Consider the following 57,671-nt stretch of genomic DNA (forward strand, 5'->3'; position numbering starts at 1 on the left):
CCTTCTCCCGAAGTTACGGTATCATTTTGCCTAGTTCCTTCACCCGAGTTCTCTCAAGCGCCTTGGAATTCTCATCCTGACCACCTGTGTTGGTTTGGGGTACGATTCTTTATTACCTGAAGCTTAGAAGCTTTTCTTGGAAGCATGGCATCAACAACTTCGTCCAAAAGAGGACTCCTCATCACGCCTCAGCATTAAGATCCCGGATTTGCCTAAGATCTCTGCCTAAACGCTTGAACTTGCAACCATCAGCAAGCTTGCCTAGCCTTCTCCGTCCCTCCATCGCAGTAATAAAAAGTATAGGAATATTAACCTATTTCCCATCGACTACGCCTCTCGGCCTCGCCTTAGGGGTCGACTAACCCTACGTCGATTAACGTTGCGTAGGAACCCTTGGTCTTTCGGCGAGGGAGCTTTTCACTCCCTTTATCGCTACTCATGTCAGCATTCGCACTCGTGATACCTCCAGGACACTTTACAATGCCCCTTCGCAGGCTTACACGACGCTCCTCTACCATGCCTTACGGCATCCGCAGCTTCGGTACACTATTTAGCCCCGTTAAATCTTCGGCGCAGGCCGACTCGATCAGTGAGCTATTACGCTTTCTTTAAAGGGTGGCTGCTTCTAAGCCAACCTCCTGACTGTCTAAGCCTTCCCACATCCTTTCCCACTTAATAGTGTTTAGGGACCTTAGCTGGCGGTCTGGGTTGTTTCCCTCTTGACAACGGACGTTAGCACCCGCAGTCTGTCTCCCATGATTGCACTTGTTGGTATTCGGAGTTTGCAATGGGCTGCTAAGCCTTGACGGCCCGCTAGACCATAACAGTGCTCTACCCCCAACAGTGATACATGAGGCTCTACCTAAATAGATTTCGAGGAGAACCAGCTATCTCCGGGCTTGATTAGCCTTTCACTCCGATCCACAGCTCATCCCTGCATTTTTCAACATACGTGGGTTCGGTCCTCCAGTTGGTGTTACCCAACCTTCAACCTGGCCATGGATAGATCGCCCGGTTTCGGGTCTACGCCATGCTACTAATCGCCCATTTAAGACTCGGTTTCCCTTCGGCTCCCCTATTCGGTTAACCTTGCAACATAACGTAAGTCGCTGACCCATTATACAAAAGGTACGCGGTCACACCACGAAGGTGCTCCCACTGCTTGTACGTACACGGTTTCAGGTTCTATTTCACTCCCCTTCCGGGGTTCTTTTCGCCTTTCCCTCACGGTACTGGTTCACTATCGGTCGGTAGAGAGTATTTAGCCTTGGAGGGTGGTCCCCCCATGTTCAGACAGAATTTCACGTGTTCCGTCCTACTCGAATAACACTTAATAAGATTTTGCATACAGGACTATCACCTTGTATCGTCACACTTTCCAGAGTGTTCTGCTATCTTAATAAATGCTTTAGGGCTGGTCCCCGTTCGCTCGCCGCTACTTAGGGAATCTCGGTTGATTTCTTTTCCTCTGGGTACTTAGATGTTTCAGTTCTCCAGGTTTGCCTCCCATAAAGGGATACTCATAAATGAGTGGGTTTTCCCATTCGGAAATCCACGGATCAAAGCTTGTTTACTAACTCCCCGTGGCTTATCGCAAGTTACTACGTCCTTCATCGCCTTCTACCGCCTAGGCATCCACCGTGTACGCTTAGTCACTTAACTATACAACTCAAAAATAACCTTGACCTTTTGTGTTGCGCCCATCCCTTCAACTCTCTAATAACTTGCTAAAGTTATTAAAAATCCAGAACTTCTTCAATCAAAGCCTAATGAATTGCTTGTAACTAAAAGTTTTTCGCTGACATGTTCTCGCTTGAGTAAACTTTCAAAATTGACTCAATGTAAGATACATTGTTACCTAGATGCCAATGGCTTACGCCATTGACGTCTATTACTATGTATAAATGAGTTGGAGACTCATTTATACTGTTTATGACATGTCGGTGTCATAAACTTCTCTTTGCTTAATATTGAGAATCCGATTACTTTATTGGCAATGCCTTTAAAGCTTTCTTTTTCTCTCAATTAATTTGAGATTGATCCAAATTGTTAAAGAACTTCTTCAGTTATATCGTTACCAATATCACTGCTAATAACTTCTGTTTTTTTAAATTAAAAACAAAAACCATTCACCGGAATATTGGTGGAGCTATGCGGGATCGAACCGCAGACCTCCTGCGTGCAAGGCAGGCGCTCTCCCAGCTGAGCTATAGCCCCAAAGTCATGGTGGGTCTGGGTGGATTTGAACCACCGACCTCACCCTTATCAGGGGTGCGCTCTAACCAACTGAGCTACAGACCCAGGTCTTTTTCTTCTAGTAATACAGAGACAATTTATGTGGAAGCTAACTTAAGCTCGCGGTCACTTTTTTCTTAAAGGAGGTGATCCAGCCGCAGGTTCCCCTACGGCTACCTTGTTACGACTTCACCCCAGTCATGAATCACAAAGTGGTAAGCGCCCTCCCGAAGGTTAGACTACCTACTTCTTTTGCAACCCACTCCCATGGTGTGACGGGCGGTGTGTACAAGGCCCGGGAACGTATTCACCGTGACATTCTGATTCACGATTACTAGCGATTCCGACTTCACGGAGTCGAGTTGCAGACTCCGATCCGGACTACGAAGGGTTTTCTGAGATTTGCGCACTGTCGCCAGTTGGCTGCTCTTTGTACCCCCCATTGTAGCACGTGTGTAGCCCATCCCATAAGGGCCATGATGACTTGACGTCGTCCCCGCCTTCCTCCGGTTTATCACCGGCAGTCTCATTAGAGTTCTCAACTAAATGGTAGCAACTAATGATAAGGGTTGCGCTCGTTGCGGGACTTAACCCAACATCTCACGACACGAGCTGACGACAGCCATGCAGCACCTGTGTTAGAGTTCCCGAAGGCACCAATCTATCTCTAGAAAGTTCTCTACATGTCAAGGGATGGTAAGGTTCTTCGCGTTGCATCGAATTAAACCACATGCTCCACCGCTTGTGCGGGCCCCCGTCAATTCCTTTGAGTTTTAATCTTGCGACCGTACTCCCCAGGCGGTCAACTTATCGCGTTAGCTACGCTACTAATCTTTTTAATAAGACCAACAGCTAGTTGACATCGTTTACGGCGTGGACTACCGGGGTATCTAATCCCGTTCGCTACCCACGCTTTCGCACCTCAGCGTCAGTTTTAAGCCAGGAAGGCGCCTTCGCCACTGATGTTCCTCCAGATATCTACGCATTTCACTGCTACACCTGGAATTCCCCTTCCCTCTCTTAAACTCTAGATTGCCAGTATCGGATGCAATTCCTAGGTTGAGCCCAGGGCTTTCACAACCGACTTAACAGTCCGCCTACGCGCGCTTTACGCCCAGTAATTCCGAATAACGCTTGCACCCTCTGTATTACCGCGGCTGCTGGCACAGAGTTAGCCGGTGCTTCTTCTAATGCTAACGTCACACTAAGCAGTTATTAGCTACTTAGCTTTCCTCACAATTGAAAGTGCTTTACAACCCTCGGGCCTTCTTCACACACGCGGCATGGCTGCATCAAGGTTTCCCTCATTGTGCAATATTCCCCACTGCTGCCTCCCGTAGGAGTCTGGGCCGTGTCTCAGTCCCAGTGTGGCTGATCATCCTCTCAAACCAGCTATAGATCGTCGCCTTGGTAGGCCTTTACCCTACCAACTAGCTAATCTAACTTGGGCTCATCCTTTAGCGATACCTTCCAAGGAGAGGGCACCTTTAATCCGTAGATCACATTCGGTATTAGCATACGTTTCCATATGTTGTCCCCAACTAAAGGGCAGATTCCCAAGCATTACTCACCCGTCCGCCACTCGTCAGCAAGAAAGCAAGCTTTCTTCTGTTACCGTTCGACTTGCATGTGTTAAGCCTGCCGCCAGCGTTCATTCTGAGCCAGGATCAAACTCTTCAGTTTAATCTCTTGACTTGTTTTTTGGTTTGCTTTTCTGCAAATACAAATTAAACACTCGAAATTAACAAGGTACATGTATTATTAAATACCTAAGTATTCAATAATTAACCATATACATAGTTATCGAGATATTTATGATTTTAGTCACCACTTACTCAAGCAGCTCCCACATAAATTATCTCTGTATTACCTGATTTTTAAAGAACTAAGTCTTGCAAAAATATCTGATTTTATCGGACATTTTCTTTTTCGTTAAGCCGTAAATTGTAAGTTATTTTCTAGCAATCTGTCAACTTAAATTTTTAGTATTTTTGAAAAAAATTTAAATCCTTTTCAAAAATTCTACTCCAAATTTTTGCACTCCAACATTCAATTAAACTTAACTAAATATTGAACAAATTTTGAAGCTCTTTCGTATTTCGAAGCAGTTGTTAAATTGCTTGTGTTCGAAAGAGATGCGTATTCTAATCATTCGTGAAATCTTTGCAAGCCTTTTAACTAACTTTTTTACAGTTTTTTTATCTACCCATGAACTTTCAATAACTTAGGAGAAAACCAACTCAAAAAGGTAACTCAACCTCAATCTCAAGGCCACCTAAACGCACCCCTTGCAACAACCGAATTCCCCCATAAAGTGCAACAACTTAACATCAAATAAAAAAAGCCGCTTAAATAAGCGGCTTTGGAAAGAGAAAATAAACTAAGTAATTAACAAACAATCGTAATACGAGCGAACTTGCGCTTACCAACTTGATAAACTTGCTTTTCACAAGCCTCAACAGTAATACGTCCATCTTCTATTTTTTCCCCATTCAACTTCACCGCACCTTGCTTAATCATACGATGCGCATCAGACGTTGAACCAACTAGACCAGCTTCTTTTAATAAGTTTGCTAAAGGCATCGCTTCATTAAAGGTGAATTCTGGCATTTCATCTGGAATAGCATTTTTCGAAAACTTAGTTTCAAAATCTTTTAATGCCGACTGTGCTGCTTCTGCCGAGTGGAAACGCTCTATCAACTCAAGCGCCAACTTGATCTTAATATTTCTTGGATTTTCACCATTTGCAACTACTTGCTTCAAGCCTTCAATTTCTTCCAAAGATAAGAAAGACAACAATTCATAGTAACGCCACATCAAATCATCAGAAACCGACATCACCTTACCAAACATATCATTTGGTTCGTCTTTAATGCCAATGTAATTCCCCAGAGATTTGGACATTTTCTGTACACCGTCCAGCCCTTCAAGAATCGGCATGGTTAGTGTACATTGTGGCTTCTTACCAAAATGGCCTTGTAGCGTACGCCCCATCAATAGGTTGAACTTTTGGTCCGTTCCACCCAATTCAATGTCCGCATCCATTGCAACTGAATCATAACCTTGCACTAACGGATATAAAAACTCATGAATAGCGATTGGCGTACCTGATTTATAACGATCTTCAAAATCATTACGCTCAAGCATACGGGCAACGGTTTGTGTCGCTGCCAACTTAATCATATCAGCTGCAGACTTTTGCCCCATCCATTCAGAGTTAAACATCACTGTTGTTTTCTCTGGATCAAGAATTTTAAAAACTTGTTCTTTATAAGTTTCAGCATTCTTGGCAATATCTTCTGGAGACAACGGTGGGCGTGTCGCACTCTTACCGGTTGGATCACCGATCATTGCGGTAAAATCACCAATCAAAAACAACACTTCATGGCCTAAGTCTTGGAATTGCTTTAGCTTATTAATTAAAACCGTATGCCCCAAGTGCAAATCAGGGGCCGTTGGATCAAACCCGGCTTTGACACGTAAAGGCTTGCCAGACTCTAATCTTTCGATAAGCTCTTTTTCTACTAAAATTTCTTCTGCGCCACGCTTAATAATGGCCAACTGTTCTTGTACTGACTTCATTTTATATTTACTTTTTAAAACCTAAATTCTTAACCACAAAGGACGGTATCGGTATTGAGCTGCAACTTACCGGTCATTTCGGATACAGATTGATAGCCTTGCTGCTGCATATACTTGGCAATACCTTTATTCACTTTTTTCACCAATAAAGGATCTTTTGCCATCGCTGTGCCTATCGCCACCATAGACGCGCCTGCCAAGAAAAACTCAATCGCATCTTCCGCTGAAGCAATACCACCCAGACCAATAATCGGCACATTATACTGTTTCGCAACCTGATAAACTTGATGAACTTTTAGCAATGCCACAGGCTTGACAGCAGGGCCAGACAAACCACCTTGGTTATTTCCCAGGGTCGGCTTAGCCGTGTGAATATCAACCTGCATCCCCATTAAGGTATTGATCGCAGACAACATATCGGCTCCCGCATCAATCACACGGCGCGCACCTTCAGCAATATCCGTTTGGTTTGGCGACAACTTTACAATCAAAGGCTTGGTCGTATTTGCACGACAAGCTTCCACCACTTTTGCTGCCATATCAGGATCGTTACCAAAAGCAGCGCCACCCTTTTTAACATTTGGGCAAGAAATATTGACTTCAATCGCTGGTAAATCTGTTTGATCAAACAAACGCACCACTTCCGCATACTCCTCGATAGAAGAACCCGATACATTAATAATAAAACGTGATTCATCCAATTTCAGCTTCGGCAAATATTGTTCGATAACGGCTTTCGCCCCCGGGTTTTGCAAACCAATCGAGTTCAATAACCCGCATGGCGCTTCCATTACACGCTCTGGTTTATTACCGAGTTTCGCTTCCAAAGTCGTCCCTTTAAGAAATACCGCACCGACATCTCTATTGGAAAAACCGGAAACAGACTGGTATTCTATGCCGTAGCCAGCATTCCCTGAAGCCATTGCTACAGGGCTATTAAAGTGAATGCCGCACAAATCTACCGATAAATCCATCAACTCGACCTTATAATCTTGAGTACTATTTTCGAACATTAACTCTTATGATTCACATTATTCTTTATGAACCTGAAATCCCACAAAACACTGGTGCGCTGATTCGCTTAAGTGCCAACATGGGCGCAAACCTACATTTAATCAAACCTTACGCTTTTGACTTGAGCGAGAAAAAGGTTCGTCGCGCTGGCTTGGATTATCATGAGCTTGCCAACCTTCACGAGCACGAGTCACTTGAAGACTGCCTTAACACCGTTAAGCCGAACCGTGTCTTTGCCTTAACCACCAAAACAACACGTTATTATACCGAAGCTGAGTTTGTGGACGATGATGCTTTTTTATTTGGCCCCGAAAGTCGTGGGTTGCCTATGGATGTAATCAACAACCTACCTGAAGCGCAACGATTAACCATACCAATGGTTCCAGGTGGTCGCAGCTTAAACCTAGCAAATGCTGTTTCGGTGGTTGCTTATGAAGCTTGGCGTCAACTTGGCTTTAACATGCCGTCTTAAATATAAAAATCTGCCAGGCTGGGGTAATAAATTAAACACCCAGCCTGGTAGATTTTAGGATTCAGCTTTAAGCTCTCTAGCCAGCAAGCGCTCTGCTGCTTCTTTAGCTGAAATATTCCCTTCAACCAAATGATAAACTTGCTCTGCAATCGGCAAATCTAAACCTTTTTCATCTGCGATGGCTTTTACAACCCTAACCGCTTTAACACCCTCAACCACTTGCCCGATTTCTTGCTGCGCACTTTCAGACGATTGCTTTGATGCAAGCTTTAAACCAAACTGACGGTTACGAGATAAGTTATCCGTACAAGTTAACACTAAATCACCCAAGCCAGCTAATCCCATCAAAGTTTCCGGTGTTGCGCCATACAACCCTGCAAAGCGCATCATTTCCGCCATGCCTCTGGAAATAATCGCAGCGCGCGCATTAGCACCTAAGTGCAACCCATCACTCACGCCTGTAGCGATTGCCATAATATTTTTATAAGCACCACCAACCTCTACACCCGCCATATCACCTTGCGTATACATACGGAAAGCATCATGATGGAATAAATTCGCCCAATAAGCCGCTTCTTGCTCATTTGTCGATGCACTCACCATTGCTGTTGGTAAACCTTTCGCTACTTCAGCTGCAAAAGTTGGCCCCGAAAGAACTGTGTAATGACAATCCTGACACACTTCTTCTCTTGCTACCTCATGCAAAAGTTTTCTACCTTCCGGCTCAAAACCTTTGGTCGCCCAAGCAATATGCTTTTTCGACACACCAACCAGATCAGAAACTTTTTTTAATACTCGACGAAAAACATGACTGGGCACTACGACCAAAATCGCATCGGCAGCTTCTAGGCTTGGAGCAAGATCTTCAACTATGCGAAGACTTTCAGGAAAATGCACATGAGGTAAATACCTTAAGTTTCTGCGCTCTTGCAATAAACTTTGAACATGCTCATCACTGTGTGCCCATAACGCAACATCATGACCAGACCTAGCCAAATGAATTGCCAAAGCCGTCCCCCAGGCACCTGCGCCAAGAACGACCACTTTTTGCACATCTTTTCGTGACATAAATTCTTAGCGCTTGCTCAACGCTTATTGCTGAGTTTCTTGAGCTTGCTGCTCTAAATGACTGGCAAACATTGCATCAAAGTTAACAGGTTCTAAAATCAATTGAGGGAATCCGCCTTTCGCTACCAAACCCGAAATGGTTTCGCGAGCATAAGGGAAAAGAGCCGCAGGACATTGAGAGGCCAAGAAGTATTGTGTTTCTTGCTCATCAAAACCTTCAATAGTAAAAATACCAGCCTGTTCCACTTCACACAAAAACGCTGTTGCGCCCTCAATCTTAGTGGTAGCCGTAACACGAATTAGGACATGATAAGTCCCTTCATCCAACTTATCCGTTTCAACATTCAAGTCAACTTCTAATTGAGGTTGAAATTCCTGCAAGAAAATTTCTGGTGCCTTTGGCGACTCAAATGAAATATTTTTCGCGTAGATTTTTTGAATTTGAAATTGCTGTTGCACTTCAGTTTGACCTGTTTCTGACATTCTACTTCCTAGTCTTAATTATAATTTAGCTGTTCTTTTAAACATTTCCGGCAAGAATCTTATCCAACTCACCTGAACGATCTGCTGCAGACAGGTCATCAAACCCACCAACATGATGATCACCGATAAAAACTTGTGGCACAGTGTTACGGCCGCACTTTTCTTGCATTGCATCCCACAAAGCTCTATCACCGCCCACATTGATTTCGTTATAGGTCAGCCCTTTACCGTTCAACAAATTTTTCGCCATACTACAATAAGGGCAAGTTGATGTTAGATAAACCGTGATTTCTGGCTGTGATTGCTCTGACATTACACTTCTTCCTTTCTGTTTTTTTTTAACTGTTTTTTTGACACGGGCTTATTTACGGGTAACCCTGCACTTTTCCAGGACATAATGCCACCACTTAAATTGTGTACTTTACTAAAACCTTGCTTCACCAACATTCTCGCAACGCTAGCTGACCTTGCGCCAGACTGACAGTAAACCAAAACATCATCATCCTTATGTGAATCTAGACTAGCCAATCTTTTTGACACATCTGTAGAAGAGATATTTTCAGCTTCACCAATGAAGCCACCACGGAACTCTGCATCTGTTCGTACATCCAACACCCATGCGCCGCTATTATAAAGTCTAACCGCTTCATCTGCATTTACAGTCTTAAATCCTGATACCTTATCGCCGAAATAACTGTAGCCTAGCATCCCAACAATAACCGCTAACGCGACAAACAATAGCAGTTGCTCATGCACAAACTCAATAAACATCCAAATTCCTTTAACAAATGATTCATATTCAAAGCTAATGATTTTAACAATGAAACTCGTTACAATAAACGTCTATTTATTGTTTTTAAACAAATTCACTAAATTCAAGGACAACCCTCTTTTTTTCGACGGAAAACACCATGACTGAAACTGTAAACCTAAAACATAGACCAACCGGATTGATTATTTTAGACGGATGGGGGCATCGCGATGAAACTAAATACAACGCAATTGCACAAGCCAACACCCCAAACTGGGATAAATTGCTTGTTGAACACCCTCACACTCAAATCAATACATCAGGGATCGCTGTAGGTTTACCAGAGGGTCAAATGGGGAACTCCGAAGTAGGGCATATGAACCTTGGTGCTGGACGAGTCGTTTATCAAGAACTAACACGTATCCAAAAAGACATCGACGATGGTCGATTCTTTCAAAACAACGCCTTATTGAAAGCAATTGATTCTGCCATTGACCGTGAACGCACCGTACATATCATGGGTCTACTATCAGATGGCGGCGTCCACTCGCATATCAACCACATCAAAGCAGCCATTAAAATGGCTCATGAACGTGGTGCAGAAGTTGTACTCCATGCTTTTACTGATGGACGTGATACCTCCCCACAAAGCGCTCTACAATATATCAAAGAGATTGAAGACTTTATGGCCGAAACCGGCGGTGGACGCATCGCCTCTATTACCGGACGTTACTTTGCACTTGATAGAGATAACCGCTGGGATCGTGTTCATAAAACTTATGACGTAATCACTTGCGGCATCAGTGAGTTTGAATACTCTTCAGCGACCGAAGCGGTAGAAGCTGCTTACGCTCGTGGTGAAAACGATGAATTTATCCAAGCAACACACATTGCTCGGGAAGACGGTTCAAAAACCCAAGTTCAAGATGGTGACTCTATCATCTTCATGAACTTCCGTTCAGACCGTGCAAGACAGCTAACCAAAGCATTTATCTTTGATGACTTTGAAGATTTTCATCGATGCAAAACACCTGTACTATCAGCTTTCGTTACGCTAACCGAATACAAAAAGAACTTTGAAAAATTCGGCGCTTTAATTGCCTACCGCCCGACTAAGTTGCGCAACACTTATGGTGAATATGTTTCTAAAAAGGGTCTCAAACAATTACGCATTGCGGAAACAGAAAAGTACGCTCACGTTACTTTCTTCTTCAACGGTGGTGTAGAAGAACCTAATAGGAACGAATACCGAATTCTGATCAATTCACCTCAAGTAGCGACTTATGACCTACAACCTGAAATGAGCTTACCAGAATTAAAATCAAAACTGATTCAAGCCATTCATTCTGGAGAGTACGACACTTTTATTTGCAACATTGCAAACCCTGACATGGTTGGTCACACAGGCATCATGAGTGCCTGTATTAAAGCGGCGGAAGCTGTTGATGAAGCATTAGGAGAAATTCTAAAAGCACTTAAAGAAGTTGGCGGAGAAGCAATTATTACAGCTGACCACGGTAATCTGGAATTGCTATTTGATGAAGCAAAAGGCAAGCCTTTAACATCACACACCACGCTACCAGTTGACCTAGTCTACTTCGGTGACCGTGATTGCAACTTAAAACCTGATGGCGCACTGTGTGATGTCATTCCGACCATGTTTGAAATGATGGACATCGGGCAACCTGATGAGATGACAGGGCAACCGCTTTGCGAATTTAAATAACTTTTCTTAAATTCAACGACGAATTGAACCTAAAAAGCACGCCCTAACTATATCTTTTGTCTAGGCGTGCTTTTGCATATATGCGACAACCTCTAACTTATCCGCATTCACATTGAAATTATGTGCGATACCATTTATAATTTCGCACCATTTTTTATTTTTTCAAGCGTAAAACAAAATAAAAAACTTTGGAAAAATATAGATATAACAATAAGTTATAAACATTAGACTTACAGGAAACTGATTATGAATTCGTTAAACCAACTACAAGGTCTATACTCTCCAGAATTTGAAAGAGAGAACTGTGGCTTTGGTATGATCGCTCAAATGGACGATCAACCTAGTCATTGGGCGGTCCAAACTGCGATTGAGTCATTAGGTAATATGACTCACCGTGGTGGCGTGGCAGCAGACTGTTGTACGGGTGACGGATGTGGACTTTTAATTAAAAAACCAGATCAGTTTCTACAAGAAGAAGCAGCGAAACTAGGTTTCACATTAAATAGTATTTACGCTTGTGGAATGGTCTTCTTAAACCAAGACGCCACAAAAGCTGATTTTGCTCGTGCAACGCTTGAATCTCTATTAAAAGAAAAAGGCTTGGACGTCCTTGGATGGCGTAAAGTTCCTGTAGACTCGTCAGTACTGGGTGAGCAAGCTGCGGGCATGGAACCTGTCATTGAACAAGTATTCGTCAACGCACCACAAGACATGAGCGAAGCTGACTTCAACCGCGCGCTATTTGTTGCTCGCCGTAAAGCGGAAATGGCTATTGAACCAAATGATGCTACTTTTTATATTACGTCGTTAAACACTCAGCTGTTGTCATACAAAGGTTTGGTTATGCCAAAAGAACTGCCTTTGTTCTATGCAGACCTACATGACGAACGCTTTGCTTCATCTTGTATTTCATACCACCAACGCTTTTCAACAAATACGTTGCCTCAATGGCGTTTGGCTCAGCCATTCCGTTTCTTAGCGCATAATGGTGAATTGAATACCATTCGCGGAAACCGAAACTGGGCACTGGCTCGTCAAAGCAAATTTGAAACACCTCTCATTCCTGAGTTATCTCAACTAAAACCTTTAGTTGCGCAAGAAGGTTCTGACTCAAACTCATTGGATAACATGTTAGAAGTGTTAATGATGGGTGACATGGAAGTTTTCCAGGCCTTGCGTCTATTGATCCCACCTGCTTGGCAGAATATGCCACATATGGATCCTGACCTAAAAGCATTCTTAGAGTACAACTCTATGCATATGGAACCTTGGGATGGGCCAGCTGGTATGGTTATCAATACAGGTAAATACGCCATCTGTGGTGTCGATCGTAACGGTCTACGTCCAACACGTTATGTCATCACCAAAGACAGACACATTACTTTTGCTTCTGAAATCGGCGTTTATAACTACGCTCCAGAAGATGTCGTTGAAAAAGGTCGTCTAAAACCAGGTCAAGTTATTGCCGTAGATTTAACGTCTGGTACATTACTTAAGCCACAAGACATTGATAATGCATTAAAAGCAAACAAGCCATATCGTGATTGGATGGACAAAGGCTACAAACACATCACTGAACGCCTAGACTGTAATGATCAAGCGCTTGGATGGGATGCTGATCAAACAGGAATTTATCAAAAATACTTCCAAGTTTCTTTTGAAGAAAGAGACCAAGTCATTCGTGTATTGGCTGAAGCCGGACAAGAAGCAACAGGTTCAATGGGAGATGATGCCCCATTACCAGTGTTCTCACATAAAGCGCGTTCGGTATTCGATTATTTCCGCCAAATGTTCGCACAGGTAACCAACCCGCCAATCGATCCTTTGCGTGAAAACATCGTTATGTCTCTAAACACCTGTTTTGGGCGCGAGCTAAACATGTTCGATGAAGGTCCTGACCATGCTCGTCGTTTAGAAGTTAAGTCACCAATTTTGTCTCCATCTATCATGGAGCAGCTGATGAATCTTGGCGATAACGACTATCAAAGCCAAGTTATTTCTCTGCACTACGACAACGAAGCGACTTCATTAAAGCAAGCTATCTTAGACGTATGTGACGAAGCGGTAAACGCAGTTAAATCAGGCATTACCTTGCTAGTGCTTTCTGACATGAATTTGGTTCAAGGCAAATTGTCTATCCCTGCTGCTATGGCAACAGGTGCGGTACACCACCGTTTAATCAAAGAAGGACTTCGTCCAGAAGCGAACATTATTGTCGAAACGGGTTCAGCAAGAGACCCTCATCACTTCGCTGTACTATTCGGCTATGGCGCTACTGCAGTTTACCCATATCTGGCCTATGAAAGTATTGCCGATATGATCCGCACCAAAGAGCTAGATAGCAGCGTTGCGATGAGTGACTACATCAAAAACTATCGCAAAGGAATCAACAAAGGCTTGATGAAAATCCTATCAAAAATGGGGATTTCGACCATCACGTCTTACCGTGGTTCACAGTTGTTTGAAGCAGTTGGCTTAACTAAAGAAGTTGTTGAACTTTGCTTCACTGGTACGCCGTCTCGCATTGAAGGTACGAACTTTGAGCACATTGAAGCGGATAATAAACAATTGGCTTGGGAAGCTTTCAGCCCTCGTAAATTCATTCAACCAGGTGGCTTGTTGAAATACGTACATGGCGGGGAATATCACGCTTACAATCCAGACGTTGTGAATTACCTACGTGAAGCGGTACAAAAAGGCACACAAGCTGATTACGATAAATTTGCAGAATTGGTGAATAACCGTCCTGCAATGACAGTTCGTGACTTAATTACCTTCAAAGATGGTACTAAGTCGATAGACCTATCAGAAGTAGAGCCTATTGAATCCATCTTTAAACGATTCGACTCAGCGGGTATTTCTCTAGGTGCTCTATCACCAGAAGCACATGAAGCGCTTGCAATTGCAATGAACCGCTTGGGAGCTCGCTCAAACTCTGGTGAAGGTGCAGAAGACCCAGCACGTTATGGCACAGAGAAAATGTCTAAAATCAAGCAAATTGCATCGGGCCGTTTTGGGGTAACTGCACACTACTTACGTAATGCTGAAGTACTACAAATCAAAGTAGCACAAGGCGCAAAACCAGGTGAAGGTGGACAATTACCAGGTCACAAAGTTGACTCTATGATTGCGAAATTACGTCACTCTGTACAAGGTGTGACATTGATTTCACCACCACCTCATCACGATATTTACTCTATCGAAGATTTGGCGCAATTGATTTTTGACTTAAAACAGATCAATCCAAATGCATTGATTTCCGTCAAACTGGTTGCTGAACCAGGTGTAGGAACCATTGCCGCTGGTGTAGCAAAAGCTTACGCAGACCTTATCACCATTTCTGGTTATGATGGTGGAACAGGAGCAAGCCCGCTTACTTCAGTTAAATATGCCGGTAACCCATTTGAAATGGGCTTGGTCGAAGCTCACCAAGTATTGCGTGCAAACGACCTTCGCGGGCAAGTTATTCTACAAGCGGACGGTGGCTTAAAAACGGGTCTTGATGTAATTAAGGCTGCCATTCTTGGTGCTGAGTCATTTGGCTTCGGAACCGCACCAATGATTGCACTGGGTTGTAAATACCTACGTATTTGCCACTTGAACACTTGTGCAGTAGGTGTTGCAACGCAGGACGAGCGTCTACGTAAAGAACACTTCGTTGGTTTACCTGAAATGGTAATGAATTACTTCACTTTCGTCGCTGAAGAAACACGTCAGTGGATGGCAAAATTAGGTGTTGCTCGTTTAGAAGATTTAGTTGGACGTGTTGACCTACTAAAAGTTATTGATGAGCCGCTTACTGATAAACAGAAAAATATCGACTTAAGTGCCTTTATTTCTGACGGTGGTGTTCCTGCTGACAAACCACAAACGGTTCAAGTCAAAAGAAACAACCCATGGGACGATGGTCATATTGCTGAAGAAATGGTTAAAGCAACATTGCCAGCCATTGAAGGCCAAAATGGTGGTATCTTCAACTTTAAACTGGTGAATACAGGACGCTCTATTGGTGCTCGTGTTGCCGGCGAAATCGCTGAACGCTATGGCAACCATGGTATGAAAGACGCTCCGATTACCTTGAAATTAACAGGTATCGCAGGTCAGTCTTTTGGTGTATTCAACGTTGACGGCTTAAACCTACGTCTAGAAGGTGATGCGAACGACTACGTTGGTAAAGGAATGGCTGGTGGTGAAATCGTAATTAGACCACCACAAAATTCGGCTTTTAACCCACACGAAACACCAATTATTGGTAATACCTGCCTGTATGGTGCAACAGGCGGTAAGCTTTTTGCAAACGGTACAGGTGGCGAGCGCTTTGGTGTTCGTAACTCAGGTGCTATCGCTGTTGTAGAAGGACTTGGAGATCACGGCTGTGAATACATGACTGGTGGAACCGTGGTTAGCCTCGGTGACGTTGGTGTAAACTTCGGTGCGGGTATGTCAGGTGGTATGGCATTTATTTTAGATAATGACCACATGCTTCCAGATCGTTTAAACACTGAAATGGTTGAAGCGATTCGCATTGATACCGAAGCAACAGAAGCTTACAGAGTTTACTTGAAAGAATTGATTACGGAATATGCAGAAAAAACTGGAAGTGCTTACGCGCAAGACGTGTTGGCCAACTTCAGCCAAATGATTCCGAATTTCTGGTTGGTCAAATCACGTGCTATTAGCATTGATGATCTATTCAACCTATTCGTACAAACCGCTGCGTAATTCATAAGGATTGACCAAAAAATGGGAAATGTTAGACAATTTTTAGAGCTTGATCGCCAGTTGCCACCTAAAAAGGAAGCAATGGAGCGCAAGCAGAATTTCAAAGAGATTTATACTGAGTTCAATCTGAATGATGCAATGGCACAAGCTGACCGTTGCCTACATTGCGGTAACCCATATTGCGAATGGGCATGTCCGGTTCATAACTACATTCCAAACTGGTTGAAGCTGGTTTCTGAAGGCAATGTTATTGAAGCTGCAGAGCTATCTCATAAAACCAACTCTCTACCAGAGATGTGTGGTCGCATCTGTCCTCAGGATCGTCTGTGTGAACAAGCTTGTACCCTAGAAGACACAAACTTTGGTGCTGTAACGATTGGTGCTGTTGAAAAATACATCACCGACACAGCAACCGACATGGGATGGACACCTAGCCTAGACAACATCGTCATGACAGACAAAAAAGTGGCGATTGTTGGTTCCGGACCAGCAGGACTAGGTTGTGCCGATATTTTGATTCGTAACGGTGTAAAGCCGATTGTATTCGAAAAAGAACAAGAAATCGGTGGCCTATTAACTTTCGGGATTCCTCAGTTCAAACTGGACAAAGACATTGTTCTTAAACGCCGTAAAATCCTTGAAGGCATGGGCGTTGAATTCCGTTGCAATACCGAAATCGGCAAAGACATCACTTTCCAAGAACTATTGGATAACTACGATGCTGTTTTCTTGGGCATGGGTACCTACACGCCAATGGCTGGCCGCTTCCCTGGCGAAGACTTGCCACAAGTTTATAAAGCACTAGACTTCTTGATTGGTAATGTGAAACATGAACTTGGCTATGAACAAAAGCCTGAGCCTTTTGTTTCCATGAAAGGCAAAAAGGTTGTTGTTCTTGGTGGTGGTGACACAACTATGGATTGCACAAGAACGTCTATTCGCCAAGGCGCTAGCGAAGTTTACTGTGTTTACCGTCGTGATGAAGAAAACATGCCGGGGTCTCGCGCAGAAGTCAAAAATGCGAAAGAAGAAGGCGTTCAGTTCAAGTTCAATTTATCACCTGTAGAAGTTGTTGAAAAAGATGGTCAAGTTGCTGGCTTGAAGGTCGTTGAAACTCGCATGGGTGAGCCTGATGAAAATGGTCGTCGTCGTGCTGAGATCGTCGAAGGTTCGGAACAGGTTATCGACTGTGACGCAGTGATTGTCGCTTTTGGTTTCCAACCAAACCCGCCTGCATGGTTTAACGACTTTAACATCAACTTAACTGACTGGAACACGGTTGTGGCAGCAGATAGCACGCAATACCCTTTCCAAACCAGTAATGAGAAAGTTTTCTCAGGTGGAGACATGGTAAGAGGTTCTAGCTTAGTGGTTCATGCTATTGCTGAAGGTCGCGCTGCAGCAGAAGGTATTTTGGACTATTTGCACGTTTAAAGCTGACCTCAGCCACTAAATAAAAAGCAGCGAACCAAACCTTTTGGCGCTGCTTTTTTATTTTCAGCCAAAAAAACTCTACCCCAGCCTGGCAGATTTTCATCATCACCCAAACGTATCCGCACTCAAATTAGATAAGACGCTTCCCTTCAAAATAAGCTAACATGCTTAAAAATAACTCATATAAGACTTTATGGAACTAAGTTTTTTTCTGCTCATTCTCGTTGTTGTCATTGTTGCACTGTACGACTTTACCAATGGATTTCATGACGCTGCAGATATGGTTGCTACGGCAATCGCATCTGGTGCAATGAAGGCCACAGTTGCGATAGTTATTGCTGGCTTTTTTACCTTTTTAGGCCCACTAATCATGGGGTTAGCGGTTGCCGATACCGTTGGTACCTTCGTTGATATTGAGGGGGTTCATATTCATAGAGCGCAAAGCTTGGTAATTGGCGCTTTATTAGCCGCAATCACCTACAACCTAATTACTTGGAAACTTGGCTACCCCTCATCCTCTTCAAACTCTTTAGCGGGTGGTTTAGTAGGTGCTGGGCTAGCTTTACTATCCAACCAAAACATACACTGGGGCGTTGATGCATTGCTATCTGGGCAGTTGGAAGGTGTAATGAAGGTCATTGCAGGTTTGTTTGCTTCCCCTTTCCTAGGTTTGCTAATAGGTTTTCTATTAATGAAGTTATTCTTTGTTTTGTTTAAAAACTTCACTTATAAAATTAGAAACTTATTTGTTGCCTCTCAATATTTTAGTGTCGCTTGGCTAGGTTTTTCCCATGGTGCGAACGATGCGCAAAAAGGCATGGCCATTATTGGAATGATGCTACTGGCTTCTGGTCAAACTCAAGACTTTACCATTCCCTTCTGGACGGTTTTACTTTGTACCTCTGCAATCACCTTAGGAACTTTTTTTGGTGGCTGGCGCATTATTAAAACCTTAGGCTTCGAGATCTATCGAATTAGAGTAATTCATTCTGTTGCTAATCAATTAAGCGCCTCCTTGGTAAATACACTTGCCACTTTGATCGGTGCGCCAACATCAACTACACAAGTTGTCACAGCAACCTTAATTGGTAATGGCGCCGCAGAAAAACCACGACACGTCAATTGGTTAAAAGCCAAAGGTATCGTCTTTGGCTGGTTTTTAAACGTCCCCATTTCCATGGCTCTTGGTGCTTTATACGCTGTAGCTATTCATTCTTTAATAGGAGGCCTGCATGCTTAAATCTCTCTTGCAGAAATATGTACTACCCAAGGAAGTCGATTTTTTAAGTGCACTTAATTTACACGCTCAAGCGATACAACGCATAACACATGACTTACATGCCTGCTTTATTGAAGGTGATGAGCAGAGCTGCCAAGCGATTATGGATGACCAGCATCAGGCTAAAGTCATCAAAGAAAGCAATATGAATGAACTACTTAACAGCTTTATAACTCCGATAGACAGAGAATCTATCTTCAGAATCATTAGCCAATTGGATTGGCTTGCAGTCAGTATCCGACATTTCATTATTGAAGCAAAAGCCTATGAAGTACAACAACTACACAATGGATACAATATGATTTTTTCTCAGATTTGCCAAAGTGCCGACCACCTAGCAAACGGGTTTGATAAGCTTATTACCAAAGATAATTCTGCCGTTGCTAATGAAGCGCAGGGCGTGAGAGATAGCTATGAAGTCTTGGTAGAAATTTATGTCGAGAAAATGGCTTTACTTGCCAAGAACAACAACTTACAAGAAATGTTTATACACCGTGAGCTGTTGCAACAACTCAAAGAGATTGGCAAACGCTTTCAAGTATGTGCGAATTCACTTGAAGACATTCTAGTTAAAATGAACTAACTTATAAAAGTCTTACTAGAAACTGATTTCGTCCGTTTTGCTTGGCAGCATAGAGCAATTTATCTGCTTCTTTAAACATTTTGTGAAAATTATTTGATGCGGTTACCGCTCCGATGGATACGGTAATTGTTTCTTCGGGGCTCAGCTTGATTGTTTGCACCTTACTTAAAAGCCTATTACAAACAGCTTCCAGGTCACTCTCATGAACTTGTTCCAAAAACACCACAAATTCATCTCCCCCCCAACGACCGATTACATCATTTGGCCGAACGACAGATGCTATCGCTTTTGCAACTTCTCTTAAAATACGATCCCCTTCCGCGTGCCCTAGAGTATCATTAACATCCTTAAAGTGGTCTATATCGACAATCATTAATGCTTTGGACTCATCATTCAACGCCTGATTCCACATACTCATTTTTTCATCTATGAAACGGCGGTTTAACAGTCCTGTTAAAGGGTCTGTTTCACTTTGCTTCTGTTTCGCTTCGATGTTATCGGTAAGCTCCTTACTTTGTCTGTCGACAAGATATTCATGAATAGAGGAAAGTAATATTACCGCAAATGATACGGCGTAGAAACGATCAGGAATGCCATAATCAACATAGCCTGCAAATGCCAAAAACATAATAGAGAATAAGTACAGAATCGAAGCAAAGAAGCCTATGAAAAAGCCGGCAACATGGAGGGTCGAAATAAATATCGGAATACTCCAAAGGTAGCCCGTATCTTGGTAGCCGCCATCAATGACTAAAAATAACACAAAGGGCCAGACAATTACGATATAAAGCCACTTAACCCATAAGGTCATACCAAAATGTTTAATAGACCATAACAAGCCAACAAGCACTGCAAAAAATAACAATAAAACAGTAACAATAACGTACTTATGATGAATAAAAGATAAGATGGAGAAAAATGCCAGAAAAGACAAATGAATGGCAAACAGCAGACGAACTCTGAACTCTGAATGCATTAAACCTTTCATTGTTATAACTCCATTTGGCCAACTTCCGTCAATGCAGAGATATATAGTTTAGCGTATTCTGGATTAACGCCTTCATCATGCATAGAAGTTTCAAATCGCCTTGCAACAGCCAATAGCTGTCCATAGTTATTTTGCCCTTCGCAAATACCCTGTTTTATGTCTTCATTAATGGGTAAGTGACTTAATGCTTCTTCTAAGTTTTGCTGAAGTATAGCACCTAGCATTGAGAATAAACCTGTTAGGTAATAACTGTCAATACTTCCTAAACCGTTATACTTAGCTAAACTTCTCATAAATATTGCGCGTATTCGAGCAATATTGAAGACTTCAGGCACCAAGTCTTCCAAAATTGACATCGAAACAAGTGTCGCCCAGGATTGAACGCGCTTCAAACCAAACAACATCATAACCTCTCTTAACGATGCGAAGTCAGGCATCCCAGATGATTTATATTGTTCAGCCATTTTCATAAGTTTATGGGTTAAACCAACATCTCTTTCAACAATTTCAATTAATTGTTCAATATGCAAATTATCATCTGCTACTTTCTCTAACAGTAAAACCAAATTATGCCTTCCGACATTTAACTGCTTACCAGAAACAATCTCTGGTTTAGCAAAAAAATATCCCTGAAAATAATCTGCACCCGCGTTTTTGCAAACATCAAACATTTCTTTGGTTTCAACACGTTCGGCCACGATTTGAACGTTTGTAACCTGCTTCACCTTGGAGAACAGAGCATGAATATTGTCAGGCTTCACATACTGCACATCAAACTTAATTATGTCGGCCATTTCTATTAACGGAAGCAGTCGTTTTTTAAAGATAAAGTCATCCAACGCAATTTTATAACCTAACTTTTTTAACCTTTTGATACCTTCTATAACTTCTTCAGTAGGAGGCACATCTTCAAGCACTTCAACGACAATGCCTTCACTGGCAAAGCAAGGGGGCTCAGTATTTAAAAAGAAATTTTCTGGAAAGTTAATAAAGGCCTGATTTTGACCAACAATATTTTGCAAGCCAAACCCCATCATGGAATTATTAATAACAACTGCTGTTGCATGATCAGCAGAGTCAAACACGGCTTCATTAGGCTTAAAGCCACCACGAAAAAGAAGCTCATAACCGAAGAGTTGACTGTCCCTATCCATTATCGGCTGACGACCGATAAAAAACTCACTATTTGCCATAAGAAACTGATTTTGCTTTGAAAAATTCTTATACTATCACTTTATATCAGTGACTATTATTAATAATAATTGTTCGACGATAAGCCAGAATAGTGGCAAGTATAAAGGAAGTGGTGACTGTTTTTTTACAGCCACCAAAATCAAAAGATTACTTATTAAGAACTTTCTTTAAAGCAGATACACAGAAAAGTACATTCTCTTCTTTTGCAGAAAAGCCCATCAGACCAATACGCCAAACTTTTCCTGCAAAATCACCTAATCCGGCACCAATTTCTAAATTATAGGTATTCAATAATTCCGAACGAACAGCTGCATCATCAACACCTTCTGGAATCCAAACCGAATTAAGTTGAGGTAAACGTACAGACTCATCTACAACAAAACCAATCCCCATTTCTTCCAAGCCAACTTTTAACTTATCGTGCATAGCCTTATGTCTTGCCCAAGCATTCTCAAGGCCTTCTTCTTGCAACATCAACAAAGATTCATGCAATGCATAAAGCGCGTTAATTGGTGCTGTATGGTGATAGGCACGTTTTGTACCTTGTCCCCAATAACCCATAACAAGATTTAAATCTAGGAACCAACTTTGTACTTTGGTCTTACGGTTGCGCACTTTATCCAAAGCTTTTTCACTAAAGCTAACTGGTGATAAACCAGGCGTACAAGACAAGCATTTTTGCGTTCCTGAGTAAATCGCATCAATTCCCCATTCATCAACGCGTAATTCAACACCGCCCAAAGAAGTCACTGCATCAACAATGCTTAAACAATCATGTTTACGAGCGATTTCACATAGGGTCTTTGCATCAGAGCAAGCACCAGTTGAAGTTTCTGCGTGAACAAATGCCAAAATCTTAGCATCTGGATTAGCAGCAAGGGTCTCATCAACTTTCTCAGCCGAAACAGCTTTACCCCAGTCATCATTAACTTCTACGCAAATTCCGCCTGCTCTTTCGACATTCTCCTTCATACGCATGCCGAACACACCATTGATGCATACAACAACTTTATCACCTGGCTCAACCAAGTTAGCAAAACAGGTTTCCATTCCCGCTGATCCAGGTGCAGAAACAGGCATCGTCATTTCATTTTCTGTTTGGAATGCATACTTCAGCATGGCTTTCACTTCATCCATCATGCCAACAAACGCAGGGTCTAAATGACCAATTGTTGGTCTTGCCATAGCTGACAAAATACGAGGGTGAACATCGGATGGGCCTGGTCCCATTAAAGTACGTACAGGTGGATTAAATGACTGCATAAAATAAATTCCCAATAAAATGGTTTAAAAAATTGATCTAGGTCAATTATAATTGGAAAAATGAATGTTGTTCAAGAATTATTACAAAGCTTCTCGCGGGAACAAATCATCGTAGATGATGAACAAAAAGCGCCATTTGAATGCGACGGTCTTTCTGCCTATAGAGAAAAGCCACTAGCAGTAGTGCTTCCTGCATCAATTGAAGAAGTACAGCTCGCACTTAACATTTGCCGAAAGTATAAAACGCCTGTTATTACAAGAGGTTCTGGTACAGGACTTTCTGGAGGCGCTCTGCCAACACAAGATGGCGTAGTGCTTGGTTTAAGCAAAATGAACCGCATTTTAAACATTGACCCACTAGCCAGAACTGCAGTTGTTGAGCCTGGCGTAAGAAACATTACCATCTCGCAAGAAGCTGCACCCCACAACCTCTATTATGCACCAGACCCCTCTTCTCAAGTAGCCTGCTCCATTGGTGGAAATGTTGCCGAAAATTCTGGCGGCGTACACTGCCTTAAATACGGCTTAACGGTTCATAATGTTTTAGCAATCAAAGTCATTACTCTAGATGGTGAAGAGCTAACTCTTGACTACAAAGACGACGGCATTGACTTGTTAGCTTTACTTAATGGTTCTGAAGGGCTACTGGGCATTATCGTTGAAATCAAAGTAAAACTTTTGCCAAAAGCTGAAGCTTCTCAACTTATTATGGCCGCTTTCCACAAGGTTAGTGACTGCGCGAATGCTGTGACAAATATTTTAAAATCCGGCATTATCCCCGCTGGCTTAGAAATGATGGATCAATTCTCCATTGAAGCCGCTGAAGCTTTTGCGCACGTTGGTTATCCGCTAGAAGCCGCGGCATTGCTACTCTGTGAAGTAGATGGCAACCAATATCAAGTGGAAGCTGATACCAAAAAAGTTTCCTCACTTCTCAATGAAAACGGCGCCTATTTATTAAAACTTTCCCAAAATGATGAAGAACGAATCGCTCTTTGGCAAGGTCGCAAAAATGCTTTCCCAGCTGTAGGGCGACTGTCTCCAGATTATTACTGCATGGACGGAACTATACCCAGAAATAAACTGGCGTATGTTTTAGATCAAATCGATGACATGTCCAAACGCTACGAGCTAAAAGTCGCCAACGTGTTTCACGCTGGTGATGGAAATCTACACCCTCTCATTCTGTATGATGCACAAATTCCAGGTGAACTCGAAAAAACAGAGCAGTTTGGCGCTGAGATTTTAAAACTCTGTATTGATGTCGGTGGCACCATAACAGGTGAACATGGCGTTGGCGTAGAGAAACTTGATTCTATGTGCCAACAATTTTCGGCACCAGAAATTGAAATTTTCCATCAAATCAAACAAGTATTTGATCCAGAAAACCTATTAAATCCTGGCAAAGCCGTCCCCACTCTACACCGTTGTGCTGAGCTTGGGCAAATGCACGTTCACCACGGCGAACTGCCTTTTGCACACTTGGAGCGCTTTTAATGTCTATAACGCACCTCCAAGAGCAGATCAAACAAGCTGCACACGAAAAACAGCGATTACAAATCATCGGCAATCAAAGCAAAGTTAGCCTTATTGACAACCACACACCATTAGAGATTGGGGGCTATACAGGAGTTACGAGCTACGACCCTGCCGAGCTAGTTGTCACCGTCAAAACCGGTACCAAAATAGCCGACTTACAACAGGAGTTAGCGCAACACAATCAAATGCTTGCTTTTGACACACCTGACTATGGTGATTCAACGATTGGTGGTAGCTACGCCTGCGGACTATCAGGTCCTTCGCAGCCTTTTTTTGGAGCTCTTAGAGATTTTGTTTTAGGCATCAAAATGATCGATGGAAAGGGGCAAGCCCTGACATTTGGTGGCGAAATGATCAAAAACGTCGCTGGGTATGATGTCGCGCGTATGTTGGTTGGCTCGAAAGGACTGTTTGGTGTCGTGACTGAAATTAGCTTGAAAGTTTTACCTCTCATGGAAGAAAAAACTTACTCGATGGAAATGGGACAAGCAGATGCCATCATCAAAATGAATGAAATGGCAGGAACTGCTTTGCCTATTTCCGGCTGCGCATATTATCAGGGCAAACTCTACTACCGCTTAATAGGTATTCACCCGCCACAATCTGCAATGCCAGAAGATAATACAATTTGGCAAAAGGTAAACCCTTTTAGACCCGAAATCAGTGGAAAACAAAAACTCTGGCGAGTCAGCATTGACTCAATGCATCCGCCAATACACAACACTCTATTAATTGATCAGGTTGGCGCAAGACGCTGGATTGTTAGTGAACACAAGCCGGATGTATCTCATGTGGATTTGTGGGATTTGCAAGACAAAAAACGCCGTCCATCTTTTGATTCTCATCCAAAAATTACTGACATTAAAAAGGGATTAAAGTCAGTTTTTGACCCTTACGGAATTTTCCATTAGAACAATGAAAACTGAACTTTCGAAAGACCTACTAGCAACCCCAGACGGACAAACCGCCGACAAAATTTTGCGTGCATGTGTTCATTGTGGGTTTTGTTTATCTGCTTGCCCAACTTATGGACTTCTCGGCGATGAGCTCGACTCTCCTCGAGGGCGAATTTATCTTATCAAGCAAGCATTAGAAGACAACAAAGTTTCGAATAATTCTTTAAAACACCTTGATCGCTGCTTAACCTGCCGTTCATGTGAAACTACTTGCCCATCTGGCGTTGAATATGGCCACCTACTCGATATTGGTCGAAAGGTGATGGAAGAAAAAAGTCCGCGACCATGGCATCAGCGCATCATTCGTTACACTTTGCGCACACTCCTTAACTCGCCAAAAACTTTTAATTTTTTAACCGCTTTAGCTCCTTGGACTAGACACCATCGCATCAATCAGAACTTACTAAGACAAACAGAATCCCAAGCCAATGTGCTTCATTCCTCCAAAAACATCTTATTAATTTCGGGATGTGTACAACCCGCTTTGGCTCCCAACATTAATTTGGCAACAAAAAATGTCTTGTACCGACTTGGTTATCACGTCACAGAAACACCACAATCTCAATGCTGTGGCTCTGTTAATCATCACCTTTCCGGCGAAGAGGATGCCTTGCGCCAAATAAAGAGCAACATTGATGCTTGGATAGAGCACCTTGACCAAGGTTTTGAAGCCATTATTTCAAATGCGAGTGGCTGTGGTGTCATGATTAAGGATTATGCACACCTATTAAAAAATGATTTAGACTATGCGGATAAAGCAAAACGCATAGTTGACCACACTTATGATATCTCAGAGTTTTTAGTCGACAAGGATTTGTCTCAGTTTAAAAGGGACACTAATCAACATATCGTATTCCAGTCACCTTGCACATTACAACATGGTCAAAAACTACCAGGCAGGGTTGAAACCTTATTATCAAACCTTGGTTTTACGCTTAGCCCTGTAAAGGATTCTCACCTCTGTTGTGGCTCCGCTGGCACCTATTCCATATTACAAAAAAAATTATCTTATCAACTTAGAGACAACAAGATTGAGTCGCTTTTAAAAGAAGCTCCCGAAATCATTGTTACTGCTAACATTGGGTGTTTGATGCACCTCCAAAAGGGGACAAGCACACCAGTTAAACATTGGATTGAACTTCTATAAAATATAGAAATCATACTACTTTTAGGAAACTGACTATGTCTGATATTGAAATTGCGCAACGCGCAGACATGAAACCCATTATCGGATTAGCTGCTGAGAAATTCGGGATTCCAGCAGAACACCTTGATCCTTATGGTCATTACAAAGCCAAACTCTCATTAGAGTATGTGGACAACCTATCTCACCAAACTCAAGAAGGTAAGCTTATTTTGGTGACGGCTATCAGTCCTACACCAGCTGGTGAAGGGAAAACCACTACAACGGTTGGTCTTGGCGATGCTTTAAATCGAATTGGTAAAAAAACAATTATGTGCTTAAGAGAACCTTCTCTTGGCCCTTGCTTTGGTATGAAGGGTGGCGCAGCAGGCGGTGGTTATTCGCAAGTTGTTCCAATGGAAGATATCAACCTTCACTTTACTGGAGACTTCCATGCGATTGGTGTAGCACACAACCTACTTGCTGCCATGATTGATAATCACATCAACCACGGCAATGCTTTAGACATAGACCCAAGACGCATAAAATGGAAGCGTGTCGTTGATATGAATGATCGGGCTTTGCGCCAGATCACCGTTGGCCAAGGTGGCCCTGCAAACGGTTATCTTCGTGAGGATGGATTCGACATCGTTGTGGCCTCTGAAGTGATGGCGATTCTTTGCTTGGCAACCAACCGTGCTGACCTCAAAGAACGCTTGGGGCGTATCGTCATTGGTTACAAAACTGACAAAGTGACGCCGGTATATGCGAGCGACCTGAAAGCACACGGAGCTATGGCTGCGTTATTAAAAGATGCAATCAAGCCTAATATCGTCCAAACTTTAGAAAACAACATTGCGTTAGTGCATGGTGGCCCATTTGCCAATATAGCACACGGCTGCAACTCAGTCACAGCAACAAAAACCGCATTAAAGCTGGCTGATTACGCCGTTACAGAAGCTGGGTTCGGAGCGGATTTAGGTGCAGAAAAATTCTTAAACATTAAATGTCGTTCGGCAAAACTTGCTCCATCAGCAGTTGTCATCGTCGCTACCGTTCGTGCACTTAAATTCCACGGTGGTGTTGATAGAATCCACCTCAACCAAGAAAATCTAGAAGCGGTTAACGATGGTTTTGAAAACTTAGAACGTCATATCATCAATGTCACACAAAACTTCAAACTACCTTGTGTCGTGTGCATCAATCACTTTACTTATGACACAGATGCCGAAACCGATATGGTGATTGAAAAATGTGCTGAATTAGGCATTAAGTGCGTTGTTTCAAAACATTGGGCTGAAGGTGGTGCTGGCGCAGAAATCTTGGCACAAGAAGTCATCAACTTAGTAGAAAACTCTACCATCACACCTGACAATCTTAATTTGCTATATCCTGATGACATGCCTATTTGGAACAAGATTCAAACCATCACCACCAAACTTTACGGTGCTTCTGGCATTACAGCGAGTGACAAGGTTAAAAACGACATTGCTGCTTTGCAGGAAAAATACGGCCACTTGCCTATCTGTATGGCAAAAACGCAAATGTCCTTTTCAACCAACCCTGACCTGAAAGGTGCGCCCAAAAACCATACCATTGAGATCAGTCAGGTAAAACTCGAACATGGTGCTGGGTTTATTGTTGCCATTGCAGGTAATATGATGACCATGCCAGGCCTACCTAAGACTCCAACTGCTGAAAAAATAGATATTGATGATAACGGTGTAATAACTGGACTTTTCTAAATATGAGGTAAGGATACGTTATAGAACTCACCAATTGAGAGTTCTATAACAACAAAAATAATTAAGAATTTTTGTCTTGTTGCTCAACTTGCTGCTGAGCTTCTTTTTGCGCTGTTCTTTCATCTTCTTCGTATTCATCATCCATGAAAATACTATTTGCTGCGCCATCAAGATCATCAAACTGGCCTGTCTTGCCCATGATAATAAAGACAACAACAGCCAAAAAACCAACCAATAACATTGCTGGAATTAAACCAAATACAACATCCATTACATCGCCTCTTGTCGTCTACGCTTACGTTTAGCAATCGCACGCTTGCTAAAGAATGTTCTTATTCTTGCTGCATTCCCAATAACTATCAAACTACTTAACGGCATAGTAACAGCAGCAATAAGTGGTGTCAGAGTCGCTGCCATAGCTAAAGGAACCAAAGTAAAATTATAAATGATACTGCTCGCAATATTTTGTTTGATCGTTCTTAAAGTACGTGCTGACAATTCTACTGCTGTGTCTATTGAAATAAGTTCATTGTTCAGCAAAACTATATCCGCACTATCCATCGAAATATCTGTTCCCGAACCCAAAGCAAATCCGACATCAGAACGAACCAATGCAGGCGCATCGTTAATACCATCACCTACCATTGCAACACGAGAACCTGACGCTTGTATTTGCTTAATTTTTTCGTGTTTATCTTCAGGTAGAACTTCAGCAATCACTTCCATACCGCCAAGTTTTTCTGCAACCGTTTTTGCGACTGCATAACGGTCTCCACTCAACAAAGTAACAGATTTACCTTTCTCTTTTAGACGTGAAATCAATTCCAATGCATCTGGTCTTAACTCATCTTCCAAGAAAAGTATGGCAACAATCTTGTTATCAAGTGCAACCCAGACAGAGGTTTGTCCTTTTTCTGCACGCTCTGCCTCTAAGCTTACAAAGATGTCTGGCATCTCAATATCATATTGCTTCAGCCATGTTGCAGTTCCCAATAAATAGTGCTGACCATGATAGCGTGCTTCAACACCACGTCCTGGGTGAGCCTGGAAGAAATCAAGTTCCAAGTTTTTATTTGCTAAATCCGAATACATACTATGCAAACTCTGACAAACGGCTTTAGCTAAACTATGCTCTGAGTGAAACTCAACTCTGTAAATGTCTTTCAATAGCGCATCTTTATCTTCAATGCCTTCAACAACATGACTATCAACCAACTTCATCTGACCTTTTGTCAAAGTACCCGTTTTATCGAATACAAAATGATTCACTTCGTTTAGTACTTCGAGCAATGCGCCATTTTTAATCAAGATTCCATGAGAAGCCGAGACTCCGGATGCGACCGCAGTGGCCATTGGAGTTGCCAAACCAAATGCACATGGGCAAGTGATAATCAACACTGAAGTTGCAGCAATCATTGCCGTTTCTAAGTTTGCTTCAACAATCCAATAAAGGAAACTCAACACAGATAAGGAAATAATAACCGTAACAAACCAAGGCATAATCCGTTCAGCAGTACATTGAATACTGGCTTTCGCACCTTGTGCCTCTTCCACCATTTCAACAATCTTACCAAGCATGGTTTCTTGCATAATAGCATCAACTTCTATGGTCAGTGAGCCATCAATATTTATGGTTCCAGCAGAAACTTTTGTCCCTTCTTGCTTAAAGACTTCCGTTGATTCACCACTCAACATCGCTTCATCGACATTACCCGTACCGGAAATAACCAAGCCATCCACTGGGATTTGATCTCCAGGCTTTACAATAACCAAGTCTTTCTTCTTAAGCCGAGTGACGGATACAACTTCAAAACCATCTTCCGTTTTTAACCGAGCGACCTTGGGCTGTAATTCAACCAAGCGGCGTGTTGCATCAACGGCCTTATTCTTTGAAATAGCTTCAATATAGCGCCCGATAAGTAGTAAAAAGATAAAATCCACCATGGTGTCGAAATAGACTTCACCTGGATGACTGGAATCAATTGTTACCCAAAACGAGTATAAATAAGTCGTAATCACCCCAAGCGAAATCGACACATCCATTCCGATGGTTCTCGACTTTAGCGATGTCATCGCACCTTGGAAAAAAGGTTTAGCTGAATAAAGAATTACAGTGGTCGCGATAATGAACTCAATCCAGTGGAAATAATTGCGGAACAGGCTCTCTTGATCAGCACCGGTGTATAGTGCAACCGAAAACCACATGACATTCATCATGGCAAAACCGGCAAAACCTAAACGATACAATAGATCACGATTCGCTTTTCGGAAAGCTTTTTGACTCGCGGATGCATCATAAGGCGTGGCATCATAACCAACCTTATTGAGCTTTTGAATAATTTCAGAAAGCTTGATTTTGTCATTATCCCAACGCAGCTTGATTTGCTTATTGGTAAAATTTACTTTTGCGAGTAAAACACCATCCATTTTTGCTAGCGTATGCTCTATTAACCAAATACAAGCTGCACAATGGATGGCTTCTGAGATGAGAGTAATTTCTCTTTTAGAGGTCAGTTTGGAAACATATTGAGCCTGAACTTCATCATAATCAAAAAAGGTTGCGTCTTTGCTTGGTGGTGGCGGTGGCGAAAGCAAATCGCCTTCGATAGTTCGCTTATAAAAGCTTTCCATTCCTGCTTCGTGGATCGCATCACAAACGCCCGCACACCCATGACAACAAAAAGAGTGTTCCACCCCTTTAATCGATTGAAGAACCAATTCGCCTTTTTCTATATGTTGACCACAATGGTAGCAGTTGTTTAAAATCACTTACTGACCTTTTCCTGTACCATAATAGAACGTCCAAGGTTAAAAACTTCTTTCCCTTTGGTAACTTCCATAACCAAATCGTATTTACCTTTTAACGGTAACTTAATCTTACCCTGATAAACCCCTGTTCCAGCTCCTGGCTTTAATGTGAGCTGACCGTCGTAATTTTTGTCAGAAGGTCGGTAATAGTAGAGAATTGCTGTATCGACATTCATAGCCTTCCCAGATTTATCTAAAACTGTGACATCGAAACTTTGATCCTTTCCCTGCGTCAAAATAGGCAAATCAATGTTTAACTTCCAGCCCAACTGTTTCATGTGTTCACGCATGGCAATGATTTTCCCCATATCTTTACCCTTCTCATAGTAGTCTGAGATGGTTAAGCCAGGCGCCGTTACAATAGCCATACTGACCATGAAAAAATTCACCGTCACTACAACAATAAGAATAGAGATCCAACCTATTACAAATGGGTTTTTCCAAGCAATACTCCAGTCACGTTTTTTCTCTGGAGTTAACATATTTTCTTGATTAGTTTCGGTCAAGGGTATTTCTCCTAAAAATAAAAAAGCCCTAGATTTCTAGGGCTATTATTATAAACTCATTTTTTTATTGATGATTATTGATTAGTCTGACGATAGTCTTGAATACTATCTGATTTTTGGACTAATAAACATGCTGTCATAATCTGCTTTTATAGCAGGCTTATTAGCATCTTGAACATGAATTTCTATAGGGGTATTCACCTCTTTCAAATCCTGTCTCGGAATACGCACCAATATTTCTGCTGTCCCCACTTCACCAGGAAGCACTCGTATTGTCTTATCGGCAATATACATTAATGATTTTGGACCCGTTACCGTTATTTTAGCTTCAAGCGGTTTATCTGTCTTATTAACCACTTTCGCGTAATACTTATTCTGAATGGTTCCATCACTCATTTGAACAAATAATGGCGCACGCTCATGCAGTACCTTTATATCTATTGGTGACATAGTCAGCAGACCCCAAACCAGCATTGCACCTGCAAGCCCCATTATTGATGAGTAAACTATAACGCGTGGTCGCTTAAATAAAGGAACAAATGGCTTACCTGCAAATTCCGCTAGAGATGCATAACGAATCAACCCTTTTGGCTTTTTAATTTTTTCCATAACTGAGTCACATGCATCAATACAAAGACCACATGTAATACAACCAAATTGTTGACCTTTACGAATATCAACGCCAGTCGGGCAAACGGCAACACACAAGTTACAGTCAATACAATCTCCCAATTGTGGCGCTTCTTCTCCTGGTTTAGCTCGTTTCATTCGTCCACGAGGCTCACCTCTATCCACATCATAAGTCGGAACGACTGTTTCAGTATCAATCATCGCACCGTGAATACGCGCATACGGGCAAAAACCAATACAGACTTGCTCACGAAGAAAACCTGCAAAAAATACAGTTGCTGCGCCTAACCCTAAAATAACGGTCGTTTCTGTATAGGTCCATTCAAACTTAAACAAGCGATACCAAAGATCAAATGCAGAGTCAAAATAGGCTACAAAAGAAAAACTTGTTAAAAAACCAATTACTCCCCAAATAATCCATTTAGGCAGTTTGATTCTTATTTTCTTAAAACTCAATGGCTCTTCATCTAATGCCTTTCTTTTATTAGGCTGACCTTCAATTTTTTCCTCAATCCATGTAAATGCATCTTCCCACACAGTTTGAAAGCAAGCGTAGCCACACCACAAACGCCCAGCCACAGCAGTTGAAGCAGCAAGAAGTAGTGCGAAAAACAGAAGAATCATTGCAAGCAACCAAATATCTTGCGGAAGAATGGTAATCCAAAAAATATGAAACTGACGATTAGCCAAGTCAAACAAAATTGCTTGATTGCCATCCCATCTAAGATATGGGGATAAGAAGAAAATAGACCATAACGCCATGACAATCCACTTCACATTTCGAAACATCCCAGACATACGTTTCGCATGGACAGTTCCTTCAGTATGGACCGTTAGGAGTTCTACCCCAATATTCTGCAAATTCTTGTTCGACACATCCATTTCATCGAGCATCGATGCCATTTTTGGTTCTGCATCATTTTTTACAGGGTTCTCATGGTCTGACATAAAAATTTCCTAATTGTTCGTTACAAAGTAAAAAATTGTATAAGAAACTTCACCAAATTACTAAGCAATGTTTCTTATACAATTTAATAGAATTCTTAATAAAAAAAGGCCTAATAAAATAGGCCTTTAACTGAATCACTAGCTTTCTGAGGAATCATCATCCTTCTTCTCAAGTCCTTCAATCCCTCTGGTGGCTTTGTAACCAAAACCAATCAAAGCTACAATAGACAAGACAAGCGCCCCAATTGAGATCCATAAAACAAAATCACTATTCAATTCATTCATATCCAACCTCCATTGATTTAAATCAATTTTGCTAAGCGAAAAAAAAGGAGAACCTAAGTTCTCCTCTCAAATCTATTGTCCACCACCTAATGAGTAAACATAAACTGCTAAGCGTTTAATATTCACATCAGGGTCTGGCAATCTTTCTTTAAAAGATGGCATAACTGCATTTCTTGTATGAGCAATTAACCGTCCATTTTTCTTAACGTTCACACCATATGTAATCGTTCTGATAATGTCATCTTTATCACCAGCGAAACGCCAAATATGATCCGTTAGGTTAGCTGCACCTGCTGGAGCCAAAGGCTTCCCAGCTGGACCGTGACAAGCGAAGCACATACCCTTAGTATATACAGCTTTACCAGCAGCAACACTTGGATCATTACCTTTACCGTTTGACAAGGCAATTACATAATCTGCAACGTGCTCAATATCTTGATCAGTTAGGTTACCCATCATCCCTTTTGCAGGCATATTACCGATACGACCATTAGTAATAGTCGCTTGGATTTGAGAAGGCTTACCACCCCATAACCAATCATCGTCTGCAAGAACCGGAAAGTTAGGATTCCCTTGTCCACCTGCACCATGGCAAGCCGCACAATAATCACCAAATAACATTTTTGATGTCTTAATGGCGTAGGTTTTCAAGTCTTTATCTTTGATAATTTGATCAACAGATAATGCTGCAAGCTTTTCTTCCTGATCAGCAAATTTTTTCTTACGCCAATCTTTTAGTACTTTGTAATCTTCGTGGTATTCACCCACCTGAGACCAACCAGCTAAACCTTTAGTATAAGAATGCTCTAGCGGAATAGTTGGGTAGTAAAGTGCATAAAACACAATCATTACAAAACTGGCATAAAAAGAAAGCATCCACCAAAGTGGTGGTGGGTTATCCAGTTCACGGAGATCTTCATCCCAAATATGCCCAGTATTCCCCTCATCTGGCCATGGATTATGATGTGCCATAGTTATTCTCCTCAGAATAATCAGATAATTTTAATCTTCGTCTAGTATTTTGTATTTTTCTTGCTCAAGCTCTTTCCTTTTACTCGGACGTAACGTTCTTGCAAAGGCAATGAGCATTCCAAAAAATACAACAAGCGTAATGGTTAATCCAATCCAATCTGAGGCGGTCATCGCGCCCCAGTTTGTTTCGAAATAAGCTGAAATTTTACTCACGGTATGACTTACTATCGTCAAGCTTAACCATAGTTCCTAGAACCTGTAGGTAAGCGACCAAAGCATCCATTTCAGTGTAACCTTTAATAGCCTTATCAGCATTTGCGATTTCAGCATCTGTATAAGGTACACCCAATTCACGCATCACTTTCAAGCGCTCAACCATATCGCGCTTAGTACCGAAGAAACTCTTCGAAATCGGGTTTTCAGCTAACCAAGGGTAAGCTGGCATAACAGATTCTGGAACCATATCCTGTGGACGCATCAAATGCATAATCTGCCACTCATTAGAATACTTCCCACCAACGCGAGCTAAATCAGGACCTGTACGTTTTGAACCCCATTGCATAGGATGATCGTACATTGATTCTGTAGCCAATGAGAAGTGACCATAACGTTCACGCTCATCACGGAAAGGACGAATCATCTGAGAGTGACAAATATAACAACCTTCACGAAGGTAAATATCACGGCCAGCTAACTCAAGAGGTGTATAAGGACGGACACCATCACCTGGTTTCCAGTCACCAATAACCCATTTACCATTTTTATCTTCTTTGTATAAAACCTTATCAGAAACCAACTTTCCATTGGCGTTCACAGTAAAAGTTCTATGCCAAACTAACTCAGGAAACTTATCGTTTTTTACGTTACCGTACTTATCTGTTTTTACAGTGTAATCAACTGCACTTTTGAGATAAAACAACGGCACAATTTCCACGATACCTGCGATAGACACCATAAGTGCGGTGGCTATAAACAACCCAAAGATATTTCTCTCTAGTCGTTCTTGTAAATTTCTAGGTTTACTATCTGACATGAGTCTATGCTCCTCAACTCATAATTTATCTAACTTGCGGAAGGCAATCAAGTCTTCCGCAATCCATCAGCAATTAAGCCTGAGCAGCTGCAACTGCTGAAGTTTGTCTTGATTCGGCTGTGCGAATTGTCATAACAATGTTATACAACATTACAACGGCACCAGAGAAGAACAAGAAGCCCCCTACTGTACGCATCACATAATAAGGATGCATCGCAGCGACTGATTCGGCAAAAGTATATGCCAACGTACCATACTCATCATAAGCACGCCACATCAAACCTTGCATAATCCCTGAAACCCACATCGCAACGATATAGAAAACAGTACCGATAGTTGCCAACCAGAAGTGGAAGTTAATCAACTTCATAGAATACATTTCTGTTTTCCAAAGCTTCATCACCATGTGGTAAATCGCACCGATTGACACCATAGCAACCCAACCTAACGCACCAGAGTGTACGTGACCGATTGTCCAGTCAGTATAGTGAGATAGAGCATTTACTGTTTTAGATGCCATAACAGGCCCTTCAAACGTTGACATTGCATAGAAAGCCAGCGAAATGATTAAGAAACGCAAGATATAGTCAGTACGCAATCTGTCCCAAGCACCTGAAAGTGTCAACATACCGTTCAATGCACCACCCCATGAAGGAATGATCATCGCCAAAGAGATAACCGCACCCAAAGATCCAGTCCAATCAGGCAACGCAGTATATTGCAAATGGTGAGCACCCAACCAAACATAACCAAACATCAGTGCCCAGAAGTGGATAACTGATAGTCTGTAAGAGTAAATTGGACGTTGCGCTTGCTTAGGTACGAAATAGTACATGATTGCAAGGAAACCAGCAGTTAGGAAGAAACCTACCGCATTATGTCCCCACCACCATTGAATCATGGCATCTTGAACACCAGAGAACAATGAATATGAGCGGAACAATGAAACAGGAATCGCCAATCCATTTACCACATATAGGTAAGTAATCGCGATCATCATTCCAAGGAAGAACCAGTTAGATACATAAACGTTCGGATGCGTTTCTTTATTTCTACCTGCGATTGTCATCACGAAGTTCAAAGTATAAAGCGTCCAAACAAGTGCTACTGCAATCGCCAATGGCCACTCTTGTTCATGATATTCTTTACCCGTTGTCATACCTAGTGAAATAGTGACTACAACAGCCAACAGTCCAATTGTATATAGCACTGCTGTTACCCATGCCAAGCCATTGCTCCATAGCTTGATACCATTGGTACGCTGCACCGTATAGAAGGCTGTTGCCATCAAAGTCATACCACCAAAGGCAAAAATAACCGTATTGGTATGCATTACACGCAATCTAGCAAATGTAATCTCAGGAATATCAAAGTTTAAAACCGGCCAAGCAAGCTCTGCTGCGGCGTAAGTACCAAACAAGGTACCGACTACCAAAAACACAACTGCACCAACCGTCAGGTACTTAACCACACCGTTGTCATATTGTGGCTTTGCCATAGTATCCATTAGCTGGATCCCCCTTTTAGTCAAAATTAATTCAACTCCAATCGATAAATGAAATTGAGTGTTGAAATCTCCTCAAGCGGCATTATATACATTTATCAAAATAATGCTCATTCCAAAGCAACTAAAAAATTAATGTACATCAAGAAAAACCGCAGAAACTTCAATACTTTCTTCATTTTCAAAAGAAGCTTCACATCCATTAACGCGGCAATTATCTCAAAGAACCCCTTTAATTTCAGCTCTATTCACTACAAAATTTTTTTATGCCTCATATTAGCTTTTCTTAATTCTTTTTAAGATTCATCGACTCAAACGTTATTACTCTTTTCTTTTCATAGAACTAGAGAACAATTCAAACCCAACAACTTTCCCAGAAAAACACTATAATAGTCGCCAATAAAATCTTAAGTTAAAACATTAGGACTCCGCTATGCGTCATGCACTCATTGAAAGAGACACACTTGAAACACAAATAAAAGTTTCGGTCAATTTAGACGGTACAGGTAAGGCAGAGCTAAAAACAGGTGTTCCTTTTTTAGAACACATGCTTGACCAAATTGCCCGCCACGGATTAATTGATCTAGACATCGAAGCCAATGGTGACACGCATATTGACGACCACCATACTGTAGAAGATATTGGTATTTCACTTGGCATGGCTCTCAAAGAAGCTGTTGGCGACAAGAAAGGTATTCAGCGTTATGGACATGCTTATGTCCCGCTAGACGAGGCCCTATCAAGAGTTGTTATTGATCTATCCGGCAGACCTGGATTTGTTTTCAATGCCGACTTCACAAAAGGTTCCATAGGAAATTTTGATACCGAACTCGTCTATGAGTTTTTTCAAGGGTTTGTTAATCATGCACAAGTTACATTGCATATAGATTGCTTGAGAGGTCATAACGCTCACCATCAGGCTGAGACAATCTTTAAAGCTTTTGGCCGCGCACTAAGAATGGCCCTTACACATGACGAACGCATGGCTGGCGTTCTACCTTCTACGAAAGGTGCGCTTTAAATGGCAGCATTGAAACAAGTTGTTGTTGTGGATTATGGCATGGGCAACCTGCGCTCAGTTGCCAAAGCTGCTGAGCATGTTGCTAACGACCAGACAAAAATCCTTATCTCTAATCACCCACAAGACATAGATTCTGCTGACGCCGTTATTTTTCCAGGTCAAGGTGCTGCAAAAGCCTGCATGCAAGCTTTAAATGAAACAGGTATGATTCATAGCCTACAAAAAGCAGCTCAAGAAAAACCTTTTCTCGGTATCTGCATGGGGCTACAAGTTTTAATGACTCACAGCCAGGAAAACAACGGTATTAACTGCATGAATGTTTTAAAGGGTGATGTTGTTCAGTTTGACTTAACAAAGCATCCTGAGTTAAAAATGCCTCATATGGGTTGGAACCAAATCCATCAAACCCAAGACCACCCTATTTGGCATAAAATTCCGCAAGACAGTCGTTTCTACTTTGTACACAGTTATTATGTCGCACCAGAAGAAACAGATATTGTGGCTGGCGAAACAACACACGGCACGAAATTTACGTCCGCAATCGCAAAAGACAATCTATTTGCCATACAAGCTCACCCTGAAAAAAGTGCAGAATCAGGGCTACAGTTATTCAAAAACTTTTTAAGCTGGCAACCGTAAAACAGTTTATTAAATTTCAAAGGTTCAAACTTACTCACTATGTTATTAATTCCTGCTATCGATTTAAAAGACGGTCAATGCGTAAGACTGCGCCAAGGCATTATGGAAGACGCTACAGTTTTTTCAGGTGACATCGTTGCCATGGCACAGCGCTGGGTTAATGAAGGTGCAAGACGCTTGCACATGGTTGATCTTAATGGTGCTTTCGAAGGCAAGCCCGTTAATGGCGAAGCCGTTTACCAAGTTAGAGAGCATTTTCCAGAGCTTCCTATCCAGATAGGTGGTGGTATTCGCGACTTAAAAACCATTGAAGCTTACCTGAACGCGGGTGTCAGCTATTGCATTATAGGAACCAAAGCCGTTCACAACCCAGAATTTGTTGCCGAAGCTTGCCAAGCTTTTCCAGGGCATATAATGGTTGGCCTTGATGCTAAAGAAGGCATGGTTGCTATCAATGGCTGGGCTGAAGTCACCGAGCATCACGTAGCAACACTTGGAAAACAATTTGAAGACGATGGCGTGGATGCGATCATCTACACGGACATCGGTCGAGATGGCATGATGCAAGGTGTTAACATTGAAGCAACACAACAACTTGCTCAGGCTTTAAACATTCCTATCATTGCTTCTGGCGGCATCACCAACCTAGACGACATCAAAGCACTGGCAACCATAGAACAAGATGGCGTTATCGGTGCCATTACTGGTCGCGCTATCTATGAAGGCACGCTTGACTTTAAAGAAGGTCAATCCTTGTCTGACCAATTATCACAAAGCGCAAACTAGGAAGATATATGAGTTTAGCAAAACGCATCATTCCATGCTTAGACGTTGATAACGGTCGCGTCGTTAAAGGCGTACAATTTGTCGACATAAGAGATGCTGGCGATCCTGTGGAAGTCGCTAAACGCTATGATGAACAAGGGGCAGATGAAATCACCTTTTTGGATATCACTGCCACGTCTGACGACCGTGCAACCATGGTACACGTAGTCGAAGAAGTCGCTAGCCAAGTCTTTATTCCACTTACTGTCGGTGGCGGTATTCGTACACTTGAAGACATCCGAAGAATGCTCAATGCCGGTGCTGATAAAGTTGCCATTAATTCCGCAGCAATTTTCAATCCAGCTTTTGTGCAAGAAGCCTGTGACACCTTTGGTTCTCAGTGTATCGTAGTTGCCATTGACGCCAAAAAAGTAAGTCTACCAGGAGATCCAGACAGATGGGAAATCTTCACTCATGGTGGTCGCAGAGAAACAGGTATTGACGCCATTGAATGGGCCCAAAAAATGCAAGAACTTGGCGCAGGCGAACTGTTAGTCACTAGCATGGATAGAGACGGCACTAAGATCGGTTTTGACCTAGCGCTTACCCGTAGCATTTCCGATTCTGTCAACATTCCCGTAATTGCTTCAGGTGGCGTTGGCGAACTTTCTCACCTCACCGAAGGGGTGGTTTCAGGTCATGCAGAAGCCGTACTGGCAGCAAGCATCTTCCACTTTGGACAACACACTGTCCAAGAAGCCAAACAAGCCATGCAGAAAGCTGGCATTGAGGTACGACTATGAGCGAACTACTGCAAAAACTTGATGACGTTTTAGAAAACAGAAAACTAGAATCTGCTGATGACTCTTACGTTGCCAGCCTTTACCATAAAGGTCTGGACAAAATCTTAAAGAAAATCGGCGAAGAAGCGACTGAAACCGTTATGGCCGCAAAAGACTGTGACGGCGCTTCAGATAAATCACATTTAATCTACGAAGTAACAGATCTTTGGTTTCACTCATTAGTACTGTTACATCAACAAGGACTTTCAAGCCAAGACATTCTTCTTGAACTTGAAAGACGCTTTGGACTATCAGGCCATGTTGAAAAAGCCAACCGCAGCGAATAAAATTTAACCCCCTTAATCTTTCTTTGCCTTCGCCATCAAAAGTGGCTTGAACAAAAAGGTTAAACACTCTCACAAGGAAGCATCATGACCTCTGAAAAAAGTATTTTTAGCAAAATCATCGATAAGGAATTACCAGCAGAAATTCTTTACGAAGATGATAAGTGCATCGTTATTCGTGATATCAATCCGAAAGCGCGCATCCACTTGCTCGTCATTCCAAAAAAACCTATCGCCACACTATTTGATTTATCTCCTGAAGATAAAGATTTGATGGGACATATGATGCTGCTTTTACCTCAGCTAGCAGAATCTCAAGGATTGGACGGTTTCCAAACGCGCATCCATACTGGAGAAAGCGGTGGGCAAGAAGTTTTTCACATCCATATTCACTTAATGGGAAACTAAAGCATTAAAAGCTTTAAACAAGTCATAAACTTTTTTTAACAAAATCGTCCCTTTAAAAGCGACTTTTTTGTACGTTAAATTATTGACTCTGCTAATATTAGCAATCAATTTTTTGAACCCCTATTAAAAATGCGTTCAACCACTGGAGAAATAGAATGGGCATTAGTATTTGGCAATTATTAATTATCTTGGCTATCGTTTTGGTTTTATTTGGCGCCAAGCGTCTTCGCAACGTAGGTTCAGACCTCGGTGGTGCTATCAAAGGCTTCAAAAACGCTGTTAAAGAAGAAGAAGCTAAAGAAGACGAAAAAGCAGCTTCCGAGCAAAAGCTTGAACAAAAAGATGGTGAAAACGTCTTTGATGTTAAAGCCGAAGAGAAAAAAGAAAAGCCTGACGCTTAATTCGTTAAGCGCCATCTTTCTTTAATTTTGCTGCTTCTCAATCATGTTTGATATTGGCTTCATGGAAATTCTGGTCGTTCTGATCGTGGCGTTAATCGTCATCGGTCCTGAACGCATGCCAGAAGTTGCCCGTAAAATCGGACAATTCATGGGTAAAACCAAGCGTTTTATCAATAGCATGAAAGAAGACAGTGAAATCAGCTCGGCTATGCGAGAAATTCACGAGGCCGTCAACCTTGATGAAGAGAAAAAGCAGCTAGAATCTGTTACTGAAGAATTGCAAGATGACTTCTCTCAAATGCACCAAGAATGGGGAATTGAAGAAGAAATTTCTCGTCCAACCTTTGGTGGCGAAGAACCTGCAAGCTATACAGACAGTCAGTTTAACAAGGCGCCACAACAACCTGCTTTGCCTGATTCTGATCAAAGCAAAAAAGAGACTAAAACTAGCGATACAACAAGCAGTTCGGAAAAATCGTCAGTACAAACAGACTCAACTCCTAGCAAAGAAACCACTTCGATTACGCAACAAGAGAAAGCCTAGACCATGAGTTCATCAGCACTACCACCTCATGATCAGGAAATGACCCTCGTTCAGCACCTGCTTGAATTGAGAAATGCCATGACCAAAGGCATTCTCGCTATATTAGTTGCTTTTTTTGCACTCTTCCCGTTTGCTAACGACCTCTACACCTATATTTCAGAACCTCTAACTCGTTTTTTACCTGCCGGAACGAGCATGATAGCAACAGGGGTTGCATCACCTTTTTTAACCCCTTTTAAATTAAGCTTGGTGCTTGGTGTTTACGTCGCTATGCCAGTATTGCTGTATCAGGCTTGGCGCTTTATCGCTCCTGCTCTCTATAAGCATGAACAACAACTGGTCGCTCCAATTCTGTTTTTTAGCTCCTTCTTGTTTTATGCAGGTGGCGCTTTTGCTTTCTATGTCGTTTTCCCATTGGTTTTTGGCTTCTTATCGACCACTGCACCTCATGGCGTCACCATCGCAACTGACATTTCGCTCTATCTTGATTTTGTAATTAAGATGTTCTTCGCATTTGGCGTTGCGTTTGAAGTTCCTATTGTCGTGGTAATTCTTATTCTGACAGGCATGGTTTCCGCCGAAAAATTAACACACGCTCGCCCTTATATTATTGTTGCTGCCTTTGTCATTGGTATGCTATTGACGCCTCCAGATATCGTCTCTCAAACAATGCTGGCTGTGCCAATGTGGTTACTTTACGAAACTGGTGTGATTGTTGGTGGCAAGGTTAAAAAGAGTCGCGACAAAGCCAAAGCACGACGCGAAGCTAAAGCTGGAAAGTCAGATACAGAACAAGACAAGCCGAAGTCTAATGCTGCTGCTTCAGGTACAACTGAATCTTCATCTGTAGCACCAAACCCAGTCCCTGATAACATCGAATTTGATGATCGTTATGCAGATCAAAATGAGCCGCTCGATAGCTTAGAGAATGATGAAGATTGGGATAAAACTTTTGATGAAATTGACTCAGAATTTGAAGCTCTGGAAAATGACTATAAAAAACGTCAGAAAGCAGAAGAAGACTCAAAAACAAATGACGATCAACAAAGTGAGTCAAAAGATGAAACTGAGCAAGGCAACTCTGAAAATGAAGCTAAAGATGACGCTTCAGAAGAGAAGCCTAAATCTTAAAATTCTCTTAAGCCATCAGTTCCTAAGCGTTCTGATGGCTAATCATGTTTTATCTCGCCTTATCAAACCTCAACTGCTTACTCTCTTTCTTATATTCCTAAGTTCTAACTCGGTACAAGCATCCACATTAAGCTCTAATGACTTGGCTAACAATCCCTCGCTCTACTTGGCAATGCATGCTAAAGACCCTGTTCACTGGCAATCTTGGCAAGCAAGCGTTCTAAAACAAGCACAGAAAACCAACCGAATCATCATGATCTCTAGCGGTTATTTCTCATGCCACTGGTGTCATGTCATGCAACGCGAAAACTACCAAAACCGTAAAGTTGCGACCTACCTGAACCAACATTTTATTTCCGTTAAAATTGATCGCGAACTCATGCCTGATCTTGATCGCTATTTGATTGCATTTGCAAAAAAAGCATCTGGTCATGCTGGCTGGCCGGAGCATGTTTTCCTTACTCCTCAAGGTTATCCTTTTTTTGCATTAACCTATCAACCTCACCAACAGTTTCTTAAAACATTACAGCGCATCCAAAGACTTTGGCGGACTAATCCAAGCAAAATCATCAATACTGCCAAGCAATCTATTTCTTCTAAACAAGAACACAAAATCACAAATGCTTTAACGAAAATTCAGTTTGCCAATGACTTTTTTCAATCTTTAACTGACCGTCAAGACATGCTTAGTGGTGGCCTTAAAACTGAAAACAAATTCCCTAGAGCACCATTACTTTTAGCCTTATTGTCACAACCTAATTTGACGGAAGAAAATAAATACTGGCTCATGCTGACGCTTTCACAAATGCAAAACCTGCATCTTCGAGATCATATTAATGGTGGTTTTTTTCGCTATACGATAGACCCTGAATGGCAAACACCGCATTTTGAAAAAATGCTTTATACCCAAGCTTTGCTTGCTAAAACTTACTTTCTGGCAGCTTCTCGCTTCCAACGTCATGACTTTTCACAAACTGCACAAAGTACCCTCGCTTATGTAGAACGCCATCTTTACAATCCCAAATCTAAGCTCTTTATCAGTAGTGAATCTGCAATAGACAAACGTGGCATTGAAGGTGGTGATTACCTCTGGACAGAAGCCGAGTTGAAAAGTGCACTTACCGAAAAAGAATACAAACAAGTTTCTCAAGACTGGCACATGGATCAACCAGCACCTTTTGTCAAAAACCAGCAAACACCGGCCTGGCTGCCCACCTCAACTTCGAAAAACTGGTCACGTATTCAACGCAAACTAATGCGTCCTATGGAAGTGATTCCCAAAGACACTAAAAGTATTCTGGCGTGGAATGGTCTAATGCTTTCTGCCTATGCAAAAGCAACTAAAGCTCTACCAAACAATCGCCACTACCGTCAGCAAGGCACTCAACTCGCTGAGCGTTTAATAAGCATTTTTAAACAACCAAACCCGCCTCGCGCCTTTTCAAAAAACAATCAGCCAATGGGCAAAGCTAACCAGCAAGATTATGCATTTGTCGTACAAGGATTAAAAGATTGGCAGGCCGTCACAAACGACTCACAGTTAACACCAACTATCCAAGCTTTGCGCCAACATGCTCACCAACATTTTTTGACTTCTAAAGGCTGGCACTATACTTCTAGCCCACTTCTGCCCGGACAAACTGGCAACTGGGCCATTAAAGATGATGCACTTCCCAGCCCAACCGCCATACTCGACTGTAGGAAAAAAGCAGCTTTATCCAAAGTCACTTCACAAGTGACTACATCGCCGCTAGACTATGCATCTTATTTAAATCACTTTGATTGTCGAAACGGTTCCTGACTGATATTTATGATTTTTTTGATTATTGCATTTGTTGTGCTGTTTATTGTCACCAGCTTGCCCAGTCTGTGGACCAAACACATCCTTAATAAATACAGCGCCCCTCATCCTGACATTCCCGGCAACGGCCACCAATTTGCTGAACATTTGATTAATAAATTCCAGCTCGCGATTCGCGTTGAAGAAACACCCGATGGTGACCATTACGACCCCATTAATAAAATAGTCCGACTGTCTTCGGGAAACTATCATTCCAATTCACTTACCGCCATCACCACCGTTGCTCATGAAATCGGTCATGCACTGCAAGACCAAGCAGACTACGAACCACTTAAACAGCGCACGCAATTAATTGGTCGTGCGCAGTGGATGCAGAAAATGAGCGGTATTGCCTTAATGGCAACACCTGTTTTAATTCCGCTATTGCATACACCGATGATTGGATTAGTGACTTTCGCTGCGGGGTTTATCGGCATGGGCATACCGGTAATTATTCATCTCAGCACGCTTCCAGTAGAGTTTGATGCCAGCTACCAAAGAGCACTTCCACTATTGAAAGAAGGCGATTATTTAAACAAAAAAGATTTAAAAATCAGCCGAAAAATTCTCACCGCTTGTGCCATGACTTATGTCGCCGCGTCCTTATCAAGCCTATTCAATCTTTGGAAATGGCTGAGCGCTATCAAACGACACTAATATTGAAACAATCAAAATCTGCCAGGCTGGGTCTTGTTGCTTTACCCCAGCCTGGCAGATTTTCGTAAAATTCAAACTGCTCTAGCAACCACCCAAGCTTGCACTTTTAAATGAGGGTAAGTTTGCTTTAAAGTCTTTGCCAATTGTTCGAGCGTAGTGCCCGTCGTCATAACATCATCAATCAATACGACTTGTTTCATTGACGATAACGCTTCATTATCAATTGCAAAACAATTCTTTAAATTACGTTGGCGCTGTTTTTTATCTAACAAAGTTTGATGTGGCGTATCAACTTTACGGGTTATGCCTTGTTGTAACAATGGCATTTTCAACTGTTTAGACAAAAGCTTTGCCACTTCGTAGGATTGATTAAACCCTCGCTCAACCAATCGATTGGAATGTAAAGGCACCGCGATTAGCGCATCAATCTCGGTCATATCAATTCTTTGTATCATCAGCTCTGCAAACACTCGACTCCAAAACAATTCACCATGGTATTTCAAACCATGAACCATCTGCTTGGCAGCTTCATTAAAAATCAACAAAGCTTGCGTTCGATCTAAATAGGATGTCTGATCCAAACAATCGCCACACAGTTGATTAACCGCACTAGGCATTGCACAAACAGGGCAACCTTGCTCCCAAAAAATTAATTCCTTGAGTAAGGCATCATCAAGATCCGCAGGAATGGTTGTCAATAAAGAGTGATTACCATGGTTCGACACAGGAAATAACCAATTTTCAATAATGCGAAACCAGCTATTTTCCTTTGTATATTGGGTCATTTACCGACTTCCCTTCATTAAACGTAAGAAACTGCTCTCATTGCTTACTGTTTTTCCTGGCAGCTTTCTTATCGCCTTTCCGTTATAATAGAAAGAATATAACGAAATAACCCTATCACAATCAACACTAAATCTAGTGCTGATAGCAAAGCGAAGGAAAAGCACATGAGCCTTGGTGACATCCGTAACGATTGGACGCTCGAAGAAATCCGAGACATTATGAACCAACCTTTTAATGACCTCATGTTTCAGGCACAGAGCGTTCACAGAATGCATTTTGATCCTAATGAAGTTCAAACCAGCACACTGATTAACATCAAATCAGGCGGTTGCGCAGAAGACTGTGCTTATTGCCCGCAAAGTGCTCGCCATGAATCTGATGTTGAAAAAGAACACATGATGCAAGTGCAAGAAGTCATCGAACAAGCGCTTGCTGCAAAAGAACGTGGTGCAACGAGACTTTGCATGGGAGCCGCTTGGCGTAACCCGACTAAAAAGGATTTTCCTCGCGTATTGGAAATGGTTCGTGTTGTAAAAGATCTAGGATTAGAAACTTGTGTGACTTTGGGTATGTTAACTGATGATCAAGTTAAGCAACTGAAGGATGCTGGCTTGGATTATTACAACCACAACCTAGATACATCCGAAGCTTTCTACCCAAAAATCATCACTACCCGAAACTATCAAGATCGTTTAGACACGATTGATAAAATTCAGGAAGCAGGCATCAATGTCTGTTCTGGCGGTATTATCGGTATGGGTGAAGAACATAAAGATCGTGCCGAACTACTTCGCACTTTCGCCACCATGCGTCATCATCCGGATTCAGTACCGATTAACCTATTGGTAGCCATTGAAGGTACGCCTTTAGCGCATATGAAAGATCAAACAGATTCATTTGAATTTATCCGTATCATCGCTACAGCTCGTATTGTCATGCCGAAAAGCTATGTGCGTTTATCTGCTGGGCGTATGTCTTTAACGGATGAAGCGCAAGCATTATGCTTTATGGCGGGCGCTAACTCTATTTTCTATGGTGACAAACTGTTAACCACCGAAAACCCAGAAGCCGATCATGATTTAGAATTGTTCAAAAAACTTGGCATCCACATGCAACAAAATGCCAAAGCTGAAATGACCGCTAAAAAAATGGCGGCGCAAATCACTGAACTGACAGCATAACTGGCATTGCGCTCTGACGAAGTGTCGAGCGCAAGTTCTCAACCCTCATGTCGATTAAATCACGTTTTCAGCCCTTACTAGAGCAACGCGCTAAAGATCATCTCTATCGCCGTCGTCCGCTAGCAACTACCGCGCAAGACACCGCAATGCAGATTAATGGCCTCCAGACCATTAATTTTTCATCAAACGATTATCTTGGGCTAGCCAACCACCCTGCATTAAAAAAAATCTTGCAAGAAACCAACGATCTCAGCGTTGGTTCCGGTGCTGCGCACCTGGTAACGGGGCACCATCTCGAACACCACTTACTAGAAGATGAATTGGCTGATTGGCTAGGCTGTGACCGTGCATTGCTATTTTCTACCGGCTATATGGCAAACTTAGCCGTACAACCCGCGTTAATGCAAAAAGGCGATTGGATTCTATCTGATAAGCTTAATCACGCTTCGTTGCTTGATGGCGCCTTGTTATCTGCGGCAGACTTAAAACGCTATGCACACAATGACATGAAGGCTTTAGAAAAACGTCTCAAACAAGCACAAGAAGCCAACATCCAATGCTTGATTGTCACCGATGGCGTTTTTAGCATGGACGGCGACCTGGCAAAACTGCCTGAGATACAGGCATTAACTCAAAAATATGGTGCTTGGTTACTGATTGACGATGCACATGGTTTAGGCGTTCTGGGACAGAAGGGTAAAGGTTGTTTCGAACACTTCGGCTTAACCCCTGATGAAAACACCCTTATTATGGGCACGCTTGGTAAAGCATTCGGTACTTCCGGTGCTTTTGTCGCAGGTAGCGAAGTGGCGATTGAAGCGCTGATTCAATTTGCCCGCCCTTATATCTATACCACCGCCATGTCGCCAGTGAATGCCAAGGTCACACGCTCCGCGCTGAAGCTGGTGAGAGACGCCAATGTTCGCCGACAGCAACTCAAAGACAACATCGCATTTTTCCGTCAGGGTGCAACAGCCATCGGACTGAATTTAATGCCATCAGAAAGTGCCATCCAACCTATTCTGCTCGGCGATAGTGAAGTTGCCATTGCCTGGTCAGAAACTTTGAAACAAGCCGGCTGTTGGGTGTCCGCAATTCGACCGCCAACGGTGCCCAAAGACACCGCTCGCTTGCGCATTACGCTTTCGGCTTCACATACCCATGCGCAAATCCAACAACTACTGGATGCCCTAAAAGCCATTCAACAAAAGACACACAGTTAAATCTTTAATTCTTGTCCTGCCCCATCAAGCAAGCAAAGGACAAAAAAGGTAAAATAACTCACTTATTTTGATTCAACAGGCACCATCCGTGAACATCACTCTCAACCGAACATTTATCCCACACCAGCCAACTAAAGGCCAAACTGAGACAAATGTACCTAACTTAACGTTAATTCATGGTTGGGCTGCGGAAAATGCAGTTTGGGAAGATTGGGCAAAGCAATATTTATCACCCTACTTTAATCTTTACTTGATTGAATTACCTGGGTTTGGGAAAAGCCCTGCTTTTTCAGATTTAAAAGACGACGAAATCAATCCTGCTTGGCTAAATGCCTTGGCGAAACAATTGCCGGAAAAAACACACCTATTGGGCTGGTCTCTTGGCGGACTTTTAGCGCAACAGCTTGCACTGGCTCACCCGAACAAAATCGAAACACTCATTTGTCTTGCCAGTACCCCGCGCTTTACACAAAACGACCATTGGAAATGGGCTGTCAGCCCGCCACTGTTGTTCGATTTCATGAAAGCGCTCAGTATTGAAGCAGGTAGAGTTCTCAAACAATTCTGGCATCTTCAACTACAAGGTTCCGAAGACAGCCGCAACTTGATGAAGCGCTACACCAAACAAATGACCGGACGTAGCCAGCCCAAACTACAAGGGCTACTGCAAGGCTTGACGCTACTGAAAGACATCGATAACCGCGACAAACTTTCTGAATTGCAACAACCGACCTTATGGTTACTTGGCGAACACGACCCCCTGATCCCCAAAGACTTGATTGCTGATTTAAAGAGATTACATCCCGCTGGACAAATTGAGTTTATCCAAGGGGCAAGCCACATGCCATTTTTTTCCCATCCAGAAGCCACTGCAAAATCAATTGTCGGCTTTATTCAGGAACATACTTTGTAACACATTATGCAACACTTTAGCCGAGACCACATCCAACATCATTTCGACCATGCCGCCACCACTTACGATGACGCTGCTATTTTGCAAAAGCAGGTCGCAGAGCACTTGGATGAACGTCTCGAGCTGGTACAAATGCAACCCAAAACCATACTGGATATTGGTGCCGGCACAGGTATTTTGACCGCTAAAATGCGTCAACGTTACCCCGACTGCAAGTTGATTGCCATTGACTTGTCTGCCAATATGCTGGCAAAAGCCGAACAAAAACTACATCAGCAATTCCCACCTTCTCTGTGGCAAAAAACCAAGTCTGCATTCGGCATACAAGACAATCCAATAGAATTTATTCAAGCAGATGCCAATCAAGTCCCTTTAGACGATGGCAGTGTAGACTTGATCGTCACCAATCTCATGTTGCAATGGTGCGATGATTTAGATGCCGTATTTAAAGAATTCCGTCGTTTATTAAGACCTGATGGACTTTTGATGATGACAACTTTCGGCCCTGACACTTTAAAAGAATTGCGCCAAGCTTGGTCAAAAGTAGATGATCAACAGCACGTGAATACCTTTATCGATATGCATGATATCGGCGATGCATTGATTCGAAATGGTTTTGGACAGCCCGTCATGGATGTTGAACACTTTACGCTGACCTATGACAAACCAATTGGCGTACTCAAAGACTTAAAAGCGATTGGTGCTACCAGCGCCCATAAAAACCGCCAGGCTGGGTTAATGGGAAAACAGCACTTTACGCATATGTTAGAAGCCTACGAAGAATTTCGTCAAGAAGGCAAAGTGCCCGCAACCTATGAAGTGGTTCACGGTCATGCCTGGGCGGCACAAGAAGTTTTCAAAGGACCGGATCGAGACCGTAACGGCTTAGTCGAAATTAGCTTGGATGATTTTAAAAACCAGGCTAAACAGCTTCGTCGTTAAAAACGCTTTGGCTAAGCATTTTGTCGTGAAGTCTCCAAAGCGCGAATCAAATCTAAAATACTGTTAGACATCTCTTTCACAACAATAAAGTGAATATGCGCTTCCTCACGCTGGCCAGCATCTTGTAGATCAAACGTTTTTAACACTTCTGCACGTAATGTCGGATAGAGCTGTTCCAGCAGTTTAAACTCAGGATAATGACCAACACTATCCCTACCTTGACCATGTAACCAATCAACCAGCATTTGGTTTTCAGACAAGTCTTCTCGACTGATATTACCAAGCTCATTAATATAAGCTTGTAGCTTGTTCACCCAAGTTCTAACCGACCTTTCAGCTAGGGCAATATCCCACACACTCACTTCTGATTGTGGTGCCTCAATTCTGAAGCTATCCATAACGGCATGGCTACGACTCATACCCACACCCAACTCACCCGATTTGGTATCGAAGAAACTTACTTGCTTCTTCATCTCAACCGCTTCACCACTCAACATATTGGCAGCTTCTGCTGTTTCTTTGACCAAGGTTGCATTTTGTTGGGTCACTTTATCCATGCCTTCCATCGCGACATTCACCTGATCGACACTTAATGTCTGCTCTTGGTTCGCCTGCGCAATTTGTCCGATAAACTCATACATCTTCATCAAGACATCAACGATGGTCAAAAACTCTTTATTGGATTCATCCACCAGTTCAACGCTCTGTGAAATTTGTCCTGAGGTATCTTCGATCAACTGGCGAATTTCTTTTGCCGCATCAGCCGACTTTCCAGCTAAAGAACGGACTTCACCCGCAACAACGGCAAAACCTCGTCCATGCTCACCGGCTCTAGCCGCTTCTACAGCGGCATTCAATGCCAAAAGATTGGTTTGAAAAGCGATGGCATCAATCAAGCCGATGATTTCAGAAATTTTCTGGCTGGAAGCCGACACTTCAGACATGGCGTTTTTAGTGCGGTTCATAACGGCGGAACCGTTATCTGCCTGCTCTTTAGCAGAGCTTGCCAACTTAGCAGCTTCCTGGGCATTTTCCGCATTCTGACGAACCATGGTGGTAATATTTTCCATCGAAGCAACGGTTTCTTGTAGCGTTTGCGCTTGATTTTGAATTCGACCCGATAGGTTTGCAGACCCTTCTGCAATTTGCTCAGAAGCGGTATTAACAGTATTGGATGCTGCCATCAATTCAGAAATTGCACTAGAGATATTATCCAATGACGTATTCACAGCCTCAGACATAACACCGAGTTTACCACTGTAAGTACCTTGAACTCTTTGGGTCAGATCCCCTTCAGATTGCGCCACCAAGACTTCTACCGTCTCAGATATCCCTTTTTCCAATTGATTCAATGACGAATTGATATTCTCTTTTAAGCTGGCCAGTTCACCAACAAGATCAACATTGAGCCTTTGAGAGAAGTTACCCTCAGAGATGGCTTTCATGGTTGCGTTAATACCACTTACCGCACTAAACGTATCGTCCATCGCCGATTTCAGCTCACTGACCATAACGCCAAATTCACCATGGAATTTCGAGTCAGTTTCAAAATGATATTCTGCGACCTTGATGGCATGAATCGCGCGCTTCAATTCCTGAATCACGGTTTGAATATTATCTGCTGACGTATTCACGTTGTTCTTAAGGATATTCAAATCCCCTTCAACATCGGTTTCTATACGGTTATCTAACTGACCTTTAGAAAGGGTGTCGATCATATCGGAAACACTCATCATCAAGTGCTGAATTTCCGTAACATAATGGTTAAAACTGTCACCCATACGCCCTATTTCATCAGGCGAATAAACATCTGCTCGAACAGAAAGAGAACCATCTTCAGAAGCAATTTTGAGTTTTTCTGTTAGGTTTTTCAGTGGCTTCAATACCAGGCTTCTCATCCGCCAGAAAATTTGAAGCAATAACAAAATAAACCCGCCAGACATAGCTGCCTGAGCAACATAAATCATAAAGTAGCTGTCATGCAGTACTTTATTCAAAGCGCCCGTTGATTCGGAAATAACCTGCATGCCAATCATTTTGCCGTCATGCTTTAAAGGATCTACAACCAACACACGATCACCAACAACTTGGTACCCCTTATCTTGTAAAGAAGTAAGATTTGCTTGTTGAATTTGACTATTGACAGGAGACTTCTCAAAACCTTTTGTAGGGGTCCATTGATTATTATCCAAATGGAAAACGGCATATTGATGATCTCGGTTTTGCTCCAGTTTAACCATTTGCGTTAATGGCAAATTAAACACCACCAAACCAATTTTCTTATCGCCAAACAAGACGGGGACTTTTGCTTGAATAAAGGCACCTTCTGGCTGGGAAACAACATCCGTAGTTAAATGATCCGGCATGCTAGTTACCGAAATAGGTACGCCGCTGTTAGACACTTTTTTCATATTGGCATCAAACACGGCTAAACCAATATTATTCATTTGAGAGCGTTTAACGTATTGCTGATAGTTCACTTGTAGAATTTGCCAAACAACCGTTTGTTGATGATCATGCAACCCATAAATCAGTGCTGAGTTACCGGCAAGCCCAACTGCATTCGTCAACGCTATCTGAGACTGACTTTGAATCTTGGCATTTAGATTATCAATCAATAAAGACTGACGTTCATGCACACTGCTGGTATACATATTATCAGCAACTTGTTGCAGATAAACCTGCAGCACAATACTCCACATAATCGCCATTATTACCAACGGTACCATGGTTTTTCCAAGAATGCTTTTTTTCGGTAATAGGCTCAAACGTTGAATTCTTTCTGCCCAACGCGTCATAACCGCGCCACGTTGAATGACCAAGCTGCCATCTGCTAGCTTCTTATAAGCTTTCTCTACCTGAGGAATAAGGTCACGTTTAATCGGATTTCGAATAGATTTATAACCAACAACTTCGCCATTTTTCACTATAGGCGCAACATTGGCTTCTACCCAATAATGATCGCCATTATTTCGACGGTTTTTCACATATTGATGCCAGGACTGGCCTTTTTTTAGTGTGTCCCACAAGTCTTTAAAAACAATTGGTGGCACGTCAGGATGACGAATAAGATTGTGCGGTTGGCCTTCCAACTCTTCCCAGCTATAACCACTAATTTCCAAAAAATGCTCGTTTGCGTAGGTAATGGTTCCTTTTAAATCCGTTTCGGATACCAAAATATAATCATCAGGAATCACAAACTCTTTTTGCGTTACAGGAGAATTATCACGCACTACAACACCATCCTTTGTACACGAGATGAGCTTAGGTTTAGCTCAAATCGAATAGCGAACACCTTTTTCAAATGTTCTGTTTAAGTTATCGCTACCCGAAAATTATTTATTTCAAGCTTGTCCGCAACCATTAAAACTTAAATTGTTTTAACAATTGGTTCTTCAACTTGTTCTGTTCTTTTTTCACCGCTTCTTCGGCTTTTTTCTTCGCTTCGGCTTCCATACGTTTCTTTTCAGCTTCAACTTGCGCTTTAACTTGCTGCTCGTATTTCGCCTTTTGTTGATCAACATACTGTTGCGGCGACACCGACAACATTTGATCCACACTTTTCGCATTGCCATTCAATTGCACTTGATCGCCTAACAAAGACGCCAACTTTTGATTGATCGGTTTCAACTGTGCCGCCATCTGCGCATCAAACTGTTTTTTCAGTTGCGCTTTCGCATCAGTAATCTGTTTGTTTAATACCTTGTTCATGGAACTCGAAACTTTTCTGTCCAAATCTGAACGCGCCCCAATACTAGGCGCAAACAGCTTGCCAGACAATTCCGAAGTCACCGTAAACTGGTGAATGTCGTCAAACACAGGCGCAAGATATTGCTTCACTTCTTTTGACTTGGTCGCCCCCATATCAAAATTAACTTTTTGATAATCTAAATCCACGACACCCTGCAACATTTGCGCTTCGGTTATTTTTAGCTTTCCGTTGACCGCAACCTTTGACGACTTCATTGTCAAAGGCAAACTGTCATCTTTCAGCATAGCCCAGTCTTTCAACTCATAGTTTGGCCAAGAAATTTTCGCTTCGGTAAAACCCTTACCTGGTTGAATCCAGTTACTTTGCCCCTTAATAGATAAAGCTGTTGTCTGAGTTTTTGGCTGTGCCGAAACGGTAAACAACGTTGCCATCCTACTTTTAGACTGATCAAAGTTGATGTCTTTAGCCGTCGCTTGAATTTGCCCCCAATCCAATTCGGAAGAGAGTTTCAAACGTTTAATAATAAAGTCAGGTTCAGGGTCATGTTCCAAGAAAGCAATATTTTGTCCCACCTGACGTTTGGCTTTTTCTTTAGCTTGTTTCTCGGCTACAGCACGCTCAGCCGCAAATTTTTCAATAAATGGTTTTACCTTCTCGTAGATGGCCAAGCCTTTCTGTGTATAGTTGCGCACCTTGTCGCCATAAACCAGATAGGTAAAGTTTTTCAGCCCGTTTTGATCCAAACTATAGGTTGATTGCAGGTTGGCAAAGTCCTGCGCTGGCATTTTTTGTAGCGCATTGACGTCTTTTTGCAACTGCGGCAAATCTTTATCAAACAAGTTCTTACCCTGCTTAATCACATCCGCTTTTTGCGAAACCTCTTTTTGTAATTTCTCGAATTCCGCTTGTTTTGCTTTTAAGTCAGCCAAACTTTTGATTGACCCTTTTGTTAAGGCCTCAAAACGTTTTTGATAATCTGCAATCACTTTGCTGTTAGGCATTTGTTTCTGCAAATCCGTCCACTTGCTATTAAGTTGATTCAACGATTGATTGATTTTGTCAGCTTGCTCGCTGGTCTTAAAGGTTTGGCGGCTCAAAATCTCTTCTGGCTTAGGCACAATCATACTTGGCACTGCAAACCCACTATCCTTTTTCGACTTTTCAGCCTCGCTGGTTTCTTTTACCTTGCTCGTTTTTTTCACAACGAGCGCACCAGAGGTTGTTCTTGGTTGATTGAATGCAAGATGCTGCAAACTCATATCTTCAATTACAGTACGACCCACAACCAATTGATACAGATTCAAACTGGCACCCAAATGGCCAATGCTAACCAAGTTCTGCATCGGTTTTTTCGGATCCGTTACCTCTATACCACTGAAGCTAACGCCCAATGGTATAAAGTTAAAATCCAAACGATGGATGCTGATTTGCGCACCCCATGCTTGAGAAGCATACTTTTCAATCTGCGATTTTAAAATCATTGTCAGCGCCAAGTAGGTGATGGCAAAGCCAATACCCACCAAAACCAAAAAGCTAACCAACCCCGACCAACGAATCCAACCCTTAGGCTTTTTAACGTCTTCTGGCTTAGGTGTATTTTCTGTTTGATTGTTTTGTTGTGTCATTCCATCAACCCCACAACTGTTTTAACCTTACTGCTGCCTTTCAATAACTGAACGATTTTAAACTTAGACACCCATTTCAAAAATGCATGGCGATAGGTTCTTATCAATACAAGGAAAATAAAGAAAGCAGGAATTGCCAACACATAACTCACCAACACGCTGCCTAACACAACCGTATTATTAAAGTGAATCGCGCGCCAGAAGGCATTGTTATACATATCGGTAAACATTGGTTCTAATGAAGGCATCTGCAACACCATCAACCCCACTTGGTTGAATACGGGGTCCAACAAATACGCAACTCCGGAGAAAAATGCCAGCGAAACCAGCACTGCCGAAACATTAACCCTTAAGAAAAACACCAGCGCCAGTGTCAGCAGATTATGAGCGAAAAAGAGCGGCGTTAAGCCCATAATCATCCCCAATACAAAAGACAATGCTATCTGACCAGGGTACTGGTTTGCATTCAATGCCTTAAAGAGTTTCACCAATAGAGTCATTTGAAACTTTCCTTAAATTTGTTCAACCGCGAGACAAAAACATCACTCATTTTTATAGAATTTATCATAAAGCTTTTTCAAACCGACACCAAACATTTTGGGCTTTATTACCATGCGTTTTATAAGGGATTAAGCCATTTCTTGCGGGTCAACATCTATTGACCAACGCACTTTATTCACCAACGGATGCGCATAAATATTCGACTCCAAACTGCCAAGCCAATGATGCAATAACCCGCGATGCGAACACTGTAATAACAACTGATAACGAAATCGCCCTTGTCGTCTTAACATCGGCGCTGCAACAGGGCCAAACGCATCTAATGGCGCATCCCCCTGCCTGGCAGATTTTGCTTGATCTACCGCTTTTAATTGCAATGCGGATTCTATGTCTAATAAAAACTGCCAAGCGGACTGAGGGTCTATTGACTCGGCACGCAGCATAATTTGATAAGTATAAGGCGGTAAATCGGCTACTTTTCGCTCCGCCAATGCTTCCGATGCAAACGCATCATAGCCTTGCTCAACCAATGTTCTTAACAATGGATGATCTGGATGATGCGTTTGTATCACCACTTCACCTTGTTTTTCCGCGCGACCGGCACGCCCGGCAACCTGCACCACCAATTGCGCCATCCGCTCTGCGGCACGGAAATCACAACTAAACAACCCTTGATCTATATCCAGCAAAGCCACTAATGTCACCTTCGGAAAATGATGCCCTTTCGCCAACATTTGCGTGCCAATCAAAATATCCGCGTGACCCTCTCGGGCAATCTGCGTGACCTTCTCCATCTGCCCTTTATTGCGGGTAGTGTCTCGGTCGATGCGTAAAGTCTTATGTTTGGGAAACCAGCTTTGAATAATAGTTTCCAGCTTCTCCGTACCTTGACCCACATCCACAAAATCCTGTTCACCACAGTTCGGACACGCCGGTGGCGCTTTTTGCTGATAACCGCAATGATGACAACGCAACTCACGGAATTGATGGTGATAAGTCATATTCGCATCACAGCTCGGGCAAGCTGCCTGCCAACCACAACTATGACACATCAACACCGGCGCAAAACCGCGGCGGTTCAAGAACAACAATACCTGTCCTTGCTGCTCAAGATGGTTCGTAATCATCTCACGCAAAACCAAAGACACGCCTTCATGCTGCTGAACAGAACGATCACCCCGCACATCCAGCAAACGCATATCCGGCATAGATGCACCACCGGCACGTTCTGTCAGTTTCAAATAACCATAGCGTTGTGACAACGCATTATGCAGGGTTTCCAAAGATGGCGTTGCCGAGCCAAGAACCACCGGCACTTTTTCTAACTGTGCACGGCGCACCAACGCATCTCGCGCCGAGTAGCGAAAGTTATCTTGCTGCTTAAAAGACAAATCATGTTCTTCATCGAGAATA

The 57,671-nt window shown here is 42.4% G+C and carries 48 protein-coding genes, 2 tRNA genes and 2 rRNA genes (2 of these 52 only partly in view); 25 read left to right on the forward strand and 27 right to left on the reverse strand.

From position 1 onward, the window contains the following. The 6 genes from N745_RS0109775 to N745_RS0109800 all read right to left on the reverse strand — a co-directional run. Positions 1–1,662: ribosomal RNA gene (locus N745_RS0109775) — 23S ribosomal RNA — on the reverse strand (it extends 1,172 nt beyond the left edge of the window). Positions 1,663–2,141: 479 nt separating this feature from the next. Continuing rightward, positions 2,142–2,217: transfer RNA gene (locus tag N745_RS0109780), tRNA-Ala, on the reverse strand. Positions 2,218–2,224: 7 nt separating this feature from the next. After that, positions 2,225–2,301 (reverse strand) — tRNA-Ile (locus N745_RS0109785). A 73-nt stretch (positions 2,302–2,374) separates the two neighbouring features. Next, positions 2,375–3,918: ribosomal RNA gene (locus N745_RS0109790) — 16S ribosomal RNA — on the reverse strand. Together the 16S and 23S rRNA genes with 2 tRNA genes alongside form the textbook arrangement of a ribosomal RNA operon. A 705-nt stretch (positions 3,919–4,623) precedes the next feature. After that, positions 4,624–5,817 carry a tyrosine--tRNA ligase gene (gene tyrS, locus N745_RS0109795; protein WP_024851945.1) on the reverse strand — a complete coding sequence of 398 codons (1,194 nt, stop codon included), beginning with the start codon at positions 5,815–5,817 and terminating at the stop codon, positions 4,624–4,626. Between the two features lie 29 nt (positions 5,818–5,846). Continuing rightward, complete coding sequence (locus tag N745_RS0109800; protein WP_245595680.1) at positions 5,847–6,830, reverse strand: dihydroorotate dehydrogenase; 984 nt, start codon at positions 6,828–6,830, stop codon at positions 5,847–5,849. A gap of 8 nt (positions 6,831–6,838) precedes the next feature. Between N745_RS0109800 and N745_RS0109805 the strand changes: the two genes are divergently transcribed. Next, positions 6,839–7,303, forward strand: coding sequence for a tRNA (cytidine(34)-2'-O)-methyltransferase (locus N745_RS0109805; protein ID WP_024851947.1), 465 nt, complete (start codon positions 6,839–6,841; stop codon positions 7,301–7,303). A 54-nt stretch (positions 7,304–7,357) separates the two neighbouring features. Here N745_RS0109805 and N745_RS0109810 read toward each other — a convergent pair whose 3' ends face one another. Genes N745_RS0109810 through N745_RS0109825 form a run of 4 tightly spaced genes read right to left on the reverse strand, consistent with a single transcriptional unit; the run spans position 7,358 to position 9,625 of the window. Continuing rightward, positions 7,358–8,371, reverse strand: a complete 1,014-nt coding sequence (locus tag N745_RS0109810) for an NAD(P)H-dependent glycerol-3-phosphate dehydrogenase (RefSeq protein ID WP_024851948.1) — start codon at positions 8,369–8,371, stop codon at positions 7,358–7,360. 24 nt (positions 8,372–8,395) lie between these two features. Then, positions 8,396–8,854: a protein-export chaperone SecB gene (secB, locus tag N745_RS0109815; protein ID WP_024851949.1), complete on the reverse strand. Its 459-nt coding sequence runs from the start codon at positions 8,852–8,854 to the stop codon at positions 8,396–8,398. 37 nt (positions 8,855–8,891) lie between these two features. Next, a complete protein-coding gene (gene grxC / locus N745_RS0109820) occupies positions 8,892–9,167 on the reverse strand; it encodes a glutaredoxin 3 (protein ID WP_024851950.1) in 276 nt (91 codons plus the stop codon). Then, entirely contained in the window at positions 9,167–9,625 is a 459-nt protein-coding gene (locus tag N745_RS0109825; RefSeq protein WP_024851951.1) for a rhodanese-like domain-containing protein, read from the reverse strand. The genes grxC and N745_RS0109825 overlap by 1 nt, the downstream gene beginning before the upstream one ends. A gap of 140 nt (positions 9,626–9,765) precedes the next feature. On the opposite strand from N745_RS0109825, the gene gpmI reads away from it, so the two are divergent. From gpmI to N745_RS0109855, 5 genes are all read left to right on the forward strand, one after another. Continuing rightward, the gene (gene gpmI, locus N745_RS0109830) at positions 9,766–11,331 is read left to right on the forward strand and encodes a 2,3-bisphosphoglycerate-independent phosphoglycerate mutase (protein ID WP_024851952.1); all 1,566 of its coding nucleotides are present in this window, start codon (positions 9,766–9,768) and stop codon (positions 11,329–11,331) included. Positions 11,332–11,577: 246 nt separating this feature from the next. Beyond that, positions 11,578–16,053 (forward strand): glutamate synthase large subunit, encoded by a 4,476-nt coding sequence (gltB, locus tag N745_RS0109835; RefSeq protein ID WP_024851953.1) that lies wholly within the window; start codon positions 11,578–11,580, stop codon positions 16,051–16,053. Positions 16,054–16,074: 21 nt separating this feature from the next. Next, entirely contained in the window at positions 16,075–17,487 is a 1,413-nt protein-coding gene (locus N745_RS0109840) for a glutamate synthase subunit beta (RefSeq protein ID WP_038070722.1), read from the forward strand. A 193-nt stretch (positions 17,488–17,680) separates the two neighbouring features. Beyond that, positions 17,681–18,727: an inorganic phosphate transporter gene (locus tag N745_RS0109850; protein WP_024851955.1), complete on the forward strand. Its 1,047-nt coding sequence runs from the start codon at positions 17,681–17,683 to the stop codon at positions 18,725–18,727. Beyond that, complete coding sequence (locus tag N745_RS0109855; protein WP_024851956.1) at positions 18,720–19,349, forward strand: DUF47 domain-containing protein; 630 nt, start codon at positions 18,720–18,722, stop codon at positions 19,347–19,349. Before N745_RS0109850 ends, N745_RS0109855 begins: the two co-directional genes overlap by 8 nt. A gap of 1 nt (position 19,350) precedes the next feature. On the opposite strand, the gene N745_RS0109860 is transcribed toward N745_RS0109855, so the two are convergent. From N745_RS0109860 to N745_RS0109870, 3 genes are all read right to left on the reverse strand, one after another. Next, on the reverse strand, positions 19,351–20,337 hold the full coding sequence (locus N745_RS0109860; RefSeq protein ID WP_024851957.1) for a GGDEF domain-containing protein: 987 nt from the start codon (positions 20,335–20,337) through the stop codon (positions 19,351–19,353). Between the two features lie 2 nt (positions 20,338–20,339). Beyond that, positions 20,340–21,530 (reverse strand): EAL and HDOD domain-containing protein, encoded by a 1,191-nt coding sequence (locus N745_RS0109865; RefSeq protein ID WP_024851958.1) that lies wholly within the window; start codon positions 21,528–21,530, stop codon positions 20,340–20,342. A gap of 148 nt (positions 21,531–21,678) precedes the next feature. Continuing rightward, complete coding sequence (locus N745_RS0109870) at positions 21,679–22,794, reverse strand: pyridoxal-phosphate-dependent aminotransferase family protein (protein WP_024851959.1); 1,116 nt, start codon at positions 22,792–22,794, stop codon at positions 21,679–21,681. 60 nt (positions 22,795–22,854) lie between these two features. Between N745_RS0109870 and N745_RS0109875 the strand changes: the two genes are divergently transcribed. From N745_RS0109875 to N745_RS0109890, 4 genes are read left to right on the forward strand one after another with little or no spacing between them, the layout of a single operon-like run. Continuing rightward, positions 22,855–24,291, forward strand: a complete 1,437-nt coding sequence (locus N745_RS0109875) for an FAD-linked oxidase C-terminal domain-containing protein (protein ID WP_024851960.1) — start codon at positions 22,855–22,857, stop codon at positions 24,289–24,291. After that, the gene (locus tag N745_RS11995) at positions 24,291–25,244 is read left to right on the forward strand and encodes an FAD-binding protein (protein ID WP_024851961.1); all 954 of its coding nucleotides are present in this window, start codon (positions 24,291–24,293) and stop codon (positions 25,242–25,244) included. Before N745_RS0109875 ends, N745_RS11995 begins: the two co-directional genes overlap by 1 nt. A gap of 4 nt (positions 25,245–25,248) precedes the next feature. Next, positions 25,249–26,436 (forward strand): glycolate oxidase subunit GlcF, encoded by a 1,188-nt coding sequence (gene glcF / locus N745_RS0109885; protein ID WP_024851962.1) that lies wholly within the window; start codon positions 25,249–25,251, stop codon positions 26,434–26,436. A gap of 35 nt (positions 26,437–26,471) precedes the next feature. Continuing rightward, a complete protein-coding gene (locus tag N745_RS0109890; RefSeq protein ID WP_024851963.1) occupies positions 26,472–28,157 on the forward strand; it encodes a formate--tetrahydrofolate ligase in 1,686 nt (561 codons plus the stop codon). A gap of 61 nt (positions 28,158–28,218) precedes the next feature. On the opposite strand, the gene ccoS is transcribed toward N745_RS0109890, so the two are convergent. From ccoS to ccoN, 9 genes are all read right to left on the reverse strand, one after another. Next, positions 28,219–28,428 carry a cbb3-type cytochrome oxidase assembly protein CcoS gene (gene ccoS, locus N745_RS0109895; RefSeq protein WP_024851964.1) on the reverse strand — a complete coding sequence of 70 codons (210 nt, stop codon included), beginning with the start codon at positions 28,426–28,428 and terminating at the stop codon, positions 28,219–28,221. Beyond that, positions 28,428–30,926, reverse strand: a complete 2,499-nt coding sequence (locus N745_RS0109900; protein ID WP_024851965.1) for a heavy metal translocating P-type ATPase — start codon at positions 30,924–30,926, stop codon at positions 28,428–28,430. Before N745_RS0109900 ends, ccoS begins: the two co-directional genes overlap by 1 nt. Beyond that, positions 30,923–31,471 carry a FixH family protein gene (locus tag N745_RS0109905; RefSeq protein ID WP_024851966.1) on the reverse strand — a complete coding sequence of 183 codons (549 nt, stop codon included), beginning with the start codon at positions 31,469–31,471 and terminating at the stop codon, positions 30,923–30,925. Before N745_RS0109905 ends, N745_RS0109900 begins: the two co-directional genes overlap by 4 nt. A gap of 105 nt (positions 31,472–31,576) precedes the next feature. Next, entirely contained in the window at positions 31,577–33,049 is a 1,473-nt protein-coding gene (ccoG, locus tag N745_RS0109910) for a cytochrome c oxidase accessory protein CcoG (protein WP_024851967.1), read from the reverse strand. Positions 33,050–33,187: 138 nt separating this feature from the next. Beyond that, the gene (locus tag N745_RS12690; RefSeq protein WP_169729911.1) at positions 33,188–33,334 is read right to left on the reverse strand and encodes a hypothetical protein; all 147 of its coding nucleotides are present in this window, start codon (positions 33,332–33,334) and stop codon (positions 33,188–33,190) included. 72 nt (positions 33,335–33,406) lie between these two features. Beyond that, positions 33,407–34,306, reverse strand: a complete 900-nt coding sequence (gene ccoP / locus N745_RS0109920; protein ID WP_024851968.1) for a cytochrome-c oxidase, cbb3-type subunit III — start codon at positions 34,304–34,306, stop codon at positions 33,407–33,409. A 30-nt stretch (positions 34,307–34,336) separates the two neighbouring features. Next, positions 34,337–34,519: a hypothetical protein gene (locus N745_RS0109925; protein ID WP_024851969.1), complete on the reverse strand. Its 183-nt coding sequence runs from the start codon at positions 34,517–34,519 to the stop codon at positions 34,337–34,339. Then, positions 34,512–35,339, reverse strand: a complete 828-nt coding sequence (gene ccoO, locus N745_RS0109930; protein WP_024851970.1) for a cytochrome-c oxidase, cbb3-type subunit II — start codon at positions 35,337–35,339, stop codon at positions 34,512–34,514. The genes N745_RS0109925 and ccoO overlap by 8 nt, the downstream gene beginning before the upstream one ends. 73 nt (positions 35,340–35,412) lie before the next feature. Further along, positions 35,413–36,846, reverse strand: coding sequence for a cytochrome-c oxidase, cbb3-type subunit I (gene ccoN, locus N745_RS0109935; RefSeq protein WP_024851971.1), 1,434 nt, complete (start codon positions 36,844–36,846; stop codon positions 35,413–35,415). 430 nt (positions 36,847–37,276) lie between these two features. Here ccoN and hisB point away from each other — a divergent pair, with 430 nt between their 5' ends. From hisB to N745_RS0109990, 11 genes are all read left to right on the forward strand, one after another. After that, entirely contained in the window at positions 37,277–37,864 is a 588-nt protein-coding gene (gene hisB, locus N745_RS0109940) for an imidazoleglycerol-phosphate dehydratase HisB (protein WP_024851972.1), read from the forward strand. Beyond that, complete coding sequence (gene hisH, locus N745_RS0109945; protein WP_024851973.1) at positions 37,865–38,503, forward strand: imidazole glycerol phosphate synthase subunit HisH; 639 nt, start codon at positions 37,865–37,867, stop codon at positions 38,501–38,503. It abuts the gene before it with no gap. 39 nt (positions 38,504–38,542) lie between these two features. Then, the gene (gene hisA, locus N745_RS0109950) at positions 38,543–39,289 is read left to right on the forward strand and encodes a 1-(5-phosphoribosyl)-5-[(5-phosphoribosylamino)methylideneamino]imidazole-4-carboxamide isomerase (protein WP_024851974.1); all 747 of its coding nucleotides are present in this window, start codon (positions 38,543–38,545) and stop codon (positions 39,287–39,289) included. Positions 39,290–39,297: 8 nt separating this feature from the next. Continuing rightward, positions 39,298–40,071, forward strand: a complete 774-nt coding sequence (hisF, locus tag N745_RS0109955; RefSeq protein ID WP_024851975.1) for an imidazole glycerol phosphate synthase subunit HisF — start codon at positions 39,298–39,300, stop codon at positions 40,069–40,071. Continuing rightward, positions 40,068–40,397 carry a phosphoribosyl-ATP diphosphatase gene (locus N745_RS0109960; RefSeq protein WP_024851976.1) on the forward strand — a complete coding sequence of 110 codons (330 nt, stop codon included), beginning with the start codon at positions 40,068–40,070 and terminating at the stop codon, positions 40,395–40,397. Before hisF ends, N745_RS0109960 begins: the two co-directional genes overlap by 4 nt. An 84-nt stretch (positions 40,398–40,481) precedes the next feature. Continuing rightward, a complete protein-coding gene (locus N745_RS0109965; protein WP_024851977.1) occupies positions 40,482–40,802 on the forward strand; it encodes a histidine triad nucleotide-binding protein in 321 nt (106 codons plus the stop codon). 155 nt (positions 40,803–40,957) lie between these two features. Next, positions 40,958–41,203, forward strand: coding sequence for a Sec-independent protein translocase subunit TatA (gene tatA, locus N745_RS0109970; RefSeq protein WP_024851978.1), 246 nt, complete (start codon positions 40,958–40,960; stop codon positions 41,201–41,203). A 43-nt stretch (positions 41,204–41,246) separates the two neighbouring features. Then, entirely contained in the window at positions 41,247–41,747 is a 501-nt protein-coding gene (gene tatB / locus N745_RS0109975) for a Sec-independent protein translocase protein TatB (protein WP_024851979.1), read from the forward strand. Positions 41,748–41,750: 3 nt separating this feature from the next. Further along, positions 41,751–42,878, forward strand: a complete 1,128-nt coding sequence (gene tatC, locus N745_RS0109980; RefSeq protein ID WP_024851980.1) for a twin-arginine translocase subunit TatC — start codon at positions 41,751–41,753, stop codon at positions 42,876–42,878. A 34-nt stretch (positions 42,879–42,912) separates the two neighbouring features. After that, a complete protein-coding gene (locus N745_RS12000; protein ID WP_024851981.1) occupies positions 42,913–44,679 on the forward strand; it encodes a thioredoxin domain-containing protein in 1,767 nt (588 codons plus the stop codon). A gap of 9 nt (positions 44,680–44,688) precedes the next feature. Beyond that, positions 44,689–45,375 (forward strand): zinc metallopeptidase, encoded by a 687-nt coding sequence (locus N745_RS0109990; protein WP_024851982.1) that lies wholly within the window; start codon positions 44,689–44,691, stop codon positions 45,373–45,375. A 71-nt stretch (positions 45,376–45,446) separates the two neighbouring features. Here the strand turns inward: N745_RS0109990 and N745_RS12005 are convergent, their stop codons facing one another. Then, a complete protein-coding gene (locus N745_RS12005) occupies positions 45,447–46,160 on the reverse strand; it encodes a ComF family protein (RefSeq protein ID WP_024851983.1) in 714 nt (237 codons plus the stop codon). A gap of 165 nt (positions 46,161–46,325) precedes the next feature. On the opposite strand from N745_RS12005, the gene bioB reads away from it, so the two are divergent. The 4 genes from bioB to bioC all read left to right on the forward strand — a co-directional run bounded on the left by bioB (position 46,326) and on the right by bioC (position 50,420). Then, positions 46,326–47,342 (forward strand): biotin synthase BioB, encoded by a 1,017-nt coding sequence (gene bioB, locus N745_RS0110000; protein WP_024851984.1) that lies wholly within the window; start codon positions 46,326–46,328, stop codon positions 47,340–47,342. Positions 47,343–47,389: 47 nt separating this feature from the next. Further along, entirely contained in the window at positions 47,390–48,565 is a 1,176-nt protein-coding gene (gene bioF / locus N745_RS0110005) for an 8-amino-7-oxononanoate synthase (RefSeq protein WP_024851985.1), read from the forward strand. 88 nt (positions 48,566–48,653) lie between these two features. Then, positions 48,654–49,478: a pimeloyl-ACP methyl ester esterase BioH gene (bioH, locus tag N745_RS0110010; RefSeq protein WP_084657356.1), complete on the forward strand. Its 825-nt coding sequence runs from the start codon at positions 48,654–48,656 to the stop codon at positions 49,476–49,478. A 6-nt stretch (positions 49,479–49,484) separates the two neighbouring features. Then, entirely contained in the window at positions 49,485–50,420 is a 936-nt protein-coding gene (gene bioC, locus N745_RS0110015; RefSeq protein WP_024851987.1) for a malonyl-ACP O-methyltransferase BioC, read from the forward strand. 11 nt (positions 50,421–50,431) lie between these two features. Here bioC and N745_RS0110020 read toward each other — a convergent pair whose 3' ends face one another. From N745_RS0110020 to N745_RS0110035, 4 genes are all read right to left on the reverse strand, one after another. Continuing rightward, complete coding sequence (locus N745_RS0110020; RefSeq protein ID WP_024851988.1) at positions 50,432–53,653, reverse strand: methyl-accepting chemotaxis protein; 3,222 nt, start codon at positions 53,651–53,653, stop codon at positions 50,432–50,434. Positions 53,654–53,783: 130 nt separating this feature from the next. Further along, on the reverse strand, positions 53,784–55,757 hold the full coding sequence (locus tag N745_RS0110025) for a TIGR03545 family protein (RefSeq protein WP_024851989.1): 1,974 nt from the start codon (positions 55,755–55,757) through the stop codon (positions 53,784–53,786). Beyond that, the gene (locus N745_RS0110030; RefSeq protein WP_024851990.1) at positions 55,754–56,257 is read right to left on the reverse strand and encodes a DUF2062 domain-containing protein; all 504 of its coding nucleotides are present in this window, start codon (positions 56,255–56,257) and stop codon (positions 55,754–55,756) included. The genes N745_RS0110025 and N745_RS0110030 overlap by 4 nt, the downstream gene beginning before the upstream one ends. Positions 56,258–56,386: 129 nt before the next feature. Beyond that, on the reverse strand, positions 56,387–57,671 hold the 3' portion of the coding sequence (locus N745_RS0110035; RefSeq protein ID WP_024851991.1) for a primosomal protein N'. 950 nt of this gene lie beyond the right edge of the window; the window shows 1,285 of its 2,235 coding nt (coding positions 951–2,235); its start codon lies off the right edge, out of view; its stop codon occupies positions 56,387–56,389.

The organism is Hydrogenovibrio kuenenii DSM 12350, assembly GCF_000526715.1.
In the GTDB taxonomy this organism is placed as follows: Bacteria; Pseudomonadota; Gammaproteobacteria; order Thiomicrospirales; family Thiomicrospiraceae; genus Hydrogenovibrio; species Hydrogenovibrio kuenenii.

What these genes read in the sequence shown, in the direction of transcription:
- tyrS (WP_024851945.1), bottom strand. Translation starts at nt 5,817, where the DNA reads ATGAAGTCAGTACAAGAACAGTTGGCCATTATTAAGCGTGGCGCAGAA.
- N745_RS0109800 (WP_245595680.1), bottom strand. Translation starts at nt 6,830, where the DNA reads ATGTTCGAAAATAGTACTCAAGATTATAAGGTCGAGTTGATGGATTTA.
- N745_RS0109805 (WP_024851947.1), top strand. Translation starts at nt 6,839, where the DNA reads ATGATTCACATTATTCTTTATGAACCTGAAATCCCACAAAACACTGGT.
- N745_RS0109810 (WP_024851948.1), bottom strand. Translation starts at nt 8,371, where the DNA reads ATGTCACGAAAAGATGTGCAAAAAGTGGTCGTTCTTGGCGCAGGTGCC.
- secB (WP_024851949.1), bottom strand. Translation starts at nt 8,854, where the DNA reads ATGTCAGAAACAGGTCAAACTGAAGTGCAACAGCAATTTCAAATTCAA.
- grxC (WP_024851950.1), bottom strand. Translation starts at nt 9,167, where the DNA reads ATGTCAGAGCAATCACAGCCAGAAATCACGGTTTATCTAACATCAACT.
- N745_RS0109825 (WP_024851951.1), bottom strand. Translation starts at nt 9,625, where the DNA reads ATGTTTATTGAGTTTGTGCATGAGCAACTGCTATTGTTTGTCGCGTTA.
- gpmI (WP_024851952.1), top strand. Translation starts at nt 9,766, where the DNA reads ATGACTGAAACTGTAAACCTAAAACATAGACCAACCGGATTGATTATT.
- gltB (WP_024851953.1), top strand. Translation starts at nt 11,578, where the DNA reads ATGAATTCGTTAAACCAACTACAAGGTCTATACTCTCCAGAATTTGAA.
- N745_RS0109840 (WP_038070722.1), top strand. Translation starts at nt 16,075, where the DNA reads ATGGGAAATGTTAGACAATTTTTAGAGCTTGATCGCCAGTTGCCACCT.
- N745_RS0109850 (WP_024851955.1), top strand. Translation starts at nt 17,681, where the DNA reads ATGGAACTAAGTTTTTTTCTGCTCATTCTCGTTGTTGTCATTGTTGCA.
- N745_RS0109855 (WP_024851956.1), top strand. Translation starts at nt 18,720, where the DNA reads ATGCTTAAATCTCTCTTGCAGAAATATGTACTACCCAAGGAAGTCGAT.
- N745_RS0109860 (WP_024851957.1), bottom strand. Translation starts at nt 20,337, where the DNA reads ATGAAAGGTTTAATGCATTCAGAGTTCAGAGTTCGTCTGCTGTTTGCC.
- N745_RS0109865 (WP_024851958.1), bottom strand. Translation starts at nt 21,530, where the DNA reads ATGGCAAATAGTGAGTTTTTTATCGGTCGTCAGCCGATAATGGATAGG.
- N745_RS0109870 (WP_024851959.1), bottom strand. Translation starts at nt 22,794, where the DNA reads ATGCAGTCATTTAATCCACCTGTACGTACTTTAATGGGACCAGGCCCA.
- N745_RS0109875 (WP_024851960.1), top strand. Translation starts at nt 22,855, where the DNA reads ATGAATGTTGTTCAAGAATTATTACAAAGCTTCTCGCGGGAACAAATC.
- N745_RS11995 (WP_024851961.1), top strand. Translation starts at nt 24,291, where the DNA reads ATGTCTATAACGCACCTCCAAGAGCAGATCAAACAAGCTGCACACGAA.
- glcF (WP_024851962.1), top strand. Translation starts at nt 25,249, where the DNA reads ATGAAAACTGAACTTTCGAAAGACCTACTAGCAACCCCAGACGGACAA.
- N745_RS0109890 (WP_024851963.1), top strand. Translation starts at nt 26,472, where the DNA reads ATGTCTGATATTGAAATTGCGCAACGCGCAGACATGAAACCCATTATC.
- ccoS (WP_024851964.1), bottom strand. Translation starts at nt 28,428, where the DNA reads ATGGATGTTGTATTTGGTTTAATTCCAGCAATGTTATTGGTTGGTTTT.
- ccoG (WP_024851967.1), bottom strand. Translation starts at nt 33,049, where the DNA reads ATGTCAGACCATGAGAACCCTGTAAAAAATGATGCAGAACCAAAAATG.
- N745_RS12690 (WP_169729911.1), bottom strand. Translation starts at nt 33,334, where the DNA reads ATGAATGAATTGAATAGTGATTTTGTTTTATGGATCTCAATTGGGGCG.
- ccoP (WP_024851968.1), bottom strand. Translation starts at nt 34,306, where the DNA reads ATGGCACATCATAATCCATGGCCAGATGAGGGGAATACTGGGCATATT.
- ccoO (WP_024851970.1), bottom strand. Translation starts at nt 35,339, where the DNA reads ATGTCAGATAGTAAACCTAGAAATTTACAAGAACGACTAGAGAGAAAT.
- ccoN (WP_024851971.1), bottom strand. Translation starts at nt 36,846, where the DNA reads ATGGATACTATGGCAAAGCCACAATATGACAACGGTGTGGTTAAGTAC.
- hisB (WP_024851972.1), top strand. Translation starts at nt 37,277, where the DNA reads ATGCGTCATGCACTCATTGAAAGAGACACACTTGAAACACAAATAAAA.
- hisH (WP_024851973.1), top strand. Translation starts at nt 37,865, where the DNA reads ATGGCAGCATTGAAACAAGTTGTTGTTGTGGATTATGGCATGGGCAAC.
- hisA (WP_024851974.1), top strand. Translation starts at nt 38,543, where the DNA reads ATGTTATTAATTCCTGCTATCGATTTAAAAGACGGTCAATGCGTAAGA.
- hisF (WP_024851975.1), top strand. Translation starts at nt 39,298, where the DNA reads ATGAGTTTAGCAAAACGCATCATTCCATGCTTAGACGTTGATAACGGT.
- N745_RS0109960 (WP_024851976.1), top strand. Translation starts at nt 40,068, where the DNA reads ATGAGCGAACTACTGCAAAAACTTGATGACGTTTTAGAAAACAGAAAA.
- N745_RS0109965 (WP_024851977.1), top strand. Translation starts at nt 40,482, where the DNA reads ATGACCTCTGAAAAAAGTATTTTTAGCAAAATCATCGATAAGGAATTA.
- tatA (WP_024851978.1), top strand. Translation starts at nt 40,958, where the DNA reads ATGGGCATTAGTATTTGGCAATTATTAATTATCTTGGCTATCGTTTTG.
- tatB (WP_024851979.1), top strand. Translation starts at nt 41,247, where the DNA reads ATGTTTGATATTGGCTTCATGGAAATTCTGGTCGTTCTGATCGTGGCG.
- tatC (WP_024851980.1), top strand. Translation starts at nt 41,751, where the DNA reads ATGAGTTCATCAGCACTACCACCTCATGATCAGGAAATGACCCTCGTT.
- N745_RS12000 (WP_024851981.1), top strand. Translation starts at nt 42,913, where the DNA reads ATGGCTAATCATGTTTTATCTCGCCTTATCAAACCTCAACTGCTTACT.
- N745_RS0109990 (WP_024851982.1), top strand. Translation starts at nt 44,689, where the DNA reads ATGATTTTTTTGATTATTGCATTTGTTGTGCTGTTTATTGTCACCAGC.
- N745_RS12005 (WP_024851983.1), bottom strand. Translation starts at nt 46,160, where the DNA reads ATGACCCAATATACAAAGGAAAATAGCTGGTTTCGCATTATTGAAAAT.
- bioB (WP_024851984.1), top strand. Translation starts at nt 46,326, where the DNA reads ATGAGCCTTGGTGACATCCGTAACGATTGGACGCTCGAAGAAATCCGA.
- bioF (WP_024851985.1), top strand. Translation starts at nt 47,390, where the DNA reads ATGTCGATTAAATCACGTTTTCAGCCCTTACTAGAGCAACGCGCTAAA.
- bioC (WP_024851987.1), top strand. Translation starts at nt 49,485, where the DNA reads ATGCAACACTTTAGCCGAGACCACATCCAACATCATTTCGACCATGCC.
- N745_RS0110025 (WP_024851989.1), bottom strand. Translation starts at nt 55,757, where the DNA reads ATGACACAACAAAACAATCAAACAGAAAATACACCTAAGCCAGAAGAC.
- N745_RS0110030 (WP_024851990.1), bottom strand. Translation starts at nt 56,257, where the DNA reads ATGACTCTATTGGTGAAACTCTTTAAGGCATTGAATGCAAACCAGTAC.